57 protein-coding genes, 1 tRNA gene and 1 riboswitch (1 of these 59 only partly in view) are annotated in these 55,317 nt (G+C 65.0%); of the genes, 40 read left to right on the top strand and 18 right to left on the bottom strand.

What is annotated here, in order from left to right:
* Nucleotides 1-13: the 5' end (the start) of a MetQ/NlpA family ABC transporter substrate-binding protein gene (locus QSV46_RS04015; protein WP_314946753.1), read on the bottom strand. The gene continues 770 nt to the left of window position 1, outside the view; the window shows 13 of its 783 coding nt (coding positions 1-13); its start codon is at nucleotides 11-13; the stop codon falls past the left edge of the window.
* Nucleotides 14-258: 245 nt separating this feature from the next.
* On the opposite strand from QSV46_RS04015, the gene QSV46_RS04010 reads away from it, so the two are divergent.
* Nucleotides 259-2,046: a peptide ABC transporter substrate-binding protein gene (locus QSV46_RS04010; RefSeq protein WP_314946750.1), complete on the top strand. Its 1,788-nt coding sequence runs from the start codon at nucleotides 259-261 to the stop codon at nucleotides 2,044-2,046.
* A 460-nt stretch (nucleotides 2,047-2,506) separates the two neighbouring features.
* On the opposite strand, the gene QSV46_RS04005 is transcribed toward QSV46_RS04010, so the two are convergent.
* A complete protein-coding gene (locus tag QSV46_RS04005; protein WP_314946747.1) occupies nucleotides 2,507-2,668 on the bottom strand; it encodes a DUF2934 domain-containing protein in 162 nt (53 codons plus the stop codon).
* A gap of 953 nt (nucleotides 2,669-3,621) precedes the next feature.
* Between QSV46_RS04005 and QSV46_RS04000 the strand changes: the two genes are divergently transcribed.
* The 3 genes from QSV46_RS04000 (at nucleotide 3,622) to QSV46_RS03990 (ending at nucleotide 5,493) form a co-directional block, all read left to right on the top strand.
* Nucleotides 3,622-4,056, top strand: a complete 435-nt coding sequence (locus tag QSV46_RS04000) for a very short patch repair endonuclease (RefSeq protein ID WP_314946744.1) — start codon at nucleotides 3,622-3,624, stop codon at nucleotides 4,054-4,056.
* A gap of 215 nt (nucleotides 4,057-4,271) precedes the next feature.
* Complete coding sequence (locus QSV46_RS03995) at nucleotides 4,272-4,895, top strand: ATP-binding protein (protein WP_314946741.1); 624 nt, start codon at nucleotides 4,272-4,274, stop codon at nucleotides 4,893-4,895.
* Nucleotides 4,843-5,493 carry a hypothetical protein gene (locus tag QSV46_RS03990; protein WP_314946738.1) on the top strand — a complete coding sequence of 217 codons (651 nt, stop codon included), beginning with the start codon at nucleotides 4,843-4,845 and terminating at the stop codon, nucleotides 5,491-5,493. The genes QSV46_RS03995 and QSV46_RS03990 overlap by 53 nt, the downstream gene beginning before the upstream one ends.
* Here the strand turns inward: QSV46_RS03990 and QSV46_RS03985 are convergent.
* From QSV46_RS03985 to mnmA, 5 genes are all read right to left on the bottom strand, one after another.
* Nucleotides 5,430-5,852 carry a DNA cytosine methyltransferase gene (locus QSV46_RS03985; RefSeq protein WP_314947866.1) on the bottom strand — a complete coding sequence of 141 codons (423 nt, stop codon included), beginning with the start codon at nucleotides 5,850-5,852 and terminating at the stop codon, nucleotides 5,430-5,432. The genes QSV46_RS03990 and QSV46_RS03985 overlap by 64 nt on opposite strands.
* Before the next feature lie 218 nt (nucleotides 5,853-6,070).
* Nucleotides 6,071-6,147: transfer RNA gene (locus tag QSV46_RS03980), tRNA-Met, on the bottom strand.
* Between the two features lie 271 nt (nucleotides 6,148-6,418).
* Nucleotides 6,419-6,775, bottom strand: coding sequence for a hypothetical protein (locus QSV46_RS03975; RefSeq protein WP_314946735.1), 357 nt, complete (start codon nucleotides 6,773-6,775; stop codon nucleotides 6,419-6,421).
* A gap of 46 nt (nucleotides 6,776-6,821) precedes the next feature.
* Entirely contained in the window at nucleotides 6,822-7,460 is a 639-nt protein-coding gene (locus QSV46_RS03970; RefSeq protein WP_314946732.1) for a class I SAM-dependent methyltransferase, read from the bottom strand.
* 81 nt (nucleotides 7,461-7,541) lie between these two features.
* A complete protein-coding gene (mnmA, locus tag QSV46_RS03965) occupies nucleotides 7,542-8,723 on the bottom strand; it encodes a tRNA 2-thiouridine(34) synthase MnmA (protein ID WP_314946730.1) in 1,182 nt (393 codons plus the stop codon).
* A gap of 348 nt (nucleotides 8,724-9,071) precedes the next feature.
* Here mnmA and QSV46_RS03960 point away from each other — a divergent pair, with 348 nt between their 5' ends.
* The 9 genes from QSV46_RS03960 (at nucleotide 9,072) to QSV46_RS03920 (ending at nucleotide 18,825) form a co-directional block, all read left to right on the top strand.
* Entirely contained in the window at nucleotides 9,072-10,679 is a 1,608-nt protein-coding gene (locus QSV46_RS03960) for a flagellar hook-length control protein FliK (protein ID WP_314946727.1), read from the top strand.
* Between the two features lie 13 nt (nucleotides 10,680-10,692).
* Entirely contained in the window at nucleotides 10,693-11,385 is a 693-nt protein-coding gene (locus tag QSV46_RS03955; protein WP_314946725.1) for a flagellar hook assembly protein FlgD, read from the top strand.
* 371 nt (nucleotides 11,386-11,756) lie between these two features.
* Nucleotides 11,757-12,032 (top strand): DUF1153 domain-containing protein, encoded by a 276-nt coding sequence (locus QSV46_RS03950; protein ID WP_002714638.1) that lies wholly within the window; start codon nucleotides 11,757-11,759, stop codon nucleotides 12,030-12,032.
* 192 nt (nucleotides 12,033-12,224) lie between these two features.
* Nucleotides 12,225-13,829, top strand: a complete 1,605-nt coding sequence (fliF, locus tag QSV46_RS03945; RefSeq protein ID WP_314946544.1) for a flagellar basal-body MS-ring/collar protein FliF — start codon at nucleotides 12,225-12,227, stop codon at nucleotides 13,827-13,829.
* 18 nt (nucleotides 13,830-13,847) lie between these two features.
* Complete coding sequence (fliG, locus tag QSV46_RS03940) at nucleotides 13,848-14,945, top strand: flagellar motor switch protein FliG (protein ID WP_314946543.1); 1,098 nt, start codon at nucleotides 13,848-13,850, stop codon at nucleotides 14,943-14,945.
* Entirely contained in the window at nucleotides 14,945-15,568 is a 624-nt protein-coding gene (locus QSV46_RS03935; RefSeq protein ID WP_314946542.1) for a FliH/SctL family protein, read from the top strand. Before fliG ends, QSV46_RS03935 begins: the two co-directional genes overlap by 1 nt.
* 3 nt (nucleotides 15,569-15,571) lie before the next feature.
* A complete protein-coding gene (gene fliN / locus QSV46_RS03930) occupies nucleotides 15,572-15,922 on the top strand; it encodes a flagellar motor switch protein FliN (protein ID WP_270162588.1) in 351 nt (116 codons plus the stop codon).
* 54 nt (nucleotides 15,923-15,976) lie between these two features.
* The gene (locus QSV46_RS03925) at nucleotides 15,977-17,362 is read left to right on the top strand and encodes a sigma-54 dependent transcriptional regulator (RefSeq protein WP_314946541.1); all 1,386 of its coding nucleotides are present in this window, start codon (nucleotides 15,977-15,979) and stop codon (nucleotides 17,360-17,362) included.
* 314 nt (nucleotides 17,363-17,676) lie between these two features.
* Entirely contained in the window at nucleotides 17,677-18,825 is a 1,149-nt protein-coding gene (locus QSV46_RS03920) for a M20 family metallopeptidase (RefSeq protein ID WP_314946540.1), read from the top strand.
* 111 nt (nucleotides 18,826-18,936) lie between these two features.
* On the opposite strand, the gene QSV46_RS03915 is transcribed toward QSV46_RS03920, so the two are convergent.
* Nucleotides 18,937-19,500 carry a 6,7-dimethyl-8-ribityllumazine synthase gene (locus QSV46_RS03915; RefSeq protein ID WP_314946539.1) on the bottom strand — a complete coding sequence of 188 codons (564 nt, stop codon included), beginning with the start codon at nucleotides 19,498-19,500 and terminating at the stop codon, nucleotides 18,937-18,939.
* 76 nt (nucleotides 19,501-19,576) lie between these two features.
* A riboswitch (FMN riboswitch) is annotated at nucleotides 19,577-19,745 on the bottom strand.
* A gap of 384 nt (nucleotides 19,746-20,129) precedes the next feature.
* Here QSV46_RS03915 and QSV46_RS03910 point away from each other — a divergent pair.
* Both QSV46_RS03910 and proC read left to right on the top strand, forming a co-directional pair.
* A complete protein-coding gene (locus QSV46_RS03910; protein ID WP_314946538.1) occupies nucleotides 20,130-20,630 on the top strand; it encodes a YbjN domain-containing protein in 501 nt (166 codons plus the stop codon).
* 175 nt (nucleotides 20,631-20,805) lie between these two features.
* A complete protein-coding gene (gene proC, locus QSV46_RS03905; protein ID WP_314946537.1) occupies nucleotides 20,806-21,630 on the top strand; it encodes a pyrroline-5-carboxylate reductase in 825 nt (274 codons plus the stop codon).
* A gap of 116 nt (nucleotides 21,631-21,746) precedes the next feature.
* Here proC and QSV46_RS03900 read toward each other — a convergent pair whose 3' ends face one another.
* The 5 genes from QSV46_RS03900 to QSV46_RS03880 form a co-directional block, all read right to left on the bottom strand.
* Complete coding sequence (locus QSV46_RS03900; protein WP_314946536.1) at nucleotides 21,747-22,139, bottom strand: thioesterase family protein; 393 nt, start codon at nucleotides 22,137-22,139, stop codon at nucleotides 21,747-21,749.
* A 194-nt stretch (nucleotides 22,140-22,333) separates the two neighbouring features.
* Nucleotides 22,334-22,588 carry a tautomerase family protein gene (locus QSV46_RS03895; RefSeq protein ID WP_314947865.1) on the bottom strand — a complete coding sequence of 85 codons (255 nt, stop codon included), beginning with the start codon at nucleotides 22,586-22,588 and terminating at the stop codon, nucleotides 22,334-22,336.
* 67 nt (nucleotides 22,589-22,655) lie between these two features.
* Entirely contained in the window at nucleotides 22,656-24,176 is a 1,521-nt protein-coding gene (hisS, locus tag QSV46_RS03890; RefSeq protein WP_314946535.1) for a histidine--tRNA ligase, read from the bottom strand.
* Nucleotides 24,177-24,226: 50 nt separating this feature from the next.
* A complete protein-coding gene (locus QSV46_RS03885) occupies nucleotides 24,227-24,751 on the bottom strand; it encodes a YegJ family protein (protein ID WP_314946534.1) in 525 nt (174 codons plus the stop codon).
* Nucleotides 24,752-24,920: 169 nt separating this feature from the next.
* Nucleotides 24,921-26,003: a branched-chain amino acid aminotransferase gene (locus tag QSV46_RS03880; protein WP_314946533.1), complete on the bottom strand. Its 1,083-nt coding sequence runs from the start codon at nucleotides 26,001-26,003 to the stop codon at nucleotides 24,921-24,923.
* A 335-nt stretch (nucleotides 26,004-26,338) separates the two neighbouring features.
* Here QSV46_RS03880 and QSV46_RS03875 point away from each other — a divergent pair, with 335 nt between their 5' ends.
* From QSV46_RS03875 to QSV46_RS03865, 3 genes are read left to right on the top strand one after another with little or no spacing between them, the layout of a single operon-like run.
* Nucleotides 26,339-26,881 carry a MarR family transcriptional regulator gene (locus QSV46_RS03875; RefSeq protein WP_314946532.1) on the top strand — a complete coding sequence of 181 codons (543 nt, stop codon included), beginning with the start codon at nucleotides 26,339-26,341 and terminating at the stop codon, nucleotides 26,879-26,881.
* A complete protein-coding gene (locus QSV46_RS03870; RefSeq protein WP_314946531.1) occupies nucleotides 26,878-27,606 on the top strand; it encodes a response regulator transcription factor in 729 nt (242 codons plus the stop codon). The genes QSV46_RS03875 and QSV46_RS03870 overlap by 4 nt, the downstream gene beginning before the upstream one ends.
* A gap of 18 nt (nucleotides 27,607-27,624) precedes the next feature.
* Nucleotides 27,625-29,013 (top strand): ATP-binding protein, encoded by a 1,389-nt coding sequence (locus QSV46_RS03865; protein ID WP_314946530.1) that lies wholly within the window; start codon nucleotides 27,625-27,627, stop codon nucleotides 29,011-29,013.
* A gap of 13 nt (nucleotides 29,014-29,026) precedes the next feature.
* Here QSV46_RS03865 and QSV46_RS03860 read toward each other — a convergent pair whose 3' ends face one another.
* Together QSV46_RS03860 and QSV46_RS03855 are read right to left on the bottom strand one after the other, a co-directional pair.
* Nucleotides 29,027-29,557, bottom strand: coding sequence for a DUF3617 domain-containing protein (locus QSV46_RS03860; protein ID WP_314946529.1), 531 nt, complete (start codon nucleotides 29,555-29,557; stop codon nucleotides 29,027-29,029).
* Between the two features lie 42 nt (nucleotides 29,558-29,599).
* Nucleotides 29,600-29,905 (bottom strand): hypothetical protein, encoded by a 306-nt coding sequence (locus QSV46_RS03855; protein ID WP_314946528.1) that lies wholly within the window; start codon nucleotides 29,903-29,905, stop codon nucleotides 29,600-29,602.
* A 183-nt stretch (nucleotides 29,906-30,088) separates the two neighbouring features.
* Between QSV46_RS03855 and QSV46_RS03850 the strand changes: the two genes are divergently transcribed.
* From QSV46_RS03850 to QSV46_RS03835, 4 genes are all read left to right on the top strand, one after another.
* Nucleotides 30,089-30,550 (top strand): hypothetical protein, encoded by a 462-nt coding sequence (locus QSV46_RS03850; protein ID WP_314946527.1) that lies wholly within the window; start codon nucleotides 30,089-30,091, stop codon nucleotides 30,548-30,550.
* A gap of 129 nt (nucleotides 30,551-30,679) precedes the next feature.
* A complete protein-coding gene (locus QSV46_RS03845) occupies nucleotides 30,680-31,372 on the top strand; it encodes a ribonuclease T2 (RefSeq protein WP_314946526.1) in 693 nt (230 codons plus the stop codon).
* Nucleotides 31,373-31,530: 158 nt separating this feature from the next.
* The gene (locus QSV46_RS03840) at nucleotides 31,531-32,391 is read left to right on the top strand and encodes a 23S rRNA (adenine(2030)-N(6))-methyltransferase RlmJ (protein ID WP_314946525.1); all 861 of its coding nucleotides are present in this window, start codon (nucleotides 31,531-31,533) and stop codon (nucleotides 32,389-32,391) included.
* A gap of 253 nt (nucleotides 32,392-32,644) precedes the next feature.
* Nucleotides 32,645-32,860 carry a cold-shock protein gene (locus QSV46_RS03835; RefSeq protein ID WP_008544396.1) on the top strand — a complete coding sequence of 72 codons (216 nt, stop codon included), beginning with the start codon at nucleotides 32,645-32,647 and terminating at the stop codon, nucleotides 32,858-32,860.
* Nucleotides 32,861-32,932: 72 nt separating this feature from the next.
* On the opposite strand, the gene QSV46_RS03830 is transcribed toward QSV46_RS03835, so the two are convergent.
* The gene (locus QSV46_RS03830) at nucleotides 32,933-33,556 is read right to left on the bottom strand and encodes a porin family protein (protein ID WP_314946524.1); all 624 of its coding nucleotides are present in this window, start codon (nucleotides 33,554-33,556) and stop codon (nucleotides 32,933-32,935) included.
* A gap of 251 nt (nucleotides 33,557-33,807) precedes the next feature.
* Between QSV46_RS03830 and uvrC the strand changes: the two genes are divergently transcribed.
* The 7 genes from uvrC to QSV46_RS03795 all read left to right on the top strand — a co-directional run bounded on the left by uvrC (nucleotide 33,808) and on the right by QSV46_RS03795 (nucleotide 40,086).
* Nucleotides 33,808-35,871, top strand: coding sequence for an excinuclease ABC subunit UvrC (gene uvrC, locus QSV46_RS03825; protein WP_314946523.1), 2,064 nt, complete (start codon nucleotides 33,808-33,810; stop codon nucleotides 35,869-35,871).
* Nucleotides 35,872-35,967: 96 nt separating this feature from the next.
* Nucleotides 35,968-36,585: a CDP-diacylglycerol--glycerol-3-phosphate 3-phosphatidyltransferase gene (pgsA, locus tag QSV46_RS03820; RefSeq protein WP_314946522.1), complete on the top strand. Its 618-nt coding sequence runs from the start codon at nucleotides 35,968-35,970 to the stop codon at nucleotides 36,583-36,585.
* On the top strand, nucleotides 36,582-36,833 hold the full coding sequence (gene moaD / locus QSV46_RS03815; protein WP_314946521.1) for a molybdopterin converting factor subunit 1: 252 nt from the start codon (nucleotides 36,582-36,584) through the stop codon (nucleotides 36,831-36,833). Before pgsA ends, moaD begins: the two co-directional genes overlap by 4 nt.
* Nucleotides 36,834-36,852: 19 nt before the next feature.
* Complete coding sequence (locus tag QSV46_RS03810) at nucleotides 36,853-37,320, top strand: molybdenum cofactor biosynthesis protein MoaE (protein WP_314946520.1); 468 nt, start codon at nucleotides 36,853-36,855, stop codon at nucleotides 37,318-37,320.
* Nucleotides 37,320-38,279, top strand: coding sequence for a 50S ribosomal protein L3 N(5)-glutamine methyltransferase (gene prmB / locus QSV46_RS03805; RefSeq protein WP_314946519.1), 960 nt, complete (start codon nucleotides 37,320-37,322; stop codon nucleotides 38,277-38,279). The genes QSV46_RS03810 and prmB overlap by 1 nt, the downstream gene beginning before the upstream one ends.
* A gap of 88 nt (nucleotides 38,280-38,367) precedes the next feature.
* Nucleotides 38,368-38,955 (top strand): phage holin family protein, encoded by a 588-nt coding sequence (locus QSV46_RS03800; protein ID WP_314946518.1) that lies wholly within the window; start codon nucleotides 38,368-38,370, stop codon nucleotides 38,953-38,955.
* A complete protein-coding gene (locus tag QSV46_RS03795; protein WP_314946517.1) occupies nucleotides 38,956-40,086 on the top strand; it encodes a YihY/virulence factor BrkB family protein in 1,131 nt (376 codons plus the stop codon).
* Between the two features lie 45 nt (nucleotides 40,087-40,131).
* Here the strand turns inward: QSV46_RS03795 and QSV46_RS03790 are convergent, their stop codons facing one another.
* Nucleotides 40,132-40,971: a class I SAM-dependent methyltransferase gene (locus QSV46_RS03790; RefSeq protein ID WP_314946516.1), complete on the bottom strand. Its 840-nt coding sequence runs from the start codon at nucleotides 40,969-40,971 to the stop codon at nucleotides 40,132-40,134.
* 122 nt (nucleotides 40,972-41,093) lie between these two features.
* Between QSV46_RS03790 and QSV46_RS03785 the strand changes: the two genes are divergently transcribed.
* The 3 genes from QSV46_RS03785 to QSV46_RS03775 all read left to right on the top strand — a co-directional run bounded on the left by QSV46_RS03785 (nucleotide 41,094) and on the right by QSV46_RS03775 (nucleotide 45,155).
* A complete protein-coding gene (locus tag QSV46_RS03785; RefSeq protein WP_314946515.1) occupies nucleotides 41,094-42,650 on the top strand; it encodes a winged helix-turn-helix domain-containing tetratricopeptide repeat protein in 1,557 nt (518 codons plus the stop codon).
* A gap of 144 nt (nucleotides 42,651-42,794) precedes the next feature.
* Entirely contained in the window at nucleotides 42,795-44,285 is a 1,491-nt protein-coding gene (locus tag QSV46_RS03780) for an EAL domain-containing protein (protein ID WP_314946514.1), read from the top strand.
* Nucleotides 44,286-44,300: 15 nt separating this feature from the next.
* The gene (locus tag QSV46_RS03775) at nucleotides 44,301-45,155 is read left to right on the top strand and encodes a TIGR01459 family HAD-type hydrolase (protein ID WP_314946513.1); all 855 of its coding nucleotides are present in this window, start codon (nucleotides 44,301-44,303) and stop codon (nucleotides 45,153-45,155) included.
* A 141-nt stretch (nucleotides 45,156-45,296) separates the two neighbouring features.
* Here the strand turns inward: QSV46_RS03775 and QSV46_RS03770 are convergent, their stop codons facing one another.
* The gene (locus QSV46_RS03770; protein ID WP_007596883.1) at nucleotides 45,297-45,692 is read right to left on the bottom strand and encodes a response regulator; all 396 of its coding nucleotides are present in this window, start codon (nucleotides 45,690-45,692) and stop codon (nucleotides 45,297-45,299) included.
* Between the two features lie 230 nt (nucleotides 45,693-45,922).
* On the opposite strand from QSV46_RS03770, the gene QSV46_RS03765 reads away from it, so the two are divergent.
* The 8 genes from QSV46_RS03765 to QSV46_RS03730 all read left to right on the top strand — a co-directional run.
* On the top strand, nucleotides 45,923-46,894 hold the full coding sequence (locus tag QSV46_RS03765; RefSeq protein WP_314946512.1) for a bifunctional riboflavin kinase/FAD synthetase: 972 nt from the start codon (nucleotides 45,923-45,925) through the stop codon (nucleotides 46,892-46,894).
* 203 nt (nucleotides 46,895-47,097) lie between these two features.
* Nucleotides 47,098-50,106, top strand: coding sequence for an isoleucine--tRNA ligase (gene ileS / locus QSV46_RS03760; RefSeq protein ID WP_314946511.1), 3,009 nt, complete (start codon nucleotides 47,098-47,100; stop codon nucleotides 50,104-50,106).
* Between the two features lie 8 nt (nucleotides 50,107-50,114).
* Entirely contained in the window at nucleotides 50,115-50,609 is a 495-nt protein-coding gene (gene lspA / locus QSV46_RS03755) for a signal peptidase II (RefSeq protein WP_314946510.1), read from the top strand.
* Nucleotides 50,610-50,729: 120 nt separating this feature from the next.
* Nucleotides 50,730-51,455: a hypothetical protein gene (locus tag QSV46_RS03750; RefSeq protein WP_314947864.1), complete on the top strand. Its 726-nt coding sequence runs from the start codon at nucleotides 50,730-50,732 to the stop codon at nucleotides 51,453-51,455.
* 204 nt (nucleotides 51,456-51,659) lie between these two features.
* Nucleotides 51,660-53,051, top strand: a complete 1,392-nt coding sequence (locus QSV46_RS03745; RefSeq protein ID WP_314946509.1) for a pitrilysin family protein — start codon at nucleotides 51,660-51,662, stop codon at nucleotides 53,049-53,051.
* The gene (locus tag QSV46_RS03740) at nucleotides 53,048-54,418 is read left to right on the top strand and encodes a pitrilysin family protein (protein ID WP_314946508.1); all 1,371 of its coding nucleotides are present in this window, start codon (nucleotides 53,048-53,050) and stop codon (nucleotides 54,416-54,418) included. The genes QSV46_RS03745 and QSV46_RS03740 overlap by 4 nt, the downstream gene beginning before the upstream one ends.
* Nucleotides 54,419-54,535: 117 nt before the next feature.
* The gene (gene arfB, locus QSV46_RS03735; protein WP_314946507.1) at nucleotides 54,536-54,952 is read left to right on the top strand and encodes an alternative ribosome rescue aminoacyl-tRNA hydrolase ArfB; all 417 of its coding nucleotides are present in this window, start codon (nucleotides 54,536-54,538) and stop codon (nucleotides 54,950-54,952) included.
* A gap of 90 nt (nucleotides 54,953-55,042) precedes the next feature.
* Nucleotides 55,043-55,317, top strand: a 275-nt coding sequence (locus QSV46_RS03730; protein WP_314946506.1) for a transposase, incomplete at its 3' end; no start/stop codon positions are given.

Below are 55,317 nucleotides of genomic sequence, written 5' to 3'. Positions count from 1 at the left end.
GGCGAAACGACATCTTGGGGTCTCCGAAAGTCTGCGGCAATGATGGGAACCGTATTCGCTTCTCCGCCCGGCGAAATCAATGAAATGGATATCCATATTTTCCGGCTGACGCGGACGAGGCTTCTCCGTTCGACCTGATGTGGGGAACATCGTCATTTCGCCGCAGGGCATCCCCGCCTCGCCGGCATTGCCGCCTCGCCCGTCATGAAACATGATAGGTGGCCGGCGACGATTTGTCTTCGACGTGGAGGTTATCCGATGAACGAGAACGAGATCCGCAAAGCCATCGCGGAGGTGAAGCAAGGCACGCTGTCGCGGCGCTCGTTCATCCGGACCATGGCGGCGGCGGGGATCGCCGCGCCGATCGCCAGCCAGATTCTGGTCTGGAACGACGTGGCGATGGCGGACGCCACGCTGCCCTACAAGCCGACCAAGGCCGGCGGCGGCGGCCCGCTCAAGCTTCTGTTCTGGCAAGCGCCGACCCTGCTCAATCCGCATTTCGCGAGCGGCACCAAGGACCAGATGGCCTCGCGCGTCTTCTTCGAGCCGCTCGCCGGCTGGGACAAGGACGGCAATCTCATCCCCTGCCTCGCGGCCGAGGTCCCGACCAAGGCGAACGGCGGCCTTGCGGCGGACGGCACCAGCGTGATCTGGAAGCTCAAGCAGGGCGTCAAGTGGCATGACGGCAAGCCCTTCACCGCCGACGACGTCGTCTTCACCTGGCAGTACGCCGCCGATCTCGCAACCGCGGCCTACACCACCGGTTCCTACAAGGACATCAAGGTCGAGAAGATCGATGATCACGCCGTCAAGGTGACCTTCAAGGCGCCGACGCCGTTCTGGGCCGATCCCTTCGTCGGCTCGGTCGGCCAGATCCTGCCGAAGCATCATTTCGGCGACTATGCCGGCGCCAAGTCGCGCGAGGCCCCGGGCAATCTGAAGCCGATCGGCACCGGCCCGTACAAATTCGTCGAGTTCAAGCCGGGCGACATGATCCGCGCCGAACGCAATCCCGACTACCACATCAAGAACCAGCCGCATTTCGACACCCTCGAAATCAAGGGCGGTGGCGACGCCGTGTCCGCGGCCCGTGCGGTGCTGCAGAGCGGCGAATACGACTATGCCTGGAACATGCAGGTGGAGGAGGAGATCCTCAAGCGCATGGAGGCGAGCGGCAAGGGCAAGGTCGACGTCACGGTGTCCGGCAACGTCGAGTTCATCATGCTCAACACGACCGACCCCTGGACCGAGGTCGACGGCGAGCGCTCCAGCGTCAAGACCAAGCACCCCTCGCTGTCCGATCCGGCGGTGCGGAAGGCCATCAACCTGCTGATCGACCGCGATTCGATCCAGAAGTTCATCTACGGCCGCGGCGGCGTCGCCACCGCGAGCTTCGTCAACCAGCCGCCGCAGTTCAAGTCCCGCAAGCTCAAATACGAGTTCGACGTCGACAAGGCGAACAAGATCCTGGACGAGGCCGGCTGGAAGAAGGGTGCCGACGGCATCCGCGAGAAGAACGGCAAGCAGCTCAAATACGTGTTCCAGACCTCGACCAACGCCCCGCGCCAGAAGACCCAGGCCATCATCAAGCAGGCCTGCCAGAAGGCCGGCATCGACATCGAGGTCAAGGCGGTCACCGCCTCGGTGTTCTTTTCCTCCGACGCCGGCAACCCCGACACCTACTCGAAATTCTATGCCGACATGCAGATGTACAACACCACGCAGCCGCAGCCCGACCCGGAGCGCTTCCTGAACCAGTGCGTGTCCTGGGAGATCGCGACCAAGGACAACAAATGGCTGGGCCGCAACAACTCACGCTATTCCGATCCCGAGGCCGACAAGGCCTACAAGGCCGCGCAGAACGAGCTCGATCCGGTCAAGCGCGCCGCGCTGCTGGTCAAGGTCGACGAGACCTTCTGCGAGGCCAACGTATTTCTGCCGCTGCTCTCGCGCCACATCGTCAATGCCGGCGTCAGCAACCTCATGGTCGACATTTCGGGCTGGGACGTCATCACGTGGAACCTGGCGGCGTGGTATCGGATATGAGAGCGGAAGCTCTCTCACCGTCGTCATTGCGAGGAGCCGTTGCGACGGTGGTGTGCGGGAGGTTCTGCAAAAGCTGAGCGGCTTCCCCGCCCTCACATCATCTTTTCCACAGTGTGCTCCAGGTCACAGCAGAATCACGCGCCGCCGCCTACAAACAAGAAGCATGGCCGCAAACAAGGTAACGGCGGTACGCATGAGGCTGGGACGACAATCAACAGCTACGGACCTTCGAAGCCGCTGGGGTGAAGACCCGGCGGCTTTTCTCTGTTGAGGCCGCCTCAGTGCCAGGTGGTATCCGGTTCGACGATCACGACCCTGGTTTCGGGGTCTTCGGCCGCGTTGCAGGTGCAAGGCATCCCCGCGCCGCAGCGGCAACCGCCCAGCTCTTCGCTCCAGGCCCGGAGCGGATGGTTCTCGCAGACCCATCCCAGCCCGAAGCAGAACGGGCACCTCTTGTCGGTCACAGCGTATCCGGCGTCCGCATGGGGTTCGACTTGTTCTGGTTGCGCAGCTCCTGCTCGGCCGCGTGCCAGAACTCGTCCTCGCGGCCCTCGGGCTTGCCGGCTTGCTCCCACAGCTCGTGCGCGCGTTCCCTGATCTCCTGCTCGGTCGGCTCAGGCATGGGCACCTCCTACCGAGAAGCCACGGCCCCGCCGGGGGGTATGGGGGGGCTTGGAGGCGGGGCCGTGCAGACCAGCCATCGGCGGCGACGCCGGCCCGCGGATTCAAGCCCCGATCATGCGCAAGAGTTCCTAACGCCGGAGGTCGCCAGGCGGTATTCATGTTGAGCGGTATTTTCGTGCTGGCTTCGATTTTCAAACAGCCGGCGCGCCTTCGCGTTCTCGCGGCGCGTTTCGCCCGAGCCTTGCTTTGTCTCGCCACCCTCGAAAGCCAAGAGGGCGCAGGGAAGGCCGGGTGCTGACCTCGCACCCGCGGTCCGCTGCGCGAAAGGATGCGCAAAGGAGACCGCACAGCAGCATACAGGTGGTGCCAATCACTCGGCCTTCCCTGCGCGATGGTCGGACGGCTTATGCCGTGCTCTCCCGGGAGCCGAGTTCGTTCTGGCCTCCCTCGCCCCGCGAATTGGATGATGCAGTCCACCCGGTTGGGCTCGCTCGCACCTTCGCGAAGACTTGACCGTAGCAACGACGGCCAGGACCACACGGTTTTGCCGTACGCGCGGCTCGCCATTTCGCCGCAGTATTCCCGGCCCTGTCGACGGAGCCGGAAACTTACAGACGAGACGAACCTGACAGCGCCGCTCGTCCGCACGCGGCCGCGAGCTCACAGGGACTACCCGCCCTGCCCGCACCTCTCATGCCGACGCTGCCGCGTCCACCGCAAGCCCGGCTCGCAATCAAGACGACAACGAGATCGCCCCTCAAGGATGAGCCGGGATGGGCGAGAGATACGCCAAAACCGAATTTCGGTAAAGCGGAATATTTTTGTGGGGAGGGGTTGACGGGGTGGCGAAACAGGGCGTGTTTTGCCCACAAGAAGCGCGATTCAACCTTTTTGCAGATCGGATCTGCCCTTCGCCGGTTGCATCAATAACGAGCGCCCCTTAGCGTCCGGATGATGGATAAGCTTTCGAAGATTCGACGGTCGGCAAACATGAAGGCAGTCCGTGGAAAGGACACAGCGCCCGAGATGGCCGTGCGCAGGGCGGCTCATGGATTGGGTCTACGCTTCCGTTTGCACCGCCGGGATTTGCCGGGGTGCCCCGATTTGATTTTTCCTCGATGGAAGACGGCTGTATTTGTCAACGGCTGTTTCTGGCATGGCCATCGAGGCTGCCGCCGGTCCAAAGTGCCGACCTCCAATGTTGAATTCTGGCGCAAGAAGTTAGCGGGGAATGTCAGGCGAGATCGCAGGAACTACGCCGCCCTCCAGGCGATGGGCTGGCACGTCGAAGTTATTTGGCAATGCGATATCGGCGATGAACTCGCCGCGATCGAAGCTGTCCGACGCATACCCACGTTGGCGCTCCCGCTTGGTCGGAGGCGATGAATTGCGACCGCTGCCCCTCCCCGTCCTGCCCGGAATTGGAATTAAGTATAAGTCGTCGACTGCCGCAGCCACAACGTCTCCTGGTTGTCGAGGCACGGTATTGCTCTTATGGTACGTTGTAACTGCGATTGGTCGGTGTTCCTTCCGCCGGATTCAAGGGCCTACTCATTTTGGCCCCAAGGCAAGGCTTGGAGCCATCCGCTTGCCGATTCGGAGTGGGCACTGCTCTTTTTCTCATTTCGGTTTTCCAACTCTCCATGATTGAAAGCATTGCTTTTCAGACGAAGGCCCGAACTCTCGACCATCTCGGACGTGAGCAGATCGCCGACTGCCCAACCGCCATCTCCGAACTGTGGAAGAACAGTTTCGACGCCTATGCACGTTCGGTCTACCTAGATATTTTTGACGGGGCAGAGCCAGTAGCCGCCGTTGTCGATGACGGTCACGGGATGAATCGTCGTGAGTTCGTCGACAAATGGCTCGTAGTGGGAACCGAGTCTAAGGCCGTCGATGGCCCAACTGACATCGAAGACCGTAACGGCTTGGACTTTAGGCCTAAACAGGGGCAAAAGGGCATCGGTCGCCTTTCCTGCGCGAATTTGGGGCCTCTTCTTCTTTTCGTGTCGAAGCGGCGCGACGAGGACTTTGTCGTTGCGCTGCTAGACTGGCGCCTATTTGAGAACCCATTCTTGAACCTCGCGGACGTCCGAATTCCCGTCGCCGACTTCTCCGGTAAGAGCGAACTCTTCAAGCTGCTGGGCAGACTGTTCGAACAATTGATGGAGAATGTCTGGGGAGGCGGCGACGACGCCGGACGCACGCAGCGTATCGGGGCTTGATGATCGCATTCAGCAGGCGGTCCAATCCTTGGCTCCTGCCAAGCCGCGCGAGTATGCGCAACGGCAAATCGCCAGAAGCGGCGCGATGATTTCGCGTCGACTGTCGAATTGGAAGAAAGCTATCGACGCTTTGCAAAAGGAGGAGTTCGAGCGCATCAGAAACCTCATAGAGCAGCGCAACAAGACTTTCTACGCGCAAGCAACGCCGATGCTAGATTCCCTCAACAGGCAGCAACTGTCGATTGGCAAGTTCGTAGAGACGATGGAACAACTTCGGGAGCGAATCGATGCTGAGAATGGGAACGTTTTCGAGCCCTACATTGGTGCACTAGAAAGCCTGCGCGAAAGCATCGACATTGAGAATCTCGCAAATTTTGGAATGGAAGAAGCAAGCGAGCTCCGGCAGGAATTGGACCGGTTAAATAGTCTTGCGCAACTCGGTATAGCTGTTGAGATCATCGGGCACGAGCTTGAGTCGTACGACGAAATGATCCGATCTGGACTGCGGCGACTTCCATTGGAAGCCCGCAGCACTCAAGCCGCGCGAGACATTGAATTCGGTTGTGAGGGCCTAAACGCTCTAACGAAATCAAAATAGGTGTGAATCAGGTGATTTCGCGGATCTTCGACCCCAGCGTCGTTGATCCGATGTATCGAAAATCCCTGGCATGGCGGACCTCCGAGAAGGAGATCGCAGATGTTGTCTTGATCGAAATGCCTGCGTGCCAACGCACGCGGAGACATTTCAGTTATGTCTCCCTCTTCCAAGACGGTTTTTCGACGACGGAAATTGTACCTGTAAGTGGTGCATGCATGCTTGTCTCGCTCAATGGCGAGCTTCACCGTAAGACCCGCGCGATGAGCAGCGAGCGAAAAGCCACCCGCGCCTGCGAACAGGTCGATGCACGCCAACGGCGACTGCCCGCTGGAGTGTTTCCCCTTCTTCACGACTCCCATAATGGCTTTGCGACCCTGGATCGCCACGCAGTTCATCTGTGATGGAACCTATAGCGGCTCCCGCCGCCGCTCAAAAGCGAAGTGACCAACAAATCAGGGGGAAACCTAGCTCAACGGGACGGTCGTTGCTTGGCAAGCCGTTGGCGAACAGACCAGAGGTCGCCAAGGATACAGACGCTACAAATCTGCGCGTTCGAGACCAATGCGCTGCAGACAATTGGTAGCGGGAGAGGGACTCGAACCCCCGACCCCAGGATTATGATTCCCGTGCTCTAACCAGCTGAGCTACCCCGCCACAGGGTCGCGAGCGGCTGTGACGGCCGATCTCGCGAACGCGCGGCATATAAGGAAGGGGGCGGCGGGCTGTCAATCCGCCTTCGCTAAAGCTTCGGCGCGACAAGGCGCGGGAGGGTGGAAAAGTGGCCGATTTCGGCACCGCATTCACGCGTTTTTCGAACACCAGACTCGTGGAGAGTCCCCCTCACCCGGAATCCGCGCCATGCGCGGATTCCGGCCTCTCCCCGCAGGCGGGGAGAGGCGAAGAAGGGCGCTTGCGCGAAAATCTCTTATTTCGGCCTGACCGTGGGGTCGCCGCCGGGGCTGCCGGGGGGCGGGATCACCGGGGTGTTGCCGCCGGTCTCGGGGGCCGGGGCATGCATGTCGGGGTCGACGCCGGGGGGCGGGCAGAGCACGCCTTCGGACTTGGCCAGCTTATCGCCGAGCGGTTCCCGGGACTGGCCGGTGGTGGTGCCGTCGGGCGCGGTGGTCAGCCGGTCCGAGGGGGCGCAGCCGGCGGCGCGTTGCGGGGATGGCGGCGCGGTCGCTTGCGGCGGCGTCGCCGGGGCGGGCGGGGCCTGCGCGATCGCACTGCCGGAGGCGGCGATCAGGAGGCCCGCTAAAATGATGCTTGATGTCGTGCGCATGGGAAGGGAACGCGCGGGGCACGCGCCCTGTTCCCGCCCCCGAACATTACGATTTGACGTAGCGGATCAGCGAAAAGTGCCCCATCGGCGGCATCGGACGACGCTCGGCCAGCGTGATGCCGCCGTGCCTGGCGGCCCAGTTGACGAGGCGGTCCCAGGGGAATTCAGGGCGCCAGCCGAGGCGGCGGGCTACGGGTGCGAAGGCGAGCTCGAACAGTTTGCGCGGGCCGCTCTCGGCGCCGATGTGGTTGACCAGGATCAGCTCGCCGCCGGGCTTCAGGACGCGCACGAACTCGTCGAGCGTGCCTTCGGGATCGGGTACGGCGGTGATGACATATTGCGCGACCACCGCGTCGAAGAAATTTTCCGGGAAGGCGAGGTTCTTGGCGTCCATCACCGAGAGCACCTCGACATTGGACAGCCGCAAGCTCCGCACCCGCGATTGCGCCTTGCGCAGCATCGGCTCGGAGATGTCGACGCCGCAGATTTTCGTGGTGCGCGAATAGTCGGAGAGCGAGAGACCGGTGCCGACGCCGACGTCGAGGATGCGGCCGCCGATGCGGTCGGCCTCGGCGATGGTCGACTGCCGTCCGGCGTCGAACACCTTGCCGAACACGAGATCATAGACCGGCGCCCAGCGGCCATAGGCCTTCTCGACCCCGGCCCGCGAGATGTCTGCTGCCATGCCCCCCCTGCCCCAGCTTAGCTTTTTGTTTTGCGCATGATCTGGTCGGAAAACCGCTTCACACTCTTCCGGATCATGCGCTCAGCCGCGTACCGCTTCCACCAGCGGCCTCGCTGCGTTGCCCGCGACCTTCGCGGCGGCGCTCTGGATGAAGCCGCCGCCGAGCACGCGGGCCTGGCCTGATGGTGCGTCGTAGAACACGCAGGCCTGGCCGGGCGAGACGCCCTCCTCGCCGGCGACCAGCTCGACCTCGTAATGGCCGCCTCCGCCGCGCAGCCACGCCGGCTGCGGACTGCGGGTCGAGCGCACCCGCACGAACATCTCGAGGCCGCCTCCGATGGCACGGTCGATGTCGCCGTCGCCGATCCAGTTGACGTCGCGCAAGCTGATGCGGTGCATCTTCAAGGCATCGCGCGGGCCGACGACGACGCGGCGGCCCGGGGCATCCAGCCGCACCACGAACAGCGGCGCAGCGGCTGCGATGCCGAGGCCGCGGCGCTGGCCGACGGTGAAATTGGCGATGCCGTTGTGCCGGCCGAGCACGCGTCCGTCGAGATCGACGATATCGCCGGGATCCATCGCGTTCGGCCGCAGGCGGGCGATGATGTCGGTGTAGCGGCCCGTGGGCACGAAGCAGATGTCCTGGCTGTCGTGCTTGTCGGCAACGGCAAGACCAAAGCGGCGCGCGAGCTCGCGCGTCTCCGGCTTGGTCATGTCGCCGAGCGGAAAGCGTAAGTAGTCGAGCTGCTCCTGCGTGGTCGCGAACAGGAAATAGCTCTGGTCGCGATCGGCGTCGGCCGCGCACACCAGCGCGCGCGAGCCGCTGGCCAGACGGCGCGAGGCGACGTAATGGCCGGTGGCGAGCGCCTGCGCGCCGAGCTCGCGCGCGGTCTTCAGGAGGTCGCGGAATTTGACGCTGCGGTTGCACTCGATGCAGGGCACCGGTGTTTCGCCGAGAGCGTAGGAGTCGGCGAAATTGTCGATGACGGACTCGCGAAAGCGGTCCTCGTAGTCGAGCACGTAATGGGGAATGCCGAGCTTGGCGGCGACGTCACGGGCGTCGTGGATGTCCTGGCCGGCGCAGCAGGCGCCCTTGCGATGGGTCGCGGCGCCATGGTCGTAGAGCTGCAGCGTGATGCCGACGACGTCGTAGCCCTCGGCCTTGAGCAGCGCAGCCGTCGTCGAGGAATCGACGCCGCCCGACATGGCAACGACGACCCTGGTGTCCTCAGGACGGCCTTCGAGATCCAGACTGTTGAGCATGGGCCTTAAGGTTGTGACGGCGGCGTGCGGCGATGCCGCGTTTCCTGGGCCTTCTTACGGGACATCGGCGGTCCCCGGGAACCTTGGTTCCGCGGGTGGCACGACGGCCCGGTCGAAAGCGGCTGAAAGCGCCTCTTTAATATAGGCCGCATTCCGGTGAAGCAATCACGCGGGCGTCCGGCTGAGGGCAATTCTTGCCGGGGAGGCAGAAATGGCGGGGTCGCGGAGGGCCTCGCGGGGCCGACCGCGATTCGTCAGAGACTGATTTTACTCGATAAAACGTCCAAACACAGGGCTGGCCCGCTCCTTGCTACCTCATGAACCGAAGATGTTTCCAAGAGGTTTTCCGTGGTCGGTCGGACGTCAGACGTAGCAGCCAGCGTGCAGGTCCAGAGCGCGCAGCAGAAGCCTGCCAGGTCGCAGAGCGCGAAGGACACCTCCGCCAACGATTCCTTCGGCTCGCTGGTCGACAGCAACACCCAGGCGATCGGCAACAGCGCGCCATCGCAGGACACCGCGCCGCGCCGGACCGATTCGTCGTCGTCCGCCTCGGACAAGAGCCCGCGCGAGACCTCCACCGACCCCTCCCCGCAGAGCAGGGCGAGCGAGGACACCGGCAATTCCGCGTCCGCCAAGAACGATGGCAAGGACGATACCAAGAACGATGCGACGGCCGATTCGGCCAAGCCCGACAAGGCCAAGGACAAGTCCGAGACGTCCGAGGCCAAATCGGCGGACAAGCCGGACGAGACCAAGGGCGACAAGACCACCGACGGCCTCGCCGCCGTCGATGCCGCCGCAACCGCGCAACTCGACCCGGCGCAGACCGCCGTCCCCGACCCGAACGCGGTCGTGGTTGCCGTTCCGGTCGTGCCCGTCGATCCGACCACGGCCGCGAGTCAGGCCACCGATGCGGCCTCCTCCCCGCTGACGATTGCCGCCGCCGGCCTCGCGGCCAGCGCTTCCACCGCGGCGCAGATCGCAGGCGGCAAGACCGACACCGCCACGGCGAGCGACAAGAGCGCCAACACTGCCGCGGCCAAGGTCGATGCCGGTACCTCGGCAACGCTGGGCGATACCGCCACCGGCACCACTGACGGCACCGCGACCGATGCCAAGACCAATGGCGGGCTGATCGCCGCGGTCGACCAGGGCACGCCAAAAACCTCGTTCAAGGCCGTCGCGACCGCGCAAGGCCACACCGACGTCTCCAATATCGGCCAGGACGCCGGCAAGGCCAACGCCGCGCAGGCTCCGGTCACGACCGCCAACACCGCACAGGCGCAAGAGGCAAAACCGACGGCCGATTCCGGCACCATCGATGCCAAGACCGATGCGAAGGCCGGCGCCACCGACGCGACCCCCGCTGCTACGGCCACGCATGCCCATGCGGGCGCACAAGCCGTCGCGACGCAGCCCGACACCAGCGCGCAGGCCGCTTCCGCGATTCAGGCGCCGCTGACCAATGCGACGTCGACGGCCTCCGCCTCGACCGCGACGCTCACCGCGACGGCGGCAACCTCCAATGCCGTGCCGATCAGCGGCGTGCCGATCGAGATCGTGGCCGCCGCGCGCGCCGGCAAGACGCGGTTCGACATCAGCCTCGACCCGGTCGACCTCGGCCGCATCGACGTCCGCGTCAATGTCGACCGCAACGGCCAGGTCACCTCGCACCTCACGGTCGAGAAGCCGGAGACGCTGGCGATGCTGAAGCAGGACGCGCCGCAATTGCAGCGCGCGCTCGACGATGCCGGCCTCAAGACCGGCAGCAACGGGCTGTCCTTCAGCCTGCGCGACCAGAATTCATCGGGCCAGAACTCCGGCCAGAACAACGACAATGGCGGCAATGCCCGCCGGCTGATCATCAGCGAAGACGACACCGTTGCCGCCGCGCCCGTCGGGCGCGGCTACGGCCGCATGCTCGGATCGAGCGGCGGCGTCGACATCAGAGTGTGAGGAGTATTCGAACATGGCCACCACGAATGCCGCCACCGCCCCGTCCGTCGTCTCCGGCACGACCGACCTGCCGAAATCCTCCACGTCGAGCACGGGCTCGACGCTTGCGGGCAATTTCCAGACCTTCCTGACGCTGCTGACGACGCAGCTGCAGAACCAGAACCCGCTCGATCCGCTCGACACCAACCAGTTCACCCAGCAGCTGGTGCAGTTCGCCGGCGTCGAGCAGCAGCTCAAGACCAACGATGCGCTGGCCCAGCTCGTCACGCTGCAGCAGACCACGCAGGCGACCCAGGCGCTCGGCTTCGTCGGCAAGACCGCCCTGGTCGACGGCTCGACCGCGAGCATGACGAAGTCGTCGGCGACCTGGCATCTCAACGTGCCCTCCGACTCGACCGTCGACATCACCATCGCCAATGCCAGCGGCCAGACCGTGTTCACCGGCAAGTATACCGCCGCCGCCGGCGCCGACATTCCCTTCACCTGGAACGGCATGGGCAATGACGGCACGCAATGGCCCGACGGCAAGTATACGATCTCGGCCACCGGCAAGGACGTCGCGAACAACAATGTCGGCATCGCCGCCCAGGTGCAGGGCGTGGTGTCGTCGGTCGACCTGACCCAGTCGCCGCCGCTGCTCACCATCGACGGCGCCAGCTACACGCTGAGCCAGGTCAAGAGCATCATCGCCACCAGCAGCAATTAAGCTCGGGCACGAGCCACATATTCAGTGTCATCCCCGCGAAAGCGGGGATCCATGACCACAGGAAGTCGTTTTCGCGTGAGGTCGTAACCCCGAATTTTCGCCAAACTCCTCCCTGGGGTTATGGATCCCGGGCTCGCGCTCCGCGCGCCCCGGGATGACAATCGAGCCCGCTTACTCGCTCCATTCGTTAGCAAAGTCTTTACGAAGTCCCCCTCGACCGGCCCGGATGCCATCGTCCCGCCGGCCGAGACGCCCGCGTTCCAGCCATTTTCAACGAGAATTGTATTGAAGCCTTAGGCTTAGCGGATTTTTAAGCCGCCGCGCGTAGGGTCATGGCGTGAGTTCAGTGGTTGAGAGTTTGTGAGTACGCCATGACAGAACCCCATCGCCCGAGGGTAAAATACGTCATCGGGCCGGACGGCAGTCCGCTGACGATCGCTGATCTGCCTGCACCCGGCACCAAACGCTGGGTCATCCGCCGCAAGGCCGAGGTCGTCGCCGCCGTGCGTGGCGGACTTCTCTCCCTCGAGGAGGCCTGCAGCCGTTACACCCTGACGGTCGACGAATTCCTCTCCTGGCAGTTTTCCATCGACCAGCATGGTCTGGCGGGTCTTCGCACCACGCGTATCCAACAGTATCGCCAGTAGGCAATCCGGAAATCTGCGGCTTTTGACGAAAATCGGCCTCGCCCTGCGAGGCCGATTTTTCTCATGTCTGCTTTTGGCGCGACTTTTGTCCCAGCTCTTAACCTTCGTTAACCATATCGAAACCATCACCTAGGCAATAATTGCCCAGTCGGCCGTTCCCGTGAACGCGGCCGAATCTGTTGGGGCGGTTGCTTGCAAGGTCTTGCGGACTTTCTGAAAAGTATCGGCGCTGCCCGGTTCGGGGCGATGATCGCGGTCACCGCCGCGCTCATCGGCTTTTTCGCGTTCGTCATCATGCGCGTCACCACGCCGCAGATGACGACGCTGTTCACCGATCTCTCGGTCGAAGATTCCTCGGGCATCATCAAGGACCTGGAGCGCCAGGGCATCCAGTTCGAGATCCGCAATGAGGGCAGCATCATCATGGTGCCCAAGGACAAGGTCACCCGCCTGCGGATGAAGCTCGCCGAGGGCGGCCTGCCCAAGGGCGGCGGCGTCGGCTACGAGGTGTTCGACAAGTCGGACGCGCTCGGCACCACCTCCTTCGTCCAGAACATCAACCATCTGCGCGCCCTCGAAGGCGAGCTCGCCCGCACCATCCGCGCCATCGACCGCATCCAGGCCGCCCGCGTCCATCTCGTGCTGCCCGAGCGCCCGCTGTTCTCGCGCGAGGCGCCGCAGCCGTCGGCCTCGATCGTGGTGCGGGTCCGCGGCGCGCTCGAGGCCCAGCAGATCCGCGCCATCCGCCATCTGGTCGCGTCCGCCGTCAACGGGCTGAAGCCGCAGCGGGTCTCGATCGTCGACGAAGCCGGCCAGCTTCTCGCCGACGGCGCCGCGACCGATCCGGAGCAGGCGGTCGGCGACGAGCGCCGCATCGCCTTCGAGAAGCGGATGCGCAAGCAGGTCGAGGACATCGTCTCCTCGGTGGTCGGCTCGGGCCGCGCCCGCGTGCAGCTCTCGGCCGATTTCGACTTCAACAAGATCACCCAGACCTCGGACAAGTTTGATCCCGAGGGCCGGGTGCTGCGCTCGAGCCAGACCCGCGAAGAGCAGAGCATGACCGCCGACAACAACGGCCAGGTCACCGTCAACAACGAGCTGCCCGGCAACCAGCAGAACAGCGGCCCGGCGGCGAAGGACCAGAGCAAGAAGACCGAAGAGACCAACAATTACGAGATCTCCCGCACCACCAAGACCGAGGTGACCGAAGCCGGCCGGGTCAACCGCATCTCGGTCGCGGTGCTGGTCGACGGCATCTATTCCAAGAACGAAAAGGGCGAGCTCGGCTATCAGGACCGCACCAAGGAGCAGCTCGACCGCATCTCCGCGCTGGTGCGTTCGGCGATCGGCTTCGACCAGAAGCGCGGCGACCAGGTCGAAGTCGTCAACCTGCGCTTTGCCGACGCGCCCTCCACCGCCGCGATCGGCGAGCCCTCGGGGTTCCTCGGCATGCTCCAGTTCACCAAGGACGACGTCATGTACTTCGTCGAGCTCGGCATGATGATGCTGCTGGGCCTCGTCGTGCTGTTCCTGGTGATCCGTCCGCTGGTCCGGCGCATCCTCGCTTCCGACGAGGTCGCCGCCGCCATCTCCGGCGTCCTCACCGGCCCGGCCGCCTCGGAAGAGGCGCCGTCCCAGCCGCTGCTGCCGAGCGGCGCCGCGAGCGCGATCGACGTCGCCACCGTGCAGGGTCAGGTCCACGCCCAATCCGTTCATCGCGTCGGCGAGCTCGCCGAGCGCAACCCCAACGAGACCGTCGCCATTGTCCGCCAATGGCTGAGCGAGTCCGCAAAGTAAGACGAGACGAGGACTGACATGGCCGCCGCATTGCAAAACGCCAACAGCAACGACATCACCAGCGTGATCTCCACGCTCGGTCAGCGTGCCAACACCCGGGCCAAGGACGGCAAGCCGGCCGAGCAGCTGACCGGACCGAAGCGCGCCGCGATCCTGATGCTCGCGCTCGGCGAGCAATATGGCGGCAAGATCTGGGGACTGCTCGACGACGACGAGGTGCGCCAGCTCTCGCTGGAAATGTCGACGCTCGGCACCGTCGAGGTCGACACGGTCGAGGACATGCTGCTCGAATTCGTCTCGCGCATGTCGGCCTCGGGCGCGCTGATGGGCAATTTCGACGCCACCGAGCGGCTGCTGCAGCAATATCTGCCGCCGGAGCGCGTCAACGGCATCATGGACGAGATCCGCGGCCCCGCCGGCCGCAACATGTGGGAGAAGCTCTCCAACGTGCAGGAAGAGGTGCTCGCCAACTACCTCAAGAACGAATACCCGCAGACCATCGCGGTGGTGCTGTCGAAGCTGAAGCCGGAACACGCCGCGCGCGTGCTCGGCATCTTCCCCGAGGACCTCGCGCTCGACGTCGTCAACCGCATGCTGAAGATGGAGGCGGTGCAGAAGGAGGTGATCGAGAGCGTGGAGAAGACCCTGCGCACCGAGTTCATGTCCAATTTGTCGCAGACCCGCCGCCGTGACGCCCACGAGGTGATGGCGGAAATCTTCAACAATTTCGACCGCCAGACCGAAACCCGCTTCATCACCTCGCTGGAAGAGGACAACCGCGAATCGGCCGAGCGCATCAAGGCGCTGATGTTCACCTTCGACGACCTCGTGAAGCTGGATTCCGGCTCGGCCCAGACGTTGATGCGCAACGTCGACAAGGACAAGCTCGGCGTCGCGCTCAAGAGCGCCAACGAGGACGTCCGCAACTTCTTCTTCGGCAACATGTCCTCGCGCGCGGCAAAAATGCTCCAGGACGACATGGCGGCGATGGGCCCGGTGCGTCTGCGCGACGTCGACGAGGCCCAGGCACTGCTGGTCAACCTCGCCAAGGACCTCGCCGCCAAGGGCGAGATCATGCTGACCAAGAACCGCGCCGACGACGAGCTGGTGTATTGATGGGCGCTCCGGCCAAATTCCTGTTCGACACCGACTTCGCGGCGCCCGAGCGGTCGCCGCGCGAGAAGGCTGCGACCGCGGCCGAGATCGCCCAGAAGGTCGCGGAAGCCGAAGCGCGCGCCTATCAGGACGGCTTTGCCGCCGGCCAGCGCGAAGCCAAGGCCGAGAGCGACCGCCGCGTCGCGCTCGCGATGGAAGAGATCAATATCGGCATCCGGGGCATTGCCTCCGGCATCGGCAACATCGAAACCAAGATGGAGACCGAGGCGGTCGACGTCGCCGTCGCGGTGGCGCGCAAGCTGTGCGCCGACCTGGTCGCCGCCGAGCCGCTCGGCGAGATCGTCGCGCTGGTCAAAGACTGCTTCTCGCATCTGGTGGCGACGCCGCATCTCGTCGTCCGCATCAACGACGCGCTGTACGACAGCGCGCGCGAGAAGATCGAGCGGCTCGCCAAGCAGAGCGGCTTCGAGGGCCGGCTGGTGATCCTCGCCGAGCCTGACATCGCCACCGGCGACTGCCGGATCGAATGGGCCGATGGCGGCGTCGTGCTGGAGCGCGGCGCCATCGCGGCCAAGATCGACGAAATGGTCGGACGCTACGTCGCGTCCCGCAGGGGGAGCTAAGCCATGAGCGACACCGACGGACAGGTCCCGCTGCCCGATCTCAACGGCCCGATGCCGCCTGCCGGCACCGATGTCGGCTACACCGAGGACGAATATGCGGCCCGCGCCGCCGCCGACCTAGAGGCCGTGTTCGACGTGCCGGTGCAGGTCTCGGCCGTGCTCGGCCGCTCCAAGATGGACGTCAGCGAGCTGTTGAAGCTCGGACCCGGCACCGTGCTCGAGCTCGACCGACGCGTCGGCGAGGCCATCGACATCTACGTCAACAACAAGCTGGTCGCGCGCGGCGAGGTCGTCCTGGTCGAGGACAAGCTCGGCGTGACCATGACCGAAATCATCAAGACCGAACGCGCGTAAAGCGAAGACAGGGAATGACGCGCGGCAGCGCGACCAGACGGACAGGAGACTGACATGCGGCTTCTCATCGTTGGCACATTGAAAGGCCAGCTCACCACCGCCACCAAGATCGCGATGGAGAACGGCGCCACCGTGACCCATGCCGAGGATCTCGAGCAGGCGATGCGGGTGCTGCGCGGCGGCAAGGGCGCCGACCTCCTGCTGGTCGACGTCGCCCTCGACATCCGCGACCTCGTAATGCGGCTCGAGGCCGAGCACATCCACGCCCCGATCGTCGCCTGCGGCATCACCAACGACGCCCGCGCCGCGGTCGCCGCGATCCACGCCGGCGCCAAGGAATACATCCCGCTGCCGCCGGATCCGGAACTGATCGCCGCGGTGCTCGCCGCCGTCGCCAACGATTCCCGCGAGCTGATCTATCGCGACGAAGCGATGGCGAAGGTCGTCAAGCTCGCCCAGCAGATCGCAGGATCCGATGCCTCGGTGATGATCACCGGTGAATCCGGCACCGGCAAAGAGGTGCTGGCCCGCTACGTCCACACCCGCTCGGCGCGTGCCAAGCGTCCCTTCATCTCGATCAACTGCGCCGCGATCCCCGAGCATCTCCTCGAATCCGAGCTGTTCGGCCACGAGAAGGGCGCCTTCACCGGCGCGATCGCCCGCCGCATCGGCAAGTTCGAGGAGGCGACCGGCGGCACGCTGCTGCTCGACGAAATCTCCGAGATGGACGTCCGCCTGCAATCCAAGCTGCTGCGCGCCATCCAGGAGCGCGTGATCGACCGCGTCGGCGGCACCAAGCCCGTGCCGGTGGACATCCGCATCATCGCGACCTCGAACCGCAACCTGGCGGACGCCGTGCGCGAAGGCACGTTCCGCGAGGACCTGCTGTTCCGCCTCAACGTCGTGAACCTGAAGATCCCGCCGCTGCGGGAGCGTCCGCTCGACATCCTCGAGCTCGCACAGCACTTCGTGAAGAAATATGCCGAAGCCAATGGCGTGCCGATGCGCCCGATCTCGGCGGACGCGCGCCGCGTGCTCTCGACCAACCGCTGGCAGGGCAACGTTCGCGAGCTCGAGAACACCATGCACCGCTCGGTGCTGATGGCGCAGGGCGACGAGATCGGCCCCGACGCGATCCTCACGCCGGACGGCGACCGCCTCGACCTCGCCAAGACGCCGCCGGCCGTGGCGCATGCCACCATGGCCGCCGAGCAGGTGACGCGGGCGCTGGTGGGACGCACCGTCGCCGATGTCGAGCGCGACCTGATCCTGGAGACGCTGAAACACTGCCTCGGCAACCGGACCCACGCCGCCAACATCCTGGGAATCTCGATCCGCACGCTGCGCAACAAGCTCAACGAATATTCCGACGGCGGCATCCCGATCCCGCCGGCGGGAACGCCGGGTGAGTACCCGCGGATGCCGATGGTGGGGGCGTAAGGCGGCTCCAACGAATTTGAGAGATGCGAATGCCCGGGGCTAGGTCCCGGGCATTTTTGTTTGGCGGTAAGACAAACACCGGCGCCCCATCCTCGGTGTCGTCCCCGCGAACGCGGGGACCCATAACCACAGGGTGGAATTTGGCGAACACTCGTCGTTCGGTACGTCTAACGCTTCCAACCGATAGATTCCGCGGTATGGGTCCCCGCATTCGCGGGGACGACACCGGTGAACATGGCCGCACCGCGTTCTCCGACTAGGTCGCGTTCGCACAACGCCCTATAACCCCGCGTGAAAACCACACGAGGGTCAACATGTCTGAAGCTCAAATCACGGACTGGCTGGCGTCGCAGCGGCAGGCGATGATCGATCTCTTGCGCGACGTCGTGAACATCGATTCCGGGTCCTATGACAAGGACGGAGTCGATGCGGTCGGGGCGCGGTTCGAGCGGCATTTTGCCGAGCACGGCATTCCGTTCCGGCGCGAGGAGCACGCCACCTTCGGCGATGCGATCCATGCCGAGGTGGCAAAGCCCGGCAGCAACGAGAAGCCGGTGCTGTTGATGGGCCATCGCGACACCGTGTTCGGCAAGGGCGAGGCCGGACGGCGGCCGTTCACGATACGAGGCGGGCGCGCCTACGGCCCCGGCGTTGCCGACATGAAGTCCGGCGTCGTGATGAACATGTTCGTGGCCACCGCCTTTCACAAATTCGGCGGCAATCCGCATCCGATCAAGCTGCTGATCACCTCGGACGAGGAGATCGGCTCGCCCTCCTCCCGTCCGGTGATCGAGCGCGAAGGGCGCGCCGCGCGCGCGGTTTTCAACTCCGAGCCGGGCCGCCCGACCGGCAATATCGTGACGGGCCGTAAGGGCGGCATCTTCATGCAGTTTGCCATCACCGGCAAAGCCGCGCATTCCGGCGCCAATTTCGCCGCCGGCGTCAGCGCGATCGGCGAGCTCGCCCACAAGATCGTCCATATCCATGCGCTGACCGATCTCGACAAGGGCATCACGCTCAATGTCGGCCTGGTCTCGGGCGGGCAGTCCGTCAACACTACGGCGCCCTATGCCGAGGGTCAGATCGACCTGCGCTATGTTGATCCGGCGGACCCCGCGAGGATCATGGCCGCGATCGAAACCATCATTGCGACACCTTACGTGCCGGGCACCAGTGCGACGCTATCGATCAAGGGCGAGTTCGTGCCGGTGGTGCAGAGCGAGGCCTCGAAGGCGCTGTTCGAAAGCTATCAGGCCGCCGCAAGACAGGTCGGCCTCACCACGCTGGAGGGCGAGTTTTCCGGCGGCTGCGCCGATTCCGGCTTCACCGCCGCAGTCGGCACGCCGACCATCTGCGGCCTCGGGCCGGTCGGCGGGCTTGCGCACACGGTGGAGGAATATCTCGAGCTCGACAGCATCGTGCCGCGGGCGCAGGCGCTGGCGCTGGCGATCCTGCGGGGGTGAATTCGCAGCCTCGGATACCAGGCGTCTCGTCGCCACGGAGCGGCCTCCTCCCGCCGCCGACTTCATAGGGACGGCGGCGGGATTGACGATCGGCGGCGTATCGACGAACGGCTACACAATTCCCGCCGCGACCTGGCCGCGCAGGCGCTCCAGGCCGAGCAGCGTCTCCGCACAGGCGGCCGCGACCTCGACGCCCTTGATCGCAAAATGCCTGCGGAAGAAATCGTAGTGCACCTCGGTCTCGTGGAATTGCTGCGGCGTTAGCACGGCGGAGAACACCGGCACCTCGGTGCGGAGCTGCACGTCCATCAGCGCCTTGATCACGGTGTCGGCGACGAACTCGTGGCGATAGATGCCACCGTCGACGACGAGGCCCGCCGCCACGATCGCGGTGTAGCGCCGCGTCTTGGCGAGGATCTGCGCGTGCAGCGGGATCTCGAACGAGCCCGGCACCTCGAATACGTCGACATGGGTGAGATGGCGCGCCTCGGCTTCCTTCACGAAGGCGATGCGGGCTTCCTCGACCACGTCGCGGTGCCAGCAGGCCTGCACAAAGGCCACCCGCTGCGGCTTTGCGAAACGCGGGTGCCCGGTCGCCGGGCCCTGCGGAACCGACGGCGGCGTTTGGGTGGGTTGGGAGGTTTCGGCTTCGGGGTCTTGCAACATCTGATTCATGGCTTTCCTCAGTTAAGGACCAGAATCAGGGCACACGGAACGACAAACAGCCGCATCCTGCGATGCGTCTGCCACCGACCGTTCTCTTTCATCCGGACTTTAACCGTCGGCTTCGGAGTTGCACCGAATCTGCTGACCCTTCCCTTCGGTCCCTTTCGGGAAAATCCTTGGGGAAGGCGCTCGCGGGCTTGGGCCTTTCGGTCCTTACCGCCGGTGGGGACTTTCACCCCGCCCTGAGAACATCGGCCGTCCGGAATGAACGGCCTGTCGGGAAATATGACGCCGGTTCGGGGCCGCAGCAAGCGCGTTCCGCATGAAAAAGCGCATGGTCCCATGCCGCTAGGGCGGTCCGGCCCTCGCGGCGCGGAATTAACGATCGGCAGCTTTCGGGAATCCGATTCTGGTTTGTTCTCTTCGTTAATAATTGTGGCCGAGATGAGCTGTGGACGAACGAGTCCTGGCTTGTGGACGGACTCGGCAGCCAGTTGCGCAGATTCCGCAAATCACATCAGTTGATCCGCGACAGGCCCGCGCTGATCCGGAGGGATCGCAACAGCGACATTTAGGGAGCGTGCCGGGCCGACCGCGTGCGTATCAAAGACAACAAAAAGGCAAGAGGTCGAGACGGCATGTCCCTGCTCGAAGGCACTATCGATTCCAAAAGCCATCCGCTCGCGGTGGTCGAGGATATCGCTGCCAGCAACAACTGGCCGTTCGAACGCTCCGGCGAAGACGAACTCACGATTGTCTCCAAGGGACAATGGACCGACTACCAGATCTCCTTCACCTGGATGGGCGAGATCGAGGCGCTGCATCTGGCCTGCGCTTTCGACATGAAGATTCCGGTGGCGCGGCGGGGCGAGGTGCAACGGCTCGTCGCCGCGGTGAACGAACAATTGTGGGTCGGTCATTTCGACCTGTGGACCAGCAGCGGCATGATCATGCACCGTCAGGCGCTGGTGCTGCCGGGCGGGCTCACCGCCTCGACCGCGCAATGCGAAGCCATGCTCGCCGGCGCCATCCATGCCTGCGAGCGTTACTTCCCCGCGTTCCAGTTCGTGGTGTGGGCCGGCAAGACCACGAGCGAAGCGATGGACGCCGCGATGTTCGACACGGTCGGAGAGGCGTAGCTCTCGCCTCGCGCTCCGTCGTCGTCCCGGACAAGCGAAGCGCAGATCCGGGACCCATACCGCGTGATGCCGCTTGTGGCACACGGCTTGTTGCCAACACCTCGATCCATTAAGACCGCTGGTGGTTATGGGTCCCCGCTTTCGCGGGGACGACAGCGAGCTTGTGGCGGCAGCGATGGCAAACAGCACTCTCCAAAACATCACCGGCACCATCCTTCTTGCCGGCGCCGGCAAGATGGGCGGCGCGATGCTGACCGGATGGCTGGCGGGCGGGCTCGATCCGCGTCGCGTCGCGGTGGTCGATCCGCAGATCTCGCCCGAGATCGCCGCGCTTGCGGCCAGGGGCGTCGCACTCAATCCGGACGTGAAGAGCGCCGGCATCGTCGAGACGATGGTTGTTGCCGTGAAGCCGCAGATGTTCCGCGAGGCCGGCGCGAAGCTGAAGTCGTTCGTCTCGGATAAGACCTCCGTGGTCTCGATCATGGCGGGAACCACGATCGCTTCGCTCGAGGAGGTCTGCGGCGGTGCCGTGGTGCGGGCGATGCCGAACACGCCGGCGGCGATCGGCCGCGGCATCACCGTAGCGGTCGCGGCGAAGAGCGTCAGCGCCGCGCAACGCGCGGTGGCCGATGCCTTGCTCCGTGCCACCGGCTCGGTCGAATGGGTGGAGGATGAAGGCCTGATGGACGCGGTCACCGCCGTCTCCGGCTCGGGCCCGGCCTATGTGTTCCTGCTTGCCGAAGAGCTTGCGCGTGCGGGCGTCGAGGCGGGATTGCCGGAAGCGCTTGCGACCAAGCTTGCGCGCGAAACGGTTGCCGGCTCCGGCGAGTTGCTGCACCGGTCGGAGCTTGCCTCCAGCACGCTGCGCCAGAACGTCACCTCGCCCGGCGGCACCACCGCCGCGGCGCTCGGCGTGCTGATGGGCGAGCCCGGCCTGCGCGACCTGATGATCCGCGCGATCGCGGCGGCGACGCAGCGGTCGAAGGAATTGGCGAAGTAGTGAGGTGCCGGAGGGTGGGCAAAGGCGCAACGCGCCGTGCCCACCATCTTTCCTGAACTGCGATGAAGTTGGTGGGCACGCTCCGCTTTGCCCACCCTACGGCTTCGAACCCGCCGCTACGCCCCCAGCCGCTTGTTGAACATCTCGACGTTGACGAGCCCGCGCGCGTGCCGCCCCTCGCCGAGTTTTCGCGTGCCCTCGAACGCCTCGACCTCGAAGCGGATCACGCGGCGCTCCACCACGATCACCTTCGCCGTGGTTCGCACCGTTGCACCAACCAAGGCTGCCGCAAGATGACGAATGTCGACCTCGGTGCCGACGGTGACCCAGCCCGGCTGAAGCGCGGCGCGGATCGCATCGCCCGACGTCATCTCCATCTCGAGGATCATCATCGGCGTCGCATAGACCATGGGCATGCCGGGCACGAAATGCCCGACCGTGCGCTCCGCCGGCACCACCAGCGTGCGTTCGGCGCTCATGCCGATCGTGATGAAGTCGCGTGCGTCCATCGGTGCTTGCTCAGTGTCGTCCCGGACAAGCGAGCGTAGCGAGCTCCGATCCGGGACCCGTAACCACAGGATTGAGTTTGACGAAGACTCGGAGTTACCAGCTTGCCTCCACAACCACTCCCTGTGGTTATGGATCCCGGATCTGCGCTTACGCTTGTCCGGGACGACAACGGAAAATGCCGCGCCGCCAGTGGCTATTTCTTCGCCGCCGCCGCGCGCTCTACAAACGTCTTGCCGCCCTTCATCTTGTGGCGGAGCGGGGCTTCGTTGATCTGGATGACAACGGCGTCGGCGTCGACGCCGAGATTTTTCACCAGCGCCTGGGTGATGTCGCGCATCATGCCGGCCTTCTGCTCGTCGGTGCGGCCCTCGGCCATGCTGACGGTGATCTCAGGCATTGTTGTCTCCCTGCTGCTTTCGCGATGACCGGGCACATCCCGGTCGGTCATGGTGGTGCGCATCAAACAGGACGAAAATGCCCGGGACAAGCCCGGGCATGACGGCCTGCCGGAATAGCTATCCCCACTTTACGTCATGGCGGCCCAGGACCTCGCGCACTTTGGCGACGAGATCGGCTTCGCTGCAAGAGAACTGTGCCGGGCGGCTCTCGCGCCATTCCTGGTTGGAGGCGATCGCAGCAGCCGCCTTGGCGCCTTCGATCAGGTCCTTGACCTGCACCTCGCCGCGCGCTTTTTCGTCGGAGCCCTGGATGATGACGCAGGGGCTGTTGCGGCGGTCGGCATATTTGAGCTGGTTGCCCATGTTCTTGGGATTGCCGAGATAGAGCTCGGCGCGAATGCCCGCGGTGCGCAAGGACGCGACCATCTTCTGATAGTCGGCGACACGGTCGCGGTCGAACACGGTGACGACGACGGGGCCGAACTCGGGCCGCGTGTCGAGCTTGCCGAGCAGCGTCAGCGCGGCTTGCAAGCGAGAGACGCCGATCGAGAAACCGGTCGCCGGCACCGGCTCGCCGCGGAAGCGCGAGACGAGCCCGTCATAGCGGCCGCCACCGCCGACCGAACCGAAGCGCACGGGACGGCCCTTCTCGTCCTTGGTCTCGAGCAGCAGTTCGACCTCATAGACGGGGCCGGTGTAGTATTCGAGGCCTCGCACGACGGAGGGATCGATCTTGATGCGGTCCGCACCATAACCCGACGCCGTCACCAGCTTGGCAATCTCTTCCAGCTCGCTCACGCCGGCCTGACCGACTTCGCTCTTGGCAAGGTAAGTCTCTGCCGCGGCGATGGCCTCTCTCCAATCGTCGCGCGGCTTGGTGATGGCGAGAACGACGTCGGCTTCCGCCGCGCTCAAATTGGCGCCCTTAGTGAAGTCGCCCTTGCCTTCTTCGCCGCCGTCCCACCGGCCGGGGCCGAGCAGCTTGCGCACTTCGTCGGCGGAAAACTTGTCGAGCTTGTCGATGGCACGCAGCACGGTCAGTCGGCGGCCTGCGTTCTCGTCACCGCCGAGCCCGATGGCTTCGAGAACGCCGTCGAGAACTTTTCGGTTGTTCACCTTCACGACATAGGAGCCACGCGCGATGCCTAGCGCCTCCATCGTATCGGCGGCCATCATGCAGATCTCCGCATCCGCCGCCGGCGTTGCCGAACCGACCGTATCGGCGTCGAACTGCATGAACTGGCGGAAGCGGCCGGGGCCGGGCTTCTCGTTGCGGAAGACGTAGCCGACGCGGTAGCTGCGATAGGGCAAGACCAGGGCGTCGGTGCCGTAGCGCTCGCCGACATAGCGCGCGAGCGGCGCGGTCAGGTCGTAGCGCAAGCTGATCCACTGCTCGTCGTCGTCCTGGAACGAGAACACGCCCTCGTTCGGACGGTCCTGGTCGGGCAGGAACTTGCCGAGCGCATCGGTGTATTCCATCGCCGGCGTCTCCACCGGCTCGAAGCCGTAGAGCTCGTAGACGGCGCGGATTTTTTCGACCATCTCGCGCGTCGCCCGGATCGCGGCGGGATCGCGATCCTCGAGCCCGCGCGGCAGGCGCGCCTTCAGTTTCTGGGGCTTTTTGGGTTTCTCGGCCATGCGCGGCGTTTACCAGCCGACGCCGGATGCGGCAACTGCCGGCTTATCCCCTACGGCTGCTCCATCCGTGCCCGGAGCGCATCCGCATCCGCCTTCGGCAGCGACTTCAGCGTCGGCTTGATGGTTTCGCCACCGACGATCTTGCCGTTGCGCATGAACATCCAGTCCGAGATGTCGGCTTCGCCGAACTTGACCGGATCGCCTGCCCGTTTGCCCGGCAGATCGCGCGGCTCGTTGGCGAAGAAGCCGGAATAGGCCCCGCCCGGCTGCTTCTTCACCTCGGCGATCCAGATGTGCTCGCCGCCTCTGCGGGTCGTAAAATGTACCTTCAGGGCGTGCCCTGTTTCCGACGGCTTCGGCGCCTCGTAGGAGGCCCAGAAGGTCGGCAGCGTGCCACGGGCGCGCGCGATCGCCGCGTTCATCTCGGGATCGGTGGTGCGCACGTCGACGATGGGCGAACGGTCTTCCGCCGAGACCTCCGGCTTGGGGCCGATGGTCAGGATGCCGAACACGGTGACGCCGGTGACTGCGACGAGAACGGCCCATTTCATGGGCTGCGGGAGTGTGGATGCCATGATCGCGATATCCGGATGCTGTGATGTCCAGGGACTCAAGGTCTTGGACTTTGTCGCGCGATCGTGGCGGGGCGTTCATGGCACGAAAGCCAACCGGCGTTCCCCGGATGCCGCGCAACGCGCCGCCTCTTGGCGGCGTGGTGCTGCGCCGCGTCCGGGACACGAGATCTCAATCCACTTTTTTGATCCAGTTGTGGGGATCATTGGTGCGGCCGTACTGGATGTCGACGAGTTGCTTGCGCAGGCCCATGGCGACGGGGCCGGCGGCGCCGCCGCTGATGTCGAAATCGCCGCTCACCGAGCGCACCTTGCCGATCGGCGAGATCACGGCGGCGGTGCCGCAGGCAAACGCTTCCTTCAGCCTGCCGCTCGCCGCATCCTTGCGCCACTGGTCGAGCGAATACGGCTCCTCGCGCACGGTCTTGCCGGCATCCCTCGCGAGCGCGATGATGGAATCGCGGGTGATGCCGGGCAGGATCGTGCCGAGCGGCGGCGTCGAGAGCGAGCCGTCGTCGAACACGAAGAACACGTTCATGCCGCCGAGCTCCTCGACGTAGCGGCGCTCGATCGCGTCGAGGAAGACGACCTGGTCGCAGCCGTGCTGGATCGCCTCGGCCTGCGCGCGCAGGCTGGCGGCATAGTTGCCGCCGCATTTGACCGCACCGGTGCCGCCGACCGCGGCGCGCGTGTAATTCTCCGACACCCAGATCGAGACCGGCGCGGGGCCGCCCTTGAAATAGGAGCCGACCGGCGAGGCGATCACCGCGAAGATATATTCGGACGACGGCTTGACGCCTAGGAAGGTCTCGCTCGCGATCATGAAGGGCCGCAGGTAAAGACTGCCCTCGCCGCCCGGCATCCAGGCCCGATCGATGCGCACGATTTGCTCGACGGCGTCGATGAAGACGTCCTCGGGCAACTGCGCCATCGCCATGCGATCGGCAGAATCCTTGAAGCGCCGCGCATTGGCGTCGGGGCGGAACAGGTTCACGCCGCCGTCGTCGCGCTTGTAGGCCTTCAGGCCTTCAAAAATTTCCTGGGCGTAGTGCAGGACGGCGCCGGCCGGATCGAGCTGGAAATTGGCGCGTGCCTCGATCCGCGCGTCGTACCAGCCGCCCTTGGCTTGGTTGTAGCGGACGATCGCCATGTGATCGGTGAAGACCCGCCCGAAGCCGGGGTCGACCAGCTTGGCGACGCGGTCCTTTTCGGATGTCGGATTGGATGCGGGCTGGATGTCGAATGTCATGCTCATGTCCTTGGCTCCCGCTGCCGGTGGCGGCGCTGTTCTGGCGCCTGCCGACCCTGTTCCGGGCCCGGCTGGCTTGATGTGGTTTCTGGCCGGACCGCCGCCAGCCTTGTTACGGCCGGTTTCCGTGGCCAGCATGCCGCCGAGGACATGCTTTTGCGGAAGGCAGAAGTCCAGTATGTTTTGCCGATATGCCGCTCGACAATCGCACGGTAGATCTGCTTCGGCCGTCGCCGCCTGTCCGGCTCTCTCCGGCCGCTGAAACTGCCCCCCGACGCGAGACGATCTAAAATTTCGTGCGGGCTGATCGTTTTGTAACATTGAACCCAAGATACGTCAATATGCCTGACATAAATTTCGCGACTCCCCCTCAAGACGCTGCCGAGCCTCGGCCGGCGGCAGGCGATGGAGGCAATTTGCGCTGGGATATCATCGAACTGCTGTTCTTCGCCTATCGCGACTTCGTCGGCGATCCCGACCAGGAACTGGAGGCGTTCGGCTTCGGCCGGGCGCATCACCGGGTCATGCATTTCGTCTACCGCTATCCCGGCCTGAAGGTCGCCGACCTGCTCGACGTCCTGCGCATCACAAAACAGTCGCTCGGCCGGGTGCTCAAGCAGCTGCTCGACGAAGGCTACATCGTGCAGAAGACCGGCGACAACGACCGCCGCCAGCGCCTGCTCTACGCGACGCCGAAGGGCGAAGCGCTGGTGCAGAAGCTCGCCGGCCTCCAGACCACGCGGATCACCCGGGCGCTCGCCGAGATGGCGCCGCAGGACGCGGAGACCGTCAAGCGCTTCCTGCGCGCGATGATCGACCGCGACGATCCGGACAAGGTGCTCGAGACGATCTTCGCCTCCGTCAATCAAGACACCAAGGAGTGACCGTGCTCGCTGCCACGCTCGCCCGTCCGCCGGTGCAACCGGCCGACGATGCCCCGCATCTCCTGCTGGTCGACGACGACCGCCGCATCCGCGACCTGCTCTCGCGCTTCCTCGCCAGCGAAGGCTATCGCGTCACCACCGCCGCGAGCGCCGGCGATGCGCGCTCGAAGCTGCTCGGCCTGCATTTCGATCTTCTGATCCTCGACGTCATGATGCCCGGCGAGACCGGCTTCGATCTCGCCCGCTTCATCCGGACCTCCTCCTCGGTGCCGATCGTGATGCTGACGGCGCGGCATGAGGCCGAAGCCCGCATCGAAGGCCTGCAGATCGGCGCCGACGATTACGTGGCAAAGCCGTTCGAGCCGCGCGAGCTTGCGCTGCGCATCAACAACATCCTCAAGCGCGCCGCACCGCCGCCGCAGGCTGCGACCGTCGAGAAGATTGCGTTCGGTCCCTACGTCTTCCATCTCGACCGCGGCGAATTGCGTCAGGGCGAGGAGGTCATCCACCTCACCGACCGCGAGCGCGAGATGCTGCGGATTCTCTCGGAGACAGCGGGCGAGACTGTGCCGCGCAACGCGCTGACCGGCAATGGCAGCGTCAACGAGCGCGCCGTCGACGTGCAGATCAACCGCCTCAGGCGCAAGATCGAGACTGATCCCGCCAATCCGCTGTTCCTCCAGGCTGTCCGCGGCATCGGCTACCGCCTGGTGGCCTCGCCATAAAACAGTGAAGCGCGCCCGATGAGCACGATCGATACCGGCCTGACGCTTTTGAAGAGCGCCGCCGGCCGCGTCTCCGCCGCCAATGGCTGGATGGGCAATGCGTTCAAGGGCTGGATGCCGACCGGCCTCTACGCCCGTGCGCTCCTCATCATGATCGTGCCGATGGTGATCCTGCAATCGGTCGTCGCCTTCGTGTTCATGGAGCGGCACTGGAACACGGTGACGCGCAGATTGTCGGCCGCGGTGGTGCAGGACATCGCCGCGCTGATCGACGTCTACAAGGGCTACCCGCAGGACAAGGACCGCAACGAGATCCGCCGCATCGCTCAGCAGCGGCTCGGCCTCGTCGTCGATTTCCTGCCCGCCGGCGACATGCCGCCGCCGGGACCAAAGCCGTTCTTCTCGCTGCTCGACCAGACGCTGTCGGTGCAGCTCGGCCGCCAGATCGGCCGCTCGTTCTGGATCGACACGGTCGGCCGCTCCAATCTCGTCGAGATCCGCATCCAGCTCGACGATGCCGTGATGCGCGTGTTCGCGCAGCGCAGCGCCGCCTACGCCTCGAACTCGGAGATATTCCTGTTCTGGATGGTGGGCACGTCATCGATCCTGCTGATCGTCGCGGTGCTGTTCCTGCGCAACCAGATCAAGCCGATCCTGCGCCTTGCGGACGCCGCCGAAAGCTTCGGCAAGGGCCGCGAAGCGCCGAACTTCAGACCGCGCGGCGCGCGCGAGGTGCGGCGCGCCGCGGTCGCCTTCCTCGAGATGAAGTCGCGCATCGAGCGCACGATGGAGCAGCGCACCGCGATGCTCGCCGGCGTCAGCCACGACCTGCGCACCATCCTGACGCGCTTCAAGCTCGAGCTGGCGCTGATCGGCGACAACCCCGAGCTCGAGGGCATGCGCAAGGACGTCGACGAGATGTCGATGATGCTGGAGGACTACCTTGCCTTCGCCCGCGGCGATTCCGGCGAGCAGTCGCAACCGACCGACATGGTCCAGGCGCTCGAGGAGCTGCGCAGCGACGCTGAGCGCCACGGCCACTCCGCGACCGTTGCATTTCACGGCCTGCCCGTGGTCACGGTGAAGCCGGCCTCGTTCAAGCGCTGCCTCGCCAACCTCGTCACCAACGCCGCGCGCTATGGCAAGGCGATCGCCATCACCGGCCAGCGCGATCACCGTTATTTGACCGTGACGGTCGACGACGACGGCCCGGGCATTCCCGCCCATTTGCGCGAAGAAGTGTTCAAGCCGTTCCTGCGGCTGGACAACGCCCGCAACCAGGACGAAGGCGGCACGGGGCTTGGGCTAGCAATCGCCCGCGACATCGCCCGCTCGCATGGCGGCGACATCACGCTGGGCGACAGTCCGATGGGGGGACTAAGGGCGAGCGTGAGAATACCGGTGTAGGCTACGACGTCATTTACTTCGGCAGCAGCGCCTTCAGCTTGTCCATGTCGCGCACGCTCATCTTGAAGCCGCCGGGCATCACGATGTCGCCGGGCTTCTGGTCGGCCTTGCAGGCCCCGAGCCATTTGGCTTGCAGCGTCATGGTCGTATCACGCCCCGCCGCACCGGCGACGCCGCCTTGCGCGTGCGAGGAGGTCTTCACCGTGTAGGCCGAGTTGAAATCGCCCGTGATCTCGGCATGTGACGTCGTGTTCACGCCGGCGACGCTGCACTCGGAATCGCTGACATAGCCGGTCGCCGTCTTCTTGATCTCCTGCTTGGCGCAGATCTGCTTGGCCATCGGCGAGACGTTGTTGCTCATCTCCTTGTCGACGCTCTCGTCGGTGCAGTGCTGCATGGTCATTTCGGGCACGGGCGAGCCGGTCGTGACCAGCTTCATTTCCCAAAGACCGGCCTTGCGCACCGGCAGATCGTCGGCGCTGGCTGCGCCCGCCGACAAGGCAATGCAAAGGCTTGAGCCGAGCAAAACGAGTTTGCGCGTCATGTGAGGCTCCCGGCTGAGAGATCGCGGCGCGACGAAAGCGCCTCAGTAGAGCGTGCGGATCGGCTGCTCGGCGGCGCCGTAGGGCACCCAGCGGCAGGAGAACGAGACATAGCCGCCCTCATAGGCCTGCACCGCGAGGAATTTGGCGACCTTGCCGTAGCGCGCGCAATGATCGACCGCGACCTGACGGGCATCGACCTGGGTCGCCATCGAATAGGCGATGATGCCGCCGGTGTCGTTGCCCTTGAACGGCGGGACCGGAAGGATGTCGGCGCGTGCCGGCTGGCTCGCCATCATACCCGAGACAACCAGGCCGGCCAGAAGGCCCGCGGCCGCTTTGATTCGCATTCCCGTTACTCCAATTGGTTGGCGCCAGTTTACGGTGCCGGAATGAAAGTGGAAAGAACTGAAGCCCTTCCGGCTGCGACGGTATGGTCAAGTCGTGGCCAAGTGTTGCCGCGCTGCACTTGACCTCCCCTGCCCTTCACGGCACCGTCTGCCCCTCGCAAGACCCAGCTGTCCGGATTGCCCATGCGCGCCCCCTCCCTGAAATCGCTCCGTTTTGCCGCCGTGCTCGGCCTCATGTTCGGGGCGTTGTCGCTCGGTGAGGCCAGGGCCGCCAATCCACTGGAGCTGAATTTCTGGCTGAGCGGGCCTCGTTATGACGGCGCCGTCGCCGATTGCGACAAGGCGCTGCCGACGATCGCCACCCAGTTCTGGGAGAAGGAAAGCGCGTTCTGGAATTCCTCGTTGAAGATCACCGGCTTCTCCGCCGTTCGCGAGACCGCGTTCCGGCCCTGGCAGTCCGACAACATTCCGCGCCGCTATTGCACCGGCGAAGCCATGCTCACTGACGGCAAGGTGCGCAAGGTGCACTTCTCGATCATCGAGGACGGCGGCTTTGCCGGATACGGCAATGGTGTCGAATGGTGCGTGGTCGGGCTCGACCGCAACTGGGCCTACAATCCGGCCTGCCGCGCCGCCAAGCCTTAATCCGAAAAGCCCTGATCCGGGCTGATTCCGGCCGACTCTGTGGCTGGACCGTTGCCGTCTGAAATTTGTTCTTGAAATGTTCCCGTTGCCTGCTAGGCTCAACGCACAGTCTAGTTGAGGGGCACCGCCATGTTTCATTCCAGATTGCATTCGTTTTCCCGCCTGGTGATCTCGCTGACGTTGGCGGCCGGGCTGATCGCCCTCGCAGGCGGCGCGAAGGCCCAGGACAAACGGCAAAACGCGCCCGGCGAATTCGATTTCTACGTGCTGTCGCTGTCATGGTCGCCTTCGTTCTGCGAGGAGGCAACGGAGCGCGGCGGGCGCCCGCAGATGCAGTGCAGCGGGCGGCCCTATGCTTTCGTGGTGCACGGGCTGTGGCCGCAATATGAGAATGGCTTCCCCGAATATTGCCAGCGGCCGGCGCCGCGCCTGAACCGCAATATCGTCTCCGCGATGCTCGATCTGATGCCGGCGCCGGGCCTGATCTTCAACGAGTGGGACAAGCACGGCACCTGCTCCGGGCTCGACGGCCGCAATTATTTCGAGACGATCCGCAAGGCGCGCGCCGCGATCAAGATCCCGGCCGAATATCTCGATCTGTCGCAGGCCAAGACCGTGGCGCCGGGCGAGGTGGAGGAGGCCTTCATCAAGGCCAATCCGGGCCTGAGCACCGCCGCCGTCTCGGTCACCTGCAACCGGACGCGGCTCTCCGAGGTCCGCATCTGCCTTAGCAAGGACTTGCAATTCCGCGCCTGCGAGGAGATCGAGCGCCGCGCCTGCCGCCGCGACCAGGTGACGATGCCGCCGATCAGGGGTGGCTAGGCGCGGGCCCTCTGATCGTCATTCCAGGGCGCGCGAAGCGCGAACCCGGAATCCATCGACCGCGTAACCGATGGCAAAATGGATTCCGGGCTCGGTGCTGCGCACCGCCCCGGAATGACGGGAGTTACTTTCATCGCGCGATGTCGTAACTCTCCGTCATGAACTACCGCCACGCCTTCCACGCCGGAAACTTCGCCGATGTCATCAAGCACATCGTGCTGGCGCGCATCATCACCTACCTCCAGGACAAGCCGGGCGCGTTCCGCATCATCGATACCCATGCCGGCGCCGGCCTCTACGATCTCGACAGCGACGAGGCCCGCCGCGGCGGCGAATGGCTGACCGGCATCGCGCGGCTGATGCAGGCGCGCCTGTCGAACGAGACCGTGGCGCTGACCAGGCCTTATCTCGACATCGTCCGCGCCTTCAATCCGAAGGGCGAGCTCAAGGCCTATCCGGGTTCGCCGCTGATCGCGCGTGGCCTGATGCGGCCGCAGGACCGCCTCGTCGCCTGCGAGCTCGAGCCGAAGGCGCGCAAGGCACTGATCAGCGTGCTGCGCCGCGACGAACAGGCCCGCGTGGTCGATATCGACGGCTGGATGGCGCTGCCGGCCTTCGTGCCGCCGAAGGAGCGGCGTGGCCTTGTGCTGATCGACCCGCCCTTCGAAGCAAAGGACGAATTCGACAAGCTCGGCGAAGCCTTCTCGACCGCGTTCGCGAAATGGCCGACCGGTATCTATGTAATCTGGTATCCGGCCAAAAGTCGCCGCGCCACCGACGCGCTGGCGCAATCCGTGGCGCGGCTCGCAGCCGCAGCAAAACCGACGGGAAAATGCCTGCGCCTCGAATTCAGCGTCGCGCCGCAAGCCGACGGCGCAGCCCTCACCTCCACCGGACTGTTGATCGTCAATCCGCCCTACACGCTGCACGGCGAGCTCAAGACGATCCTGCCCGAGCTGGAAATACCGCTCGGCCAGGGCGGCGCTGCCAGATTCCGATTGGAGGTGCCGAGACCGTAACACCCCGGCATTCTTGGGAAAAATATGCAGGAGCGGTAGTCAATCCGCAATGAACCGTATTATGCTGTTTCCGTGACTGGCTTTACGTTCCGCTTCCGCGAATGGTTGCGGCGGAGTGAAGGCCTAAGAAAGATCCGATCGGGCCGATGAGGCCCGCCCAAGGATGGCCAGCTCTCCCGGGCTTCGTAAGGCCCGGTCATGTCGTGACGTGAGTCTGCGTCGCGACGGAGGAGCAATGAGGGGGAGTTTCCCGATGGCCATGACGGGAACGGTCAAGTTTTTCAACGGCGAGCGCGGCTACGGCTTCATCAAGCCCGACGACGGAGGTCGCGATGTCTTCGTTCACATCACCGCTGTTGAGCGGGCGGGACTGAAAGACCTTGCCGAAGGACAGCGTATTACTTTCGAAGTCGAACCGGACAAGAAGGGGAAGGGACCGAAGGCGGTCAATCTGGTGATCCTCTCCTAGCAAGCCTGGCGTAAAAAAATCCCGGCCGCGAGCACGGCCGGGAGGCTGGTCCGGTATTTTCTTCTTCAGCTATCAGAAGTGATAGTTCACGCCTGCGCGAACAACGCTGGCGCTGTAGCCGTTTGACACGCCCGTGATTCCGAACTGGCTCGTCGACAGATCGATGTAGAGATATTCCAGCTTGGCGCTCCAGTTCGGCGCGAGCCCGACTTCCGCACCGGCGCCAATGGTCCAGCCGGCGCTGGTGTGCGACTCGGTCCAGCCGAAGGTCTGTGCGCGCAGTTCGCCGAAGGCAAGGCCCGCGGTGCCGTAGAACATCACGTTGCTGAAGGTATAGCCGGCGCGGCCGCGCAGGGTGCCGAACCAGGGATTGGAGAACTTCCACGGCGCGAAGGTGTCGTCGGCACCCGTGGCCTGGATGTCGCCCTCGACGCCGAACACCCATGGACCGTTCTGGAAATTATAGCCGGCCTGAATGCCGCCGACGAAGCCGGTGGGCTTCACGGGAGAGTTGCTCACCGAACCCCACTCATAGCCAATGTTGGCGCCGAGATAAGGACCGGCCCAGCTATACGCATTGAGCGGCTGGTTGACGGTATAGGGCGCACGCTGCCCGTAACTGAGATCGGCGGCCTCTGCCGAAGCTGTCCAGCCGGCTGCAACCAACGCGGCTGCGCCCACAACGAACCTCTTCATCGATACTCTCCAACGCAACTGCCGCCCCCCGCGATGCCTGCGCCGCCGCGCGAGGCAAAACCGCATGGTTACGGAACCACCACTTTTTCGCGTAAGATTTATCGAGAGTTTTAGGTTAAAGGCCTGTTAAGCCGGGTTACCGCGCTGTTAACAGGCTTAAGCAAGCGTTACCGGGGAACTGCGCCGCCATCCTGTGCGTGCCGCACGGCCGGAACTTCAAATCGGCACCCCCAGCGCCTAAATTCGCAACCATGGCTCACGATTCCACCGACAATCCGGACGACGCACGCGCGCGCAAACCGCCGCACGCCGCGACGACCGACGCCCCGCCGGAGAGCCTGGCGCCGCCGGACCTCGATCCCGCCACCGCCGCTGGCGAGGACGAGGACGATGCACTGCTGCCTGACATCCTGGAGGAGAGCGGCGCGGTCGGCGAAGAGCCGCTGGCGACCGGCCATGAGGCGATCGAGCATGCGGTCCGTCTCGCCCCCACCTCGCCCGGCGTCTATCGCATGCTCAGTGCGAATGCCGACGTGCTTTATGTCGGCAAGGCCAAGAACGTCAAAAAGCGCCTGTCCAATTACGCGCGCCAGAATGCGCCGCAGCCGGCGCGCATTCTGCGCATGATCGCCGCCACGGTGACGGTGGAGATCGTCTCGACCAACACCGAGACCGAGGCGCTGCTGCTCGAAGCCAACCTCATCAAGCAGCTGCGGCCGCGCTTCAACGTGCAGCTGCGCGACGACAAGTCGTTTCCCTACATCCTGATCACCGGCGACCATTGGGCGCCGCAGATCCTGAAGCACCGCGGCGCGCAGAGCCGGCCTGGACGCTATTTCGGCCCGTTCGCCTCCGCCGGCGCCGTCAACCGCACCATCACGGCGCTGCAGCGCGCGTTCCTGATCCGCTCCTGCACCGATTCCTTCTTCGAGAGCCGCAGCAGGCCCTGCCTGCTCTACCAGATCCGCCGCTGCGCCGGCCCCTGCACCCGCGAGGTCGACTTCGGAGGCTATACGACGCTGGTGCGCGAGGCGACCGACTTCCTGTCCGGCAAGAGTCAGGCGGTGAAGCAGGAGCTTGCCGGCGAGATGGAGAAGGCCTCCGGCGAGCTCGAATTCGAGCGCGCGGCGCTGTACCGCGACCGCCTCGCCGCGCTCTCCGCGATCCAGTCGCAGCAGGGCATCAATCCGCGCACGGTGGAGGAAGCCGACGTGTTCGCCATCCACCAGGAGGGCGGCTTCTCCTGCGTCGAAGTGTTCTTCTTCCGCACCGGTCAGAACTGGGGCAATCGCGCCTATTTCCCGCGCGCGGAGAAGACCTATACGCCGGAGGAAGTGCTGGGGTCCTTCCTCGCCCAGTTCTACGACGACAAGCCGCCGCCGAGGAACATCCTGCTCTCGCACGAGATCGAGGAGAGCGAACTGCTGGCGAACGCGCTTTCGATCAAGGCCGGCCACAAGATCGAGGTCACGACGCCGAAGCGCGGCGAGAAGAAGGAACTCGTCACCCACGCCCTGACCAATGCGCGCGAGGCGCTGGGCCGCAAGCTCGCCGACACCGCGACCCAGAGCCGGCTGCTGGACGCCATGGCCACGACGCTGAGCCTGCCGCATGCGCCCAAGCGCATCGAGGTCTACGACAACAGCCACATCCAGGGCACCAATGCGGTCGGCGCCATGATCGTCGCCGGCCCCGATGGCTTCGTGAAGAACCAGTACCGCAAGTTCAACATCAAATCGGAGGGGCTCACGCCCGGCGACGATTACGGCATGATGCGCGAGGTGCTGGAGCGCCGCTTCAAGCGCCTGGTCAATCCGCCCGAGGACAATGTGGCCAAGGTGAAGGACGATGACTTCCCGCAATGGCCCGACCTCGTGATCATCGACGGCGGCCGCGGCCAGCTCAACGCCGTCCGGGAGATCTTCACGAATCTCGGCCTGACCCAGGTGTCGCTGATGTCGGTCGCCAAGGGGCCGGACCGGGATGCCGGCCGCGAGACCCTGTTCATGCCGGAGCGCGAGGCGATCAAGCTGGAGCCGCGCGACCCCGTGCTCTATTTCATCCAGCGCCTGCGGGACGAGGCCCACCGCTTCGTCATCGGCTCGCACCGCAAGCTGCGCAAGAAGGATATCCGCGAGGCCGGTTTGCAGGAGATTCCGGGCATCGGCCCGTCACGCAAACGTGCCTTGCTGCATCATTTCGGAACCCTGAAGGAGATCGAACGGGCCTCGATTGCCGATCTCGGCAAGGTTCCGGGGGTGAGCGCCGAAAGCGCCCGCAGGATTTTCGACTATTTCCATCCCCAGCCGGGGTGAACCAAAGGGAGCCCGGTCATATGGTCGTCGCATGCTGCACCCCATTTGGGGAGCGGAACGGTTGACCTTCTGGCACGAGCGGTATTGGTAGGACGGATGAACATCGCCACGACACGAGGGACAACCAGCCGCGCGATGTCCCTCCCGAACATCCTGACCTATGGCCGGATCGCCGCGATCCCGGTCGTGGTCGGGTGTATCTATGCGCAGTCGATTCTGGATCAGCCGCTGTGGCTGCGCTGGGTCGCGGTCGCCATTTTCATCGCGGCCGCAGTGACCGATTACCTCGACGGCTATTACGCGCGGATCTGGAATCAGCAATCGGCGTTCGGCCGGATGCTCGATCCGATCGCGGACAAGCTGCTGGTCGCCTCCTGCCTGCTGATGCTGGCCGCCGACGGCATCATCCACGGCTGGTCGCTATGGGCCGCCATCGTGATCCTGTGCCGCGAGATCCTGGTCTCGGGCCTGCGCGAATATCTCGCCGCGCTCCGCGTCAGCGTGCCCGTGACCAAGCTTGCGAAGTGGAAGACGACTGTTCAGCTGATCGCTATCGGCTTCCTGCTGGCTGGTCCGGCCGGCGATGAGGTGATGCCCGTGGTCTCGATGATCGGACTGGCGTTGCTGTGGGCCTCGGCGATCCTGACCATGTACACCGGCTACGACTATTTCCGCTCCGGCATCCATCACCTCATCAAGGAGGATGAGGCATGAAGGTGAAGTACTTCGCCTGGGTGCGCGAGCGCATCGGCAAGGCCGAGGAGACGATCGAGCCGCCGCCGGCCGTGCGCACCGTCGAGGAGCTGATCGCCTGGCTGTCCGGCCAGAGCGAAGCCTACGCCTATGCCTTCGAGAAGCCGAAGGTGATCCGCGCCGCGATCGACCATGCCCACGTCAAATCGGACGCCGCCATCGCCGGCGCTCGCGAGATCGCGTTCTTCCCGCCAATGACCGGCGGCTAGGCTGAGGGCCTCGAAGAGCATGAGCTGCCCCGTCACCATCCGCATTCAGGAAGACGATTTCGACATCGCGCGCGAGATCGCGGTCCTGACCAGGCGCCGGACCGACATCGGTGCCGTCGTGAGCTTCTCCGGGATCTGCCGCGCCGACGACGACAGCGCCAGGATCGCCGCGCTCACGCTCGAGCACTATCCCGGCATGGCGGAAGAAGAGATCAGGCGCCATGCCGATGAGGCTGTATCGCGCTGGCCGCTGAACGGCGTCACGGTGATCCACCGCGTCGGACGGTTCATGCCCGGCCAGAATATCGTGCTGGTGCTGACGGCCTCGCAGCACCGTCAGGCCGCGTTCCAGGCAGCCGAGTTCCTGATGGACTATCTCAAGACCAGCGCGCCGTTCTGGAAGAAAGAAGAGAGCGCCACCGGCACCGGCTGGGTCGAGGCCCACGCCCGTGACGACGAGGCTGCCGCCCGCTGGACCAAATCCTGATGGCAAGAGCTTCAAAAAGGACGACGCGCAGCCGCGCCGCGCCAAAGCTTACGAAGGTCGGCCGCGGCGAGCTGCTCACGCTGCTCGATTTCGTGCGCTATGCGGTGAGCCGCTTTGTCGAAGCCAAGCTCGCCTTTGCGCACGGCACGACCGATCCGGTTGCGGAAGCCGCCTTCCTTGTCTGCGAGGCGCTGCATCTGCATCCCGATCAGTTCGAGAACTTTGCCAACGCGCGCGTCACGGCCGCCGAAGGCAAGACCCTGCTCGATCTGATCCATCAGCGCGTCACCACGCGCAAACCGGCCGCCTATCTCGTCAACAAGATCTACATGCGCGGCCTGCCCTTCTATGTCGACGAGCGCGTCATCGTTCCGCGCTCCTTCATCGGCGAGCTCCTGGATTCGCATTTCGGCGGCGACGGCGAGGCCGGCTCGCTGATCGACGATCCCACTGCCGTCGAGCACGTGCTGGATCTCTGCACGGGATCGGGATGCCTCGCCATCCTCGCGGCGCATCATTTCCCGAACGCGACCATTGATGCCGTCGACATCTCGAAGGGCGCACTCGACGTCGCCACACGAAACGTCGGCGAATACGGGCTCGAGGACCGGGTCAGGCTCCATCGCGGCGATCTGTTCGCCCCTCTCGGTGACAACAAGTACGATCTGATCATCACCAACCCGCCGTATGTCGATGCCGAAGGTATGGCAGCACTGCCGCCGGAATGCCGGGCTGAGCCGAAGCTGGCCTTCGACGGCGGCGATGACGGCCTCGACGTGGTCCGCCGCATCCTGCGCGAGGCGCCCCATCATCTGACGCCGGGCGGCGGGTTGATCTGCGAGATCGGCCGCGGCCGCGAACTGGTCGACGAAGCCTTTCCGGAACTGCCGCTGCTCTGGCTGGACACCGAAGACTCCGAGGGCGAGGTGTTCTGGATTGCGGCCGCCGATCTCGGCTGATCCGTCACGGCGGACACGCTGCGGCGGAACAAGTCAAATTCCGCCACGTTCATCCCCCGACAAACGTCTCGTCTCGGAGGATGTCCGCATGCTCGCGCCATCGGGCGAATTGCTGCGCGCCGGCATGGCGCTCAAGCTCAACCATCTCAAGCGCGCCGCGCAATCGTACTTGCGCGACCGCACCAATCAGGCCACCGGACGCTTGACGTCCTACGCGGTCGCGGCGGGACTGTTCGCAGTGGCCGGACTGTTCCTGATCGCGACCTTCTTTGTCGGCTTGATCGCGCTGTATCGCTGGGTTGCCATCACTTACGGACAGTTCTGGGGCTTTGGTGCCGTCGCAGCCCTGCTCCTGGTGCTGGCCGCGGCCTGCGCCGGAGTGGCCATGGCCCAAATGAAACGCCGAGACAAGGCGATCGTGCCGCTTGCGAGCCGCATGCGCGTTGCGATCGCCACCCCGCGGATCCCGCGCGGAACGGTCAAGCAGGCCGTGAAGGAGGTCGCGACGACGATCCCCCTCGTCCCGCTCGCGCCGGGCGAACGCGGCCACGGCAGCAGGCCCTCGGCGGCTCGCTCCAACCGGCCCGTGCAACTCGGCCTGATGCTCGCGGCCGTCGGCATGCTGGGGGTCGCGGCGGCACGGCGGCGGCGCAACGGACCCAGGCTGGGGGCTTGAATGCTGGCGCGGCGCTCCGAGCAGATCGATTCCTGGCTGCTGGTGGCCGCCACCGCTCTCTTCGTGCTGACCGCGGAACGCTACTTCCAGGACTCCGGCATGATCCGGCCGGGACCTCCGCACGGCCACCGCAACAACGAGGCGAATTCACCGGAAACGCACCCGGCCGACGCCGCGACGCAGCCCGGCCGCGGCCGCCGCGCCAAAAGCCCGTTCGCGATTCCCTGGGCCGGCTGGAAGGATGTCTTCTGGCGCACCTATCAGCGCATCGACGATGATCGCCTGCTCGCAACCGCGGGCGGCGTGGTCTTCTTCGGGCTGCTCGCGGTGTTCCCCGCCGTGACCGCGCTGGTCTCATCCTACGGCCTGTTCGCCGATCCCTCGACCATCAGCGCCAATCTCCAGACGCTCGCGACCATGCTGCCCGAGGGCTCGTTCCAGATCGTCGAGGAGCAGGTCGGGCGCGTGGTCTCGAACGGCAATACAACGCTCGGCGTCACCTTCCTGTTTGGATTTGTGCTCGCGATCTGGAGCGCCAATGCCGGCGTCAAAGCCATTTTCGATGCCCTCAACGTGGCCTATGAGGAGCGCGAGAAGCGCAGCTTCGTCCGGCTGAACATGGTGTCGCTGGCCTTCACGGTCGGCGGCATCATCGCGCTGCTGCTGATGGTCGGTGCCGTGGTCGCCTTTCCGCTCGCGCTGAAGCATTTGGGCCTCGCACCGGAAAGCCAACTGATCATAGCTCTGGCCCGATGGCCGTTGCTGTTTCTGATTCTGCTGGTCGCGCTTGCCATCCTCTACCGCTTTGCGCCCAGCCGCGACGCGCCACGCTGGCAATGGCTGAGCCTCGGCGCGGTGACGGCCGCCCTGCTCTGGATCGCCGGTTCGGCGCTGCTGTCCTGGTATCTGTCGGAATTCGCCAATTATAACGCCACCTACGGCTCGCTCGGCGCCGCGATCGGCCTAATGATGTGGATGTGGATGTCGGCGATCGTCATCATGTTCGGGGCCGAGCTGAATTCGGAGATCGAACGGCAGACCCTGCGCGACACCACAACCGGGCGGCCCAAGCCGCTCGGTACCCGCGAGGCCGTCTCGGCCGACACGGTCGGCGCCACCGCGCCGTTCTGATGGCTGGGGGTCAGGCCGAACACCGGCCTGACCACAGACAGCAGCTCAGCGCTTGGTGATGACCGCTTCCAGATATTCGCTGTGCACGACGATCGTGCCGTCTTCGGCATGGTTGAACTCGCCGAGTAGCGCCAGGAGATCGCGCTCCAGCGCCGCCTGGCCGCTCTCGTCAAGCGCGGCGAATGCCTTCAGCGTCGGCCCGTAGTAGGTCTTGAAGACATCGAGCCAGTGCTCCGGCGAGCGGTAGCGGAACACGAACATGCGCGGCTCGGCTGATATCTCCGAGGCCTTGCTGACGAACATCTCCTCGAGCCGCGCCTGCGTGCCCCACAGTGCCGGCGACTTCACGCCGGCCGGTGGCGGCAGGTGCTTGCCGATGGTCTTGAAGAGCTGGCCGATGAAGCCTTGGGGCGTCCAGTTGGCGAGGCCGATCTTGCCGCCCGATTTGCAGACCCGCACGAGTTCGGAAGCCGCCTTGTCCTGGTCCGGCGTGAACATCACACCGAAGGTCGAGACGACGACGTCGTAGCTGTTGTCTGCGAACGGCAGCGCTTCGGCGTCCGCTTCGCGAAATTCGACCGTCAGATGATCGGCAGCCGCCCGCTCCTGCCCGCGCTTGAGCAGCGCCGGCACATAGTCGGTGGATGTGACGTCACACCAGCGCCGTGCCGCGGCCAGCGTCGCATTGCCGTTGCCGGCGGCGACGTCCAGCACCTTGCTGCCGGCGCGTATGTCGAGTGCCTCACAGAGCTGCTCGCCGACGATCTGCAAGGTGGTACCGACCACGGCATAGTCGCCGGACGACCAGGCGCCGTGCTGGCGCTGCTTGACGGCGGCGAGATCGGGTTGAGTTACGGCCGGCTTGAGCGCGGCGGATGTCGACATGGCAAATCTCCTGCGGTTGAAAACGACGGGACGATAGGGCGCATGCGGCTCGCTGGCCTTGAGAGCGGCGTTACTTTACGCTGAGAACGCCTTGATTTCCGGGCGGGAGCCGAGGAGGAATTGTGACGTTCCAGTTCGAGGATTTCCTGCTCGATCCCGAGCGCCGCGAATTGCGGCGTGCGGAGACGCTCATCGCGCTCGAGCCCCAGGTGTTCGATCTCCTGCTCTATCTCGTTCGCAATCGCGAGCGCGTGGTGACGCGAGACAATCTGCTCGATGCGGTCTGGAACGGCCGCGTCGTCTCGGAATCGACGCTGACGAGCCGGATCAATGCGGCGCGCCGCGCGGTGAACGACAATGGCGAGGAGCAGCGGCTGATCCGGACCATCGCGCGCAAGGGCATGCGGTTCGTCGGCGAGGTAACGGAGCTCTCCGCTCCGGCGATGTCCGCGGCTCCGGCCAAGCCGGCTCCGCCGGCGGGATTGCCCCTGCCCGACCGTCCCGCGATCGCGGTTCTGCCCTTCACCAACATGAGCGGCGAGGCCGAGCAGGATTATTTCTCCGACGGCATCAGCGAGGACATCATCACCGCGCTGTCGAAATTGCGCTGGTTCTTCGTGATCGCGCGCAACTCGTCCTTTGTCTACAAGGGCCGCACGGTTCATCTGCGGCAGGTCGCCGAAGAGCTCGGCGTGCGCTACGTCGTCGAGGGCAGCGTCCGCAAGGAGGGCGGCCGCGTCCGCATCACCGCGCAGCTCAACGACGTCGCCACCGGCAGCCACCTCTGGGCCGAGCGCTACGACCGCGAGCTCGCCGACGTCTTCGCCGTACAGGACGAGATCACCGAGGCGATCGTCGCCGCGATCGAGCCGCAGCTCTATGCCGCCGAGAGCTTTCGCGCCCAGCGCAAGCCGCCCGAGAGCATGGACGCCTGGGATCTGCTGATGCGCGCGCTGTCGCATTACTGGCGCGTGACGCGGCAGGATCATGTCGTGGCGCAGGCCCTGCTCGAAAAAGCCATCGCGCTCGACCCGAATTACGGCAAGGCGCTGGGGCTGCTCGGCACCAGCTACATGTTCACGGCGCATATGGGCTGGATGGAGATGGCGGCTGCGATGCCGGTCGCCGAGCGCGCGGCGCGCGCCGCCATCCGCGCCGATGACGAGGATGCCTGGGCGCACAATGCGCTCGGCCATGTCGACCTGTTTGCGCGGCGGTTCGAGGACTCGCTGGCCGAATTCGAGACCGCGCTCCGGCTCAATCCGAATTTCGCGCTGGCGCAAGGCTATTACGGACTCGCACTCGGCTATTGCGGCCGCTGGCGGGACGCCGACGAGGCCGCGCGGCGGGCGATCCGCCTCAGCCCGCGTGATCCCTATACGCCGGTCTATTTCGGCATCGCCGCCTATGCCCGCTTCCTTGGTGGCGACGACGAGGAGGCCATCCGTCTGGCACAGGAGGCCTTGCGCCAGCGTAGCGACTTTGTCGGCGCGCACCGGGTGCTGACCGCAGCCGCCGGCATGGCCGGACATCGCAAGATCGCCGCCGCGGCGCTTGAGGAACTCCGCCGCACCCAACCGAACGTCTCGCTCGCCTGGATCGCCGAGTTCATGCCGATCAAGCTCGCAACCGACCGCGAGCGCTACCTCGAAGGCTTTCGCCGGGCCGGATTGACTTGACCCGTGAACAGCCCGCTATCCCCTCGAATCAACAATGATGTTAGGGTCGTGCGTCCTTCGGGGTGCATGAGGCGTGACGGGTTCGCCCAGTGGCCCGTGTTTTCCCGGGCGAGGCAGTCAGCTCTTTGAGGCATAACGCGCGGCATGATTCGCATTTCGACGATCTTTATCGCCATCTGCATGGTCCTGGTCGCGGCCTCGCTCGGGCTTGTGCTGTACTCGGTCGCCGGCATCAGCGGAACCGAATCCGCCATCGTGGCGCTGACTGCGCTGACCTTCCTGATCCTCTACAACGCGGTGTCGATGCGGCTGCGCGACCGCAGCGACGTCGGCGGCCAGATCACCGACCTCTCGCGAGGCACCGCCGACCTCGCCCGCCAGGTGGCTGAGTTCGGCCGCCGGCTTGCGGCGGTCGAGGGGCGCATCGCCTCGTCCAATTCGACCAATTCCGACCGCATCCAGTCGGTGATCGGCGAGATCAACGAGCTCGGCGGGCTGGTCAGGCAGCTCGCCACCACCGTGTCGGCCCACGAGGATCTGCTAGCCGGCAACGCGCCGGTGCCGGCCCCCGCGCCGGTCGCCAGGCTGGAGCCGGAGGCCACGATCGACCTGGTCGAGGCCTTCGAGGAGCGGCCGGCTGCCCCTCCCCCGCTTCCCGCAGCGCCGCCGCGTGCGGCCCCACCTGCGATCCAGACCCAGACCGCGCGTCCGGTTCAAGCCACCAACGGCCGCAATCAGACCCAGATGCTGGCGACGCTGCGCAACGCCATCGACGAGAACCGCATCGACATCTTCCTGCAGCCGATGGTGACGCTGCCGCAGCGCAAGGTACGGTTCTACGAAGCGGTGACGCGGGTCCGCGACGAGCGTGACCAGCTCATCGCTGCGGAGGAGTTCATCAGCCTCGCCGAGGCCTCCGGGCTGATCGGACGCATCGACAACATGGTGATGCTGCGCTGCGTGCAGGTGCTGAGGCGCCTGATGGTGCGCAACAAGGATGTCGGCGTGTTCTGCAACGTCGCGGCCTCCACGCTCGGCAATTCCACCACCTTCGCGCAGTGCCTCGACTTCCTCGAAGCCAATCGGGCGCTGGCGCCGTCGCTGGTGCTGGAGTTCAAGCAGTCGACCTTCCGCAATCTCGGCCCGGCCGAGACCGAGAATCTCGCAGCGCTTGCCCAGCGCGGCTTCCGTTTCTCGATCGACCACGTCACGGATCTGCGCATCGAGCCGCGCGAACTCGCCGACCGCGGCGTGCGCTTCATCAAGGTACCAGCTTCACTCCTGCTCGACCCCAGGCAGGCCTCGACCTCGGATATCCATCCATCCGACCTCTCCGACCTGCTCGGCCGCTTCGGCATCGACCTGATCGCCGAACGGATCGAGGGCGAGCGCGCTGTGGTCGATCTGCTCGACTATGACGTGCGGTTCGGCCAGGGGTTCCTGTTCGCGCCGCCGCGGCCATTGCGGCCGGATGGGGCATCTGCTACCGGCGGGGCCTCGCCGAACCAGGCGCAGGATATTCAGGGACCCAATGGCTCCGCTTCCCCCAGCCAAGGTACGACATCTGGCACGACATCGGCCGCAGCTCCGCTCCAGCGCACCACCGGCAACGCGGCGCTCGCGCGCCGGATCTGATCGGCCGCACGCATCATGACGGCGCTGCATTTTGCCGAAAGCCTGCGCGAGCTCGTGGGCGGTGTGGACGTCGTGCTCAGCGACATCTGGGGTGTGGTTCATAACGGCCTGGAATCGTTCCCTGAGGCCTGCGAGGCGCTGCACACCTATCGCAGCCGCGGCGGTACGGTGATCCTTATCACCAACGCGCCGCGCCCGGCCGACTCCGTGCAGCGGCAATTGCGCAAGCTCGGCGTCGCGGACGAGACCTATGACGCGATCGTCTCGTCGGGCGACCTGACGCGGCTCTATGTCGCCGAGCATCCCGGTCGCAAGATGTTCTGGCTCGGCCCGGAGCGCGACAACTCGATCTATCGCGGCCTCGATGCCACGACTGCGCCGCTGGAAGAGGCCGACTACATCGTCTGTACCGGCCTCTATGACGACGAGACCGAGACGGCCGAAGACTATCGCGGCATGATGCTGAAGGCGCGCGAGCGCAAGCTGACGCTGGTCTGCGCCAATCCTGACATCGTGGTGGAGCGCGGCGACCGGCTGATCTATTGCGCCGGCGCGATCGCGGAGCTCTACCGCGAGCTCGGCGGCGAGGTGATCTTCTACGGCAAGCCGCATCGCCCGATCTACGAGCGCGCGATGATGCTTGCCGGCGAGCGCCAGGGCCACCCGATCGACCGGAAGAAGGTGCTGGCGATCGGCGATTCGGTCCGAACCGACCTCACCGGCGCGCGCGAGTTCGGCATCGACTGCCTGTTCGTCACCCGCGGCATCCATGCCGAGGAGTTCGAGGGCCTCGACCAACTCGATCCGAAATCGGTGATGGAGTTGTTCGGCCATCCGCCGAAGGCGCTGATGCGCGAATTAAAGTGGTGATGGATTGGCTTCGAGCTAACAGCCGTGGCCGGGCTTAACCCGGTCCTCCACGACTTTCTTTCGAGCTCCAGGAACGTCGATGCCCGGGACAAGCCCGGGCATGACGATCTCGATGGATAACTGCTTCGCGGTGGCGCGCGTTTACGCGCTCGCCATGTCCGGGAAAACCGCCTCGATCTTGGTCTTCAACGTCGCCGCGTTGAACGGCTTGACGATGTAGTTGTTCACGCCGGCCTTCTTGGCCGCGATCACGTTCTCGGTCTTCGATTCCGCCGTGATCATGATGAAGGGCGTGGTGGCGAGGTTCGGATCCGCGCGCACTTCGCGCAGCAGGTCGTAACCCGTCATCGGCTCCATGTTCCAGTCGGAGATCACGAGTCCGTACTTCTTGCCGCGCATCTTGTTCAGCGCCGCCGAACCGTCGCTGGCATCGTCGATATTCTCGAAGCCAAGCTGCTTCAGGAGATTCCTGATGATACGGATCATGGTGCTGTAGTCGTCAACCACCAGAACCGACATCGACAAATCAACCGCCATCTCGACTCCCCCAACGCAAACCCAGGAAATATTACGATCGGACCCGCCGGGCCGGAGCCCCGCTGTTCCACGTTCCAAGACCTAGCACCAAGGCGTTAAACAGCGCGTTAACTGCGGGCGCCCCCGAAGGACTGAAATCCGTGTTGAATGGCCCCGTCCCCTGCCGCTTGACTTCATCCGGCCGGTCAAGCCACGGTCCGAGAGGTCCTGCCGCTTCGAGAATTCCCCTGATGGCCCCGCATTTTACCGTTATCCGCGACACCACGCCGGATTCCGCGATTTTAAGGGGCGCCGTGGTCGCCATGGGCAATTTCGACGGCGTTCATCTCGGCCATCGCGCGGTGATCGCAGCGGCCCTGGAAATGGGCCGGACGCATGGCCGCCCTGCGCTGGCGTTGACCTTCGAGCCGCATCCGCGGCGGTTTTTCAGCCCGAACACCCCGCAATTCCGCCTGACGGACGAGCGCGCCAAGCTGCGGCTTTTGGCCGGCACCGGGCTTGCCGGCGCCGTGGTCATGACTTTCGACAAGGCCAGGGCCGGGACCAGCGCGCAAGATTTCATTCACCATGACCTGACCCGCCGTCTCGGCGTCAGCGGAATTGCGGTCGGCTACGACTTTCATTTCGGCAAGGGCCGCGTCGGCTCGCCGAGCCTTCTGGTCAATGAGGCGCCCCGACTCGGCATCGAGGTCGACGTGCAGCCGCATGTCGATATCGACGAGCGGCCGGTCTCCTCCAGCGCCATCCGGATCGCGCTTGCCGAGGGCCTCCTCGACGAGGCCACCACCATGCTGGGCGCGCCCTGGTTCGTCACCGGCGAAGTCATCCACGGCGAGAAGCGCGGCCGCGACCTCGGTTATCCCACCGCCAACATCCGCCTGGATGCCAATTGCGGCCTCAAGCACGGCATCTACGCGGTACGGGTCGGCCGCGGCACCGAGCGCCTGGAGGGAGTGGCGAGCTTCGGCCGCCGCCCGACCTTCGATAATGGCGCCCCGCTGCTGGAGATCTTCCTGTTCGACTTCAAGGGCGACCTCTACGGGCAGACGCTCGACTGCGCCTTCGTCGGCTTCATCCGCGAGGAGCTGAAATTCGACAGCCTGGAGGCCCTGATCCGCCAGATGGACGACGATTCCGCCCGCGCCCGCGCCATCCTGGCCGCCGCCCCGGACGCGTTTCCGCGCCTTGGCGTGATCGATTGAGGCCCGAAACCGGTTCTGCCAGGCCTTTGCGCTTCCCCGGCCCGGCTGCTATGGAGAGCCCATGTTTGCGCGGCGCATCATAGGGATTAGCGGCCCGGCTTCCGCCTGAGCTTTCGGCTCGGCGCAAGACCGGGATTTCGTCGTTTCACCCCGCGATTCCGCATCGCCATCCGTTCCCGCGCCATTCCGAGCCAGTCATCCACATGTCCGAAAAGCCGCAAAAGTCCCAAAAGTCCGAAGCCAAAGACTATTCGAAGACCCTTTATTTACCGCAGACCGAATTCCCGATGCGCGCCGGCCTGCCGCAGCGCGAGCCGGAGATCCTCAAGCGCTGGTACGAGATCGGCCTCTATGAGAAGCTGCGCGAGAGCGCCAGGAGCCGCGCCAAGTTCGTGCTGCATGACGGCCCGCCCTACGCTAACGGCAACATCCATATCGGCACGGCGCTGAACAAGATCCTCAAGGATCTCGTCACCAAGAGCCAGCAGATGCTCGGCTTCGATTCCAACTACGTGCCGGGCTGGGATTGTCACGGCCTGCCGATCGAGTGGAAGGTCGAGGAGGAGCACTATCGCAAGAAGGGCAAGCAGAAGCCCGATTTCCGCGACAGTGCCGCGATGATCGATTTCCGGAAGGAATGCCGCGCCTATGCGACGCACTGGCTCGGCGTGCAGCGCGAGGAGTTCAAGCGGCTCGGGGTGATCGGCGACTGGGACCATCCCTATGCCACCATGAGCTTCCCGGCCGAAGCCCAGATCGCGCGCGAGCTGATGAAGTTCGCTGCCAACGGCACGCTCTATCGCGGCTCCAAGCCGGTGATGTGGAGCGTGGTCGAGAAGACCGCGCTGGCCGAGGCCGAAGTCGAGTATGAGGACTACACGTCCGATACGGTGTGGGTGAAATTCCCCGTCACTTCGCCGGCGCACGGAGCGCTTGCTTCCGCAAGCGTCGTGATCTGGACCACCACGCCCTGGACCCTGCCCGGCAACCGCGCCATCTCGTTCTCGCCGAAGATCGCCTATGGCCTGTTTGAGGTGACGGACGCGCCTGCCGACAATTGGGCCAAGACCGGCGATCGCCTGATCCTCGCCGACGCGCTCGCTGACGAAGTCTTCAAGCAGGCGCGCGTGACGGCCTATGAGAAGCTCCGCGACGTCCCCGGCGACACCATGGATGCGATCGAATGCGCCCATCCACTGAAGGGCCTTGCCGGCGGGTACGAATTCATCGTGCCGCTGCTTTCCGGCGACCATGTGACCGACGATACCGGTACCGGCTTCGTGCACACCGCGCCCGGCCATGGCCGCGAGGACTTCGATGTCTGGACGGCGCTGGCGCGCGAACTCGATGCGCGCGGCATCAACACGGCGATCCCCTACACCGTCGATGAGAATGGCGCCTATACGGATCATGCCCCCGCCTTCACCGGCAAGCGCGTCATCACCGACAAGGGCGAGAAGGGCGACGCCAACGAGGCGGTGATCAAGGCGCTGGTCGAACGGGGCATGCTGCTCGCGCGCGGCCGGCTGAAGCACCAGTATCCGCATTCCTGGCGTTCCAAGAAGCCCGTGATCTTCCGCAACACGCCGCAATGGTTCATCGCGATGGACAAGGACATCGCCCAAAGCGGCAAGTCGAAGAGCGGCGACACGCTGCGCGCCCGCGCGTTGCATGCGATCTCGGTGACGCAATGGGTGCCGCCGTCGGGCGAGAACCGCATCAACGGCATGATCGAGGCACGGCCCGACTGGGTGATCTCGCGCCAGCGCGCCTGGGGCGTGCCGATCGCGGTGTTCGTGCGCGAGAAGGGGGACGGCTCGGCCGAAATCCTCCAGGATGAGGCGGTCAACACCCGCATCGGCGACGCCTTCGAAAAGGAAGGCGCGGACGCCTGGTACGCGACCGGCGCGCGCGAGCGCTTCCTTGGGTCGCGCGCGAGCGAGGACTGGCAGAAGGTCGATGACATCCTCGACGTCTGGTTCGATTCCGGCTCGACACACGCCTTCGTGCTCGACGACCCCGTGCAATTCCCCGGCCTTGCCGGCATCAAGCGCAAGGTCGACGGCGGCAGCGACACCGTGATGTACCTGGAAGGCTCGGACCAGCATCGCGGCTGGTTCCACTCGTCGCTGCTGGAGAGCTGCGGCACGCGCGGCCGGGCGCCCTACGATATCGTGCTGACCCACGGCTTCACCCAGGCCGAGGACGGCCGCAAGATGTCGAAGTCGCTCGGGAACACCATCGAGCCGCAGGCCGTCATCAAGGAATCCGGCGCCGACATCCTGAGGCTCTGGGTCGCATCCTGCGATTACACCGACGATCAGCGCATCGGCCCTGAAATCCTGAAGAACACGGTCGAGACGTACCGCAAGCTGCGTAACACCGTGCGCTGGATGCTCGGCACGCTGCATCACTACAAACCGGCCGACGCGATCGCGCCGGCCGACATGCCCGAACTCGAACGGCTGATGCTGCACGAGCTCGCGATGCGCGCCGGCGCCGTCGACAAGGCCTATCGGGAGTTCGACTACAAGACCGTGGTCGCGACCCTTTCCGCCTTCCTGAATAGCGAACTCTCGGCGTTCTATTTCGACATCCGCAAGGACACGCTGTACTGCGATCCGCCGTCGTCGCTGACGCGCAAGGCGGCACTGACCACGATCGACCTGTTGTGCAACGCGATCCTGAAATGGCTCGCGCCGGTCCTCAGCTTCACCGCCGAGGAAGCCTGGCGCATGTACAGGCCCGATGCCGAGCCCTCGGTGCATCTGACGCTGTTTCCGGACGATCTCGAAAAGTTCCGCGACGACAAGCTCGCCGCGAAATGGGAGACGATCCGCAACGTCCGCCGCGTCGTTACCGGTGCTCTCGAGCTCGAACGCGCCGCCAAGAACATCGGCTCCTCGCTCGAGGCCTCGCCGGTGATCTACGTCGCTGACCGCGGCATGCTAGCCACGCGGTTCGACATCGATCTCGCCGAGGTCTGCATCACCTCGAACTACGAGGTGCGCGAGGGCGAAGCGCCGGCGAACGCATTCCGTCTCGATGTGGTGCCCGGCGTCGCGGTCATCGTCGAGAAGGCGGTCGGTACCAAATGCGCCCGCTCCTGGAAGATCTCGCCGACGGTCGGCGAGGACGCTGAGTACCCCGACGTCACCCCGCGCGATGCTCAGGCCCTGCGCGAGTGGAAGGCGCTGGGCGTGAGCGTCTGATCCCGGCCATGCCCCCGATCCGCGCCGGCATCCTCGCGGCAATCGTCACGCTCGCGGCCGACCAGGCCTCCAAGCTCTGGCTGCTGAACGTGTTCGACCTTGCCCGCCGCGGTGCGGTAAAGGTGACGCCGTTCTTCGACCTGGTGCTGGCCTGGAACATCGGCATCAGCTTCGGCTGGCTCCAGAACGACAGCCAGCCGGCGCAGCTCGCGCTGATGGCGGTCAAGGTCATCGCCGTGGTCGCGCTGGCGATCTGGATGGCCCGCTCGCACACCCTGCTTGCCACGGTCGCGCTCGGGCTGATCATCGGCGGCGCGATCGGCAACAGCATCGACCGCGTCGCCTATGGCGCGGTGGTCGATTTCGCCCTGTTCCATATCGAGATCGCGGGAAATACCTATAATTGGTACGTGTTTAACCTTGCGGACGTGGCCATCGTTGCTGGGGTGGCGGCGCTATTGTATGATTCCTTCCTCGGGGTACCCGCCGCAAAAGCGCCCTGATCCCGGCCGATACGGGCTGGCAGGCGGAACCTTGCTTTTTGCGAGGATTGGCTGCGTGCGAGCGGCAAAGAGCGGTAAGCAAAGAGCAGCAATCTGCCACAATATGGAACAGGTACAGTGATGCGCAGCTCCGAGACCAGCGGTTCGATGGTTCGAGACCCCAACGGGGGGTTCTGGCGGGCGTTGAAATTGTCCGCTGTCGCGCTCGGCATCGGCCTCGTCATGTCGGCGGGCGCGGTGCGCGCCGGTGACGGCGACGACGATGATGACGACATGACCTTCGAAGAGAAGCTTATCGACAATCTGATGTCCGGCATCGGCGCCAAGAGCATGGAAAAGCCCGGCATCGAGTACCGCGAGCGCTCGCCGCTGGTGGTGCCGCCCAAGCTGGACCTGCCGCCTCCCGCGACCCAGGCCAAGAATGCGCCGAACTGGCCCAAGGACCCCGAGGAGAAGCGCCGCAAGGAAGCGATTGCCGCGCGCAAGAAGGCGACCAAGGAAACGGAAAACTGGCAGGCCGCCCGGCCGCTGACGCCCGCCGAGATGAAGGCCGGCGAGGTCGCCGCAGCCCCCCGTGCCAGCAACGATCCGGTCCAGCCGGGCACCAACGGCAACCCGTCGCTCAGCCCCGCCGAACTCGGCTACTCCGGTGGTCTGTGGAACATGATGAAGGGCGGCAACAGCTCCGAAGAGAAGAAATTTACCAGCGAGCCGCCGCGCCAGTCGCTGGTCGAGCCGCCACCGGGATACCAGACGCCGTCGCCGAACTACGCCTACGGCGCCGGGCCGGACAAGTCGCGCCGGACCTATTTCGACATCATGTCGGGCAAGGACAAGGAACAATAGCGCTCCGCGCCGACCGCGACGTCCTGGCAGGCGCGAACCTGCCAGTGGCGGCTCATGCACGCCGGACGCGGTCCATAATTGCCTATCAGTAACTTGCCTCCGCGTTGAGTTCTCTGCTTCGTGACGCGAAGCCTCAGCCGCACGGTGTAGCATGCCGTGCCTCCGAGCCGGACATCCGGACCTCGGCATTCACTAGGGATCATGATGTCCGCAAACCGATCGGCTGCCTGCCTCCTTGCCGCGCTGCTTTCGACCAGTGCCCTCACGGCCGGCGTGGCCCTCGCCCAGACCACGGTGACATCAGCGCCGCCCGCCAGCTTCACGCTCGCCAACGGCATGCAGGTCGTGGTGATCCCGGACCACCGCACGCCCGTGGTCACCGAGATGATCTGGTACAAGGTCGGCTCGGCCGACGAGACGCCGGGCAAATCGGGGCTCGCGCATTTCCTCGAGCATTTGATGTTCAAGGGGACCTCGAAACATCCGGTCGGCGAATTCTCCCAGACCGTGCTTCGCGTCGGCGGCAACGAGAACGCCTCGACCTCGGTCGACTACACCAACTACTACCAGCGCGTGCCGAAAGAGCAGCTGCCGACCATGATGGAGTTCGAGGCCGACCGCATGACCGGCCTGATCCTCAAGGACGAGAACGTGCTGCCTGAGCGCGACGTCGTGCTCGAAGAGTACAACATGCGCGTCGCCAACAATCCGGATGCGCGGCTCAACGAGCAGATCATGGCCGCGCTCTATCTCAATCATCCCTACGGCCGTCCCGTGATCGGCTGGCACCAGGAAATCGAGAAGCTCGATCGCGAGGATGCGCTCGCTTTCTACCGCCGCTTTTACGCGCCGAACAACGCCATCCTCGTCATCGCCGGCGACGTCGAGGCCGCCGACATCCGCCCGCTGGTCGAGCGCAATTTCGGCTCGATCCCGGCCCAGCCCGCGATCCCCGCGCGGCGCATCCGTCCGCAGGAGCCCGAGCCTGCGGCGCCGCGCACCGTCACGCTCGCCGATCCGCGCGTCGAGCAGCCGAGCCTGCGCCGCTACTATCTCGTGCCCTCCGCAACGACGGCCGCAGCCGGCGAAAGCGCGGCCCTCGACGTGCTGGCGCAGTTGATGGGCAGCGGCAGCAACTCCTATCTCTACCGCACGCTGGTCGTCGACAAGCCGCTCGCAGTGTCCGCCAGCGCCAGCTATTCGAGCATCTCGCTCGACCCGACCCAGTTCGCGATCTCGGCCTCGCCGAGACCCGGCGTCAGCTTTACCGAGGTCGAGCAGGCGGTCGACGGCGTCATCGCCGGCGTCGCGCAGAACCCGATCCGGGCCGAGGACCTCGAGCGGGTCAAGACCCAGCTGATCGCGGAAGCGATCTACGCGCAGGACAACCAGGCTGTACTGGCGCGCTGGTATGGCGGCGCACTGACCACGGGCCTCTCGATCGAAGACATCCGAAGCTGGCCCGACCGCATTCGCGCGGTCACTGCCGAGCAGGTTCGCGCCGTTGCGCAGAAATGGCTCGAGAAGAAGCGCTCGGTGACGGGCTATCTGATCAAGGACACCGGTGCCGCCAAGCGCGAGGAGAAGCGTTCGTGACCTATTCCTTCCGTCGACGCATCGCATTCTCCGTTGTCACCGGCGCGGCCTTCGTGCTTGCCACGATCTCGCCGTCGCAGGCGGCGGCAAAGATCCAGCACCTGACCTCGCCGGGCGGCATCGAAGCCTGGTTCGTGCAGGACGCGACCGTGCCGCTGATCGCCATGGAATATTCCTTTGCCGGCGGCTCGGCGCAGGATCCCAAGGACAAATCGGGCGTCGCCAATCTCGTCGGCGACCTCCTCGACGAAGGCTCCGGCGATCTCGACTCCAAGACCTTCCACGAGCGGCTCGACCGCCGCGCCATCGAACTCTCCTTCAGCGCCACCCGCGATACGTTCCGCGGCAGCCTGCGCATGCTGCGCGACAACAAGGACGAGGCTTTCGACCTGCTGCGGAGCGCGCTGACCTCGCCGCATTTCGACACCGCCGACGTCGAACGGATCCGCTCGCAGGTCATCTCGGGCCTGCGCCGCGAGACCACCAACCCGAGTTCGCTGGCGAGCCGCAAGTTCCTGGAGGTTGCCTTCGGTGATCATCCCTATGGCCGGCAGAGCAACGGCAATCTCGACAGCGTGCCGACCATCACGGTCGCCGACATGAAGGACTATGTCGGCCGGGTGCTGGCAAAGGATGGCCTCAAGATTGCCGTCGTCGGCGACGTCGATCCGGCGAGCCTCGGCAAGCTGCTCGACCACACGTTTGGCGCCCTGCCCGCCAAGGCCAAACTGACGCCGGTCCCGGATGTCGAGGCGGCAAAACCGCCGCAACGCGCCTTCGTGCCGCTCGACGTGCCGCAGACCGTGATCACCTTCGGGGGACCCGGCGTGAAGCGCAGCGATCCGAACTTCATGGCGGCCTATGTCGTCAACCACATCCTGGGCGGCGGCGGATTGTCCTCGCGGCTCTATCGCGAGGTGCGCGAGAAGCGCGGTCTCGCCTATTCGGTGTTCGAATCGCTGCTCTGGATGGAGCATTCGGCGGTCTTCATCGGTAACACCGGCACCCGCGCCGACCGCGCCGGCGACACCACCGACGCCATCGACAAGGAAGTGCGCCGCATCGCCGAGGAGGGCCCGACACAGAAGGAGCTCGACGAGGCCAAGTCGTACCTCAAGGGCTCGCAGATGCTGGCGCTGGACACCTCCTCGAAGCTCGCGCAGGCGCTGCTGCAATACCAGCAGGACAAGTTGCCGATCGACTATATCGAGAAGCGCAACGCCATCGTCGACGCGGTGACGCTGGATGACGCCAAGGCGGCCGCCAGGCGCCTCTGGGGTCAGGGCCTGCTGACCGTCGTGGTCGGCCGCGCCCCGCAGGCCGCCGCGCAACCGGCGGCCGCGGTACCGGCGACGAAGTCGAACTGACCCCTTCTCACATTTCCTGAAATGGCCGGGCTCGCCCCGGCCATTTGTGTTTCCAGGATGCACCATTGCCGAACGTGGACGTCCGCGATATGTCCGGACATCACGAATGGTGCCATCATGCTGCGGATATCCCGCGATCTCGTCATCGACGAGGACGACATCGAGATCGGCTTTGTCCGCGCCTCCGGCCCGGGCGGGCAGAACGTCAACAAGGTCGCGACGTCGGCCCAGCTGCGTTTCGACACGCGCAAGCTGACCCTGCCGGAAGATGCGGCGATCCGGCTCGCCCGCATCGCCGGCCAGCGCATGACCAAGGACGGCGTCATCGTGATCCACGCCCAGCGCTTCCGGACCCAGGAGCGCAACCGGCAGGACGCCATCGACCGGCTCGTCGATATCCTGACCGAGGCGATGATACGGCCGACACCGCGCCGGGCGACGCGGCCGACCTTCGCTTCCAAGCAGCGCCGGCTCGAAGGCAAAAAGCACCGCAGCGACGTCAAGTCGAAGCGCGGCGGCCGCTTCGACGACTAAAGCGGGATGAGTTTAGTCTGAATCGATTTGGGATTCCCAAATCAGTGTATTTCTGATTCACCATGCTGGCTGGGACGGAGGCCAGCATGGATGGGCAAGCCGTACTCTCTGGATCTTCGCAAGCGGGTCGTAGCGGCAATTGAGGGCGGGATGTCCCGCAACCAGGCCGCCAAGCAGTTTGGTGTGGCAATCAGCACTGCGATTGGCTGGATGAAGCGGGTCGACGAGACCGGGAGCGTCGAGGCAAGTCGGATCGGTGGTTACAAGCCGAAGGCCATTTCGGGCGAGCATGCGGCCTGGCTGTCGCAGCGGATCAAGGGCGGCGATTTCACAATACGTGGGCTCGTTGCCGAGCTTGCCGGCCG

This window comes from Bradyrhizobium cosmicum (assembly GCF_032290525.1).
Classification (GTDB): domain Bacteria; phylum Pseudomonadota; class Alphaproteobacteria; order Rhizobiales; family Xanthobacteraceae; genus Bradyrhizobium; species Bradyrhizobium cosmicum_A.
Note: the sequence above shows the minus strand (reverse complement) of the source record. Positions and strands in the feature narration are given on the sequence as shown.

Bases quoted from the DNA above. Each gene is read 5' to 3' on its own strand.
- QSV46_RS04010 (WP_314946750.1), top strand. From the start codon at position 259: ATGAACGAGAACGAGATCCGCAAAGCCATCGCGGAGGTGAAGCAAGGC.
- QSV46_RS04005 (WP_314946747.1), bottom strand. From the start codon at position 2,668: ATGCCTGAGCCGACCGAGCAGGAGATCAGGGAACGCGCGCACGAGCTG.
- QSV46_RS04000 (WP_314946744.1), top strand. From the start codon at position 3,622: ATGATGGATAAGCTTTCGAAGATTCGACGGTCGGCAAACATGAAGGCA.
- QSV46_RS03990 (WP_314946738.1), top strand. From the start codon at position 4,843: ATGTCTGGGGAGGCGGCGACGACGCCGGACGCACGCAGCGTATCGGGG.
- QSV46_RS03985 (WP_314947866.1), bottom strand. From the start codon at position 5,852: ATGGGAGTCGTGAAGAAGGGGAAACACTCCAGCGGGCAGTCGCCGTTG.
- QSV46_RS03975 (WP_314946735.1), bottom strand. From the start codon at position 6,775: ATGCGCACGACATCAAGCATCATTTTAGCGGGCCTCCTGATCGCCGCC.
- QSV46_RS03970 (WP_314946732.1), bottom strand. From the start codon at position 7,460: ATGGCAGCAGACATCTCGCGGGCCGGGGTCGAGAAGGCCTATGGCCGC.
- mnmA (WP_314946730.1), bottom strand. From the start codon at position 8,723: ATGCTCAACAGTCTGGATCTCGAAGGCCGTCCTGAGGACACCAGGGTC.
- QSV46_RS03955 (WP_314946725.1), top strand. From the start codon at position 10,693: ATGGCCACCACGAATGCCGCCACCGCCCCGTCCGTCGTCTCCGGCACG.
- QSV46_RS03950 (WP_002714638.1), top strand. From the start codon at position 11,757: ATGACAGAACCCCATCGCCCGAGGGTAAAATACGTCATCGGGCCGGAC.
- fliG (WP_314946543.1), top strand. From the start codon at position 13,848: ATGGCCGCCGCATTGCAAAACGCCAACAGCAACGACATCACCAGCGTG.
- QSV46_RS03935 (WP_314946542.1), top strand. From the start codon at position 14,945: ATGGGCGCTCCGGCCAAATTCCTGTTCGACACCGACTTCGCGGCGCCC.
- fliN (WP_270162588.1), top strand. From the start codon at position 15,572: ATGAGCGACACCGACGGACAGGTCCCGCTGCCCGATCTCAACGGCCCG.
- QSV46_RS03925 (WP_314946541.1), top strand. From the start codon at position 15,977: ATGCGGCTTCTCATCGTTGGCACATTGAAAGGCCAGCTCACCACCGCC.
- QSV46_RS03920 (WP_314946540.1), top strand. From the start codon at position 17,677: ATGTCTGAAGCTCAAATCACGGACTGGCTGGCGTCGCAGCGGCAGGCG.
- QSV46_RS03915 (WP_314946539.1), bottom strand. From the start codon at position 19,500: ATGAATCAGATGTTGCAAGACCCCGAAGCCGAAACCTCCCAACCCACC.
- QSV46_RS03910 (WP_314946538.1), top strand. From the start codon at position 20,130: ATGTCCCTGCTCGAAGGCACTATCGATTCCAAAAGCCATCCGCTCGCG.
- proC (WP_314946537.1), top strand. From the start codon at position 20,806: ATGGCAAACAGCACTCTCCAAAACATCACCGGCACCATCCTTCTTGCC.
- QSV46_RS03900 (WP_314946536.1), bottom strand. From the start codon at position 22,139: ATGGACGCACGCGACTTCATCACGATCGGCATGAGCGCCGAACGCACG.
- QSV46_RS03895 (WP_314947865.1), bottom strand. From the start codon at position 22,588: ATGACCGACCGGGATGTGCCCGGTCATCGCGAAAGCAGCAGGGAGACA.
- hisS (WP_314946535.1), bottom strand. From the start codon at position 24,176: ATGGCCGAGAAACCCAAAAAGCCCCAGAAACTGAAGGCGCGCCTGCCG.
- QSV46_RS03885 (WP_314946534.1), bottom strand. From the start codon at position 24,751: ATGGCATCCACACTCCCGCAGCCCATGAAATGGGCCGTTCTCGTCGCA.
- QSV46_RS03880 (WP_314946533.1), bottom strand. From the start codon at position 26,003: ATGAGCATGACATTCGACATCCAGCCCGCATCCAATCCGACATCCGAA.
- QSV46_RS03875 (WP_314946532.1), top strand. From the start codon at position 26,339: ATGCCTGACATAAATTTCGCGACTCCCCCTCAAGACGCTGCCGAGCCT.
- QSV46_RS03865 (WP_314946530.1), top strand. From the start codon at position 27,625: ATGAGCACGATCGATACCGGCCTGACGCTTTTGAAGAGCGCCGCCGGC.
- QSV46_RS03860 (WP_314946529.1), bottom strand. From the start codon at position 29,557: ATGACGCGCAAACTCGTTTTGCTCGGCTCAAGCCTTTGCATTGCCTTG.
- QSV46_RS03855 (WP_314946528.1), bottom strand. From the start codon at position 29,905: ATGCGAATCAAAGCGGCCGCGGGCCTTCTGGCCGGCCTGGTTGTCTCG.
- QSV46_RS03850 (WP_314946527.1), top strand. From the start codon at position 30,089: ATGCGCGCCCCCTCCCTGAAATCGCTCCGTTTTGCCGCCGTGCTCGGC.
- QSV46_RS03845 (WP_314946526.1), top strand. From the start codon at position 30,680: ATGTTTCATTCCAGATTGCATTCGTTTTCCCGCCTGGTGATCTCGCTG.
- QSV46_RS03840 (WP_314946525.1), top strand. From the start codon at position 31,531: ATGAACTACCGCCACGCCTTCCACGCCGGAAACTTCGCCGATGTCATC.
- QSV46_RS03835 (WP_008544396.1), top strand. From the start codon at position 32,645: ATGGCCATGACGGGAACGGTCAAGTTTTTCAACGGCGAGCGCGGCTAC.
- QSV46_RS03830 (WP_314946524.1), bottom strand. From the start codon at position 33,556: ATGAAGAGGTTCGTTGTGGGCGCAGCCGCGTTGGTTGCAGCCGGCTGG.
- uvrC (WP_314946523.1), top strand. From the start codon at position 33,808: ATGGCTCACGATTCCACCGACAATCCGGACGACGCACGCGCGCGCAAA.
- pgsA (WP_314946522.1), top strand. From the start codon at position 35,968: ATGAACATCGCCACGACACGAGGGACAACCAGCCGCGCGATGTCCCTC.
- moaD (WP_314946521.1), top strand. From the start codon at position 36,582: ATGAAGGTGAAGTACTTCGCCTGGGTGCGCGAGCGCATCGGCAAGGCC.
- QSV46_RS03810 (WP_314946520.1), top strand. From the start codon at position 36,853: ATGAGCTGCCCCGTCACCATCCGCATTCAGGAAGACGATTTCGACATC.
- prmB (WP_314946519.1), top strand. From the start codon at position 37,320: ATGGCAAGAGCTTCAAAAAGGACGACGCGCAGCCGCGCCGCGCCAAAG.
- QSV46_RS03800 (WP_314946518.1), top strand. From the start codon at position 38,368: ATGCTCGCGCCATCGGGCGAATTGCTGCGCGCCGGCATGGCGCTCAAG.
- QSV46_RS03795 (WP_314946517.1), top strand. From the start codon at position 38,956: ATGCTGGCGCGGCGCTCCGAGCAGATCGATTCCTGGCTGCTGGTGGCC.
- QSV46_RS03790 (WP_314946516.1), bottom strand. From the start codon at position 40,971: ATGTCGACATCCGCCGCGCTCAAGCCGGCCGTAACTCAACCCGATCTC.
- QSV46_RS03780 (WP_314946514.1), top strand. From the start codon at position 42,795: ATGATTCGCATTTCGACGATCTTTATCGCCATCTGCATGGTCCTGGTC.
- QSV46_RS03775 (WP_314946513.1), top strand. From the start codon at position 44,301: ATGACGGCGCTGCATTTTGCCGAAAGCCTGCGCGAGCTCGTGGGCGGT.
- QSV46_RS03770 (WP_007596883.1), bottom strand. From the start codon at position 45,692: ATGGCGGTTGATTTGTCGATGTCGGTTCTGGTGGTTGACGACTACAGC.
- QSV46_RS03765 (WP_314946512.1), top strand. From the start codon at position 45,923: ATGGCCCCGCATTTTACCGTTATCCGCGACACCACGCCGGATTCCGCG.
- ileS (WP_314946511.1), top strand. From the start codon at position 47,098: ATGTCCGAAAAGCCGCAAAAGTCCCAAAAGTCCGAAGCCAAAGACTAT.
- lspA (WP_314946510.1), top strand. From the start codon at position 50,115: ATGCCCCCGATCCGCGCCGGCATCCTCGCGGCAATCGTCACGCTCGCG.
- QSV46_RS03750 (WP_314947864.1), top strand. From the start codon at position 50,730: ATGCGCAGCTCCGAGACCAGCGGTTCGATGGTTCGAGACCCCAACGGG.
- QSV46_RS03745 (WP_314946509.1), top strand. From the start codon at position 51,660: ATGTCCGCAAACCGATCGGCTGCCTGCCTCCTTGCCGCGCTGCTTTCG.
- arfB (WP_314946507.1), top strand. From the start codon at position 54,536: ATGCTGCGGATATCCCGCGATCTCGTCATCGACGAGGACGACATCGAG.